The organism is Micromonospora sp. BQ11 (genome assembly GCF_052068135.1).
Taxonomy (GTDB): domain Bacteria; phylum Actinomycetota; class Actinomycetes; order Mycobacteriales; family Micromonosporaceae; genus Micromonospora.
In genome coordinates this window covers 113,974-171,644 of the sequence record NZ_JBQHDB010000013.1, presented here as the reverse complement: position 1 = coordinate 171,644, position 57,671 = coordinate 113,974, and the positions used below count along the sequence as shown (strand labels likewise).

40 protein-coding genes, 2 tRNA genes and 1 pseudogene (2 of these 43 only partly in view) are annotated in these 57,671 nt (G+C 69.3%); 21 read left to right on the top strand and 22 right to left on the bottom strand.

What is annotated here, in order from left to right; translation table 11 throughout:
* The 5 genes from ACTMSW_RS24875 to ACTMSW_RS24855 form a co-directional block, all read right to left on the bottom strand.
* Positions 1-912 carry the 5' portion of a hypothetical protein gene (locus ACTMSW_RS24875; protein WP_441183096.1) on the bottom strand. Its footprint begins 162 nt before the window's first position, so only the first 912 of its 1,074 coding nucleotides appear in the window; its start codon is at positions 910-912; its stop codon lies off the left edge, out of view.
* Positions 913-1,055: 143 nt separating this feature from the next.
* Positions 1,056-1,499, bottom strand: coding sequence for a hypothetical protein (locus tag ACTMSW_RS24870; protein WP_441183095.1), 444 nt, complete (start codon positions 1,497-1,499; stop codon positions 1,056-1,058).
* A gap of 30 nt (positions 1,500-1,529) precedes the next feature.
* Positions 1,530-2,192 (bottom strand): hypothetical protein, encoded by a 663-nt coding sequence (locus ACTMSW_RS24865; protein WP_441183094.1) that lies wholly within the window; start codon positions 2,190-2,192, stop codon positions 1,530-1,532.
* Positions 2,193-2,200: 8 nt separating this feature from the next.
* Entirely contained in the window at positions 2,201-4,363 is a 2,163-nt protein-coding gene (locus ACTMSW_RS24860; RefSeq protein ID WP_441183093.1) for a glycoside hydrolase domain-containing protein, read from the bottom strand.
* A 77-nt stretch (positions 4,364-4,440) separates the two neighbouring features.
* Complete coding sequence (locus ACTMSW_RS24855) at positions 4,441-4,881, bottom strand: DUF2690 domain-containing protein (protein WP_441183092.1); 441 nt, start codon at positions 4,879-4,881, stop codon at positions 4,441-4,443.
* A 441-nt stretch (positions 4,882-5,322) separates the two neighbouring features.
* Here ACTMSW_RS24855 and ACTMSW_RS24850 point away from each other — a divergent pair, with 441 nt between their 5' ends.
* On the top strand, positions 5,323-6,741 hold the full coding sequence (locus ACTMSW_RS24850) for a hypothetical protein (RefSeq protein ID WP_441183091.1): 1,419 nt from the start codon (positions 5,323-5,325) through the stop codon (positions 6,739-6,741).
* Between the two features lie 192 nt (positions 6,742-6,933).
* On the opposite strand, the gene ACTMSW_RS24845 is transcribed toward ACTMSW_RS24850, so the two are convergent.
* The 4 genes from ACTMSW_RS24845 to ACTMSW_RS24830 form a co-directional block, all read right to left on the bottom strand.
* Complete coding sequence (locus ACTMSW_RS24845) at positions 6,934-7,536, bottom strand: hypothetical protein (RefSeq protein WP_441183090.1); 603 nt, start codon at positions 7,534-7,536, stop codon at positions 6,934-6,936.
* Positions 7,537-7,817: 281 nt separating this feature from the next.
* Positions 7,818-9,749: an ATP-dependent nuclease gene (locus ACTMSW_RS24840; RefSeq protein ID WP_441183089.1), complete on the bottom strand. Its 1,932-nt coding sequence runs from the start codon at positions 9,747-9,749 to the stop codon at positions 7,818-7,820.
* Between the two features lie 390 nt (positions 9,750-10,139).
* Positions 10,140-10,895: a hypothetical protein gene (locus ACTMSW_RS24835; RefSeq protein ID WP_441183088.1), complete on the bottom strand. Its 756-nt coding sequence runs from the start codon at positions 10,893-10,895 to the stop codon at positions 10,140-10,142.
* Positions 10,896-11,463: 568 nt separating this feature from the next.
* Positions 11,464-11,529, bottom strand: a tRNA-Ser gene (locus ACTMSW_RS24830).
* Positions 11,530-11,910: 381 nt separating this feature from the next.
* Between ACTMSW_RS24830 and ACTMSW_RS24825 the strand changes: the two genes are divergently transcribed.
* From ACTMSW_RS24825 to ACTMSW_RS24810, 4 genes and pseudogenes are all read left to right on the top strand, one after another.
* A complete protein-coding gene (locus tag ACTMSW_RS24825; protein WP_441183087.1) occupies positions 11,911-12,183 on the top strand; it encodes a hypothetical protein in 273 nt (90 codons plus the stop codon).
* Positions 12,184-12,290: 107 nt separating this feature from the next.
* A pseudogene (locus ACTMSW_RS24820) lies at positions 12,291-12,959 on the top strand (recombinase family protein); the annotation flags it as partial.
* A gap of 76 nt (positions 12,960-13,035) precedes the next feature.
* A complete protein-coding gene (locus ACTMSW_RS24815; protein WP_441183086.1) occupies positions 13,036-13,617 on the top strand; it encodes a recombinase family protein in 582 nt (193 codons plus the stop codon).
* Complete coding sequence (locus ACTMSW_RS24810) at positions 13,568-13,981, top strand: hypothetical protein (RefSeq protein WP_441183085.1); 414 nt, start codon at positions 13,568-13,570, stop codon at positions 13,979-13,981. The genes ACTMSW_RS24815 and ACTMSW_RS24810 overlap by 50 nt, the downstream gene beginning before the upstream one ends.
* A gap of 321 nt (positions 13,982-14,302) precedes the next feature.
* On the opposite strand, the gene ACTMSW_RS24805 is transcribed toward ACTMSW_RS24810, so the two are convergent.
* The gene (locus ACTMSW_RS24805; RefSeq protein ID WP_441183084.1) at positions 14,303-15,121 is read right to left on the bottom strand and encodes a hypothetical protein; all 819 of its coding nucleotides are present in this window, start codon (positions 15,119-15,121) and stop codon (positions 14,303-14,305) included.
* Positions 15,122-15,130: 9 nt separating this feature from the next.
* Positions 15,131-19,528, bottom strand: a complete 4,398-nt coding sequence (locus tag ACTMSW_RS24800) for an AAA domain-containing protein (protein WP_441183083.1) — start codon at positions 19,526-19,528, stop codon at positions 15,131-15,133.
* 332 nt (positions 19,529-19,860) lie between these two features.
* Here ACTMSW_RS24800 and ACTMSW_RS24795 point away from each other — a divergent pair, with 332 nt between their 5' ends.
* The 3 genes from ACTMSW_RS24795 (at position 19,861) to ACTMSW_RS24785 (ending at position 26,199) form a co-directional block, all read left to right on the top strand.
* Complete coding sequence (locus ACTMSW_RS24795) at positions 19,861-20,247, top strand: hypothetical protein (protein ID WP_441183082.1); 387 nt, start codon at positions 19,861-19,863, stop codon at positions 20,245-20,247.
* Positions 20,248-20,663: 416 nt separating this feature from the next.
* Positions 20,664-21,572 (top strand): ImmA/IrrE family metallo-endopeptidase, encoded by a 909-nt coding sequence (locus ACTMSW_RS24790; protein ID WP_441183081.1) that lies wholly within the window; start codon positions 20,664-20,666, stop codon positions 21,570-21,572.
* 706 nt (positions 21,573-22,278) lie between these two features.
* The gene (locus ACTMSW_RS24785) at positions 22,279-26,199 is read left to right on the top strand and encodes a hypothetical protein (RefSeq protein WP_441183080.1); all 3,921 of its coding nucleotides are present in this window, start codon (positions 22,279-22,281) and stop codon (positions 26,197-26,199) included.
* A gap of 265 nt (positions 26,200-26,464) precedes the next feature.
* Here the strand turns inward: ACTMSW_RS24785 and ACTMSW_RS24780 are convergent, their stop codons facing one another.
* The 3 genes from ACTMSW_RS24780 to ACTMSW_RS24770 form a co-directional block, all read right to left on the bottom strand.
* Positions 26,465-29,665: a hypothetical protein gene (locus ACTMSW_RS24780; protein ID WP_441183079.1), complete on the bottom strand. Its 3,201-nt coding sequence runs from the start codon at positions 29,663-29,665 to the stop codon at positions 26,465-26,467.
* Positions 29,666-29,979: 314 nt separating this feature from the next.
* Positions 29,980-31,050 (bottom strand): tyrosine-type recombinase/integrase, encoded by a 1,071-nt coding sequence (locus ACTMSW_RS24775; protein WP_441183078.1) that lies wholly within the window; start codon positions 31,048-31,050, stop codon positions 29,980-29,982.
* Positions 31,040-31,369, bottom strand: a complete 330-nt coding sequence (locus ACTMSW_RS24770) for a hypothetical protein (protein ID WP_441183077.1) — start codon at positions 31,367-31,369, stop codon at positions 31,040-31,042. Before ACTMSW_RS24770 ends, ACTMSW_RS24775 begins: the two co-directional genes overlap by 11 nt.
* A gap of 243 nt (positions 31,370-31,612) precedes the next feature.
* On the opposite strand from ACTMSW_RS24770, the gene ACTMSW_RS24765 reads away from it, so the two are divergent.
* The 5 genes from ACTMSW_RS24765 (at position 31,613) to ACTMSW_RS24745 (ending at position 36,194) form a co-directional block, all read left to right on the top strand.
* Positions 31,613-32,464: a hypothetical protein gene (locus ACTMSW_RS24765; protein WP_441183076.1), complete on the top strand. Its 852-nt coding sequence runs from the start codon at positions 31,613-31,615 to the stop codon at positions 32,462-32,464.
* Positions 32,465-32,576: 112 nt separating this feature from the next.
* Positions 32,577-33,362 (top strand): hypothetical protein, encoded by a 786-nt coding sequence (locus ACTMSW_RS24760; RefSeq protein WP_441183075.1) that lies wholly within the window; start codon positions 32,577-32,579, stop codon positions 33,360-33,362.
* Between the two features lie 143 nt (positions 33,363-33,505).
* Positions 33,506-34,414, top strand: coding sequence for a hypothetical protein (locus tag ACTMSW_RS24755; RefSeq protein WP_441183074.1), 909 nt, complete (start codon positions 33,506-33,508; stop codon positions 34,412-34,414).
* Between the two features lie 428 nt (positions 34,415-34,842).
* On the top strand, positions 34,843-35,184 hold the full coding sequence (locus ACTMSW_RS24750) for a hypothetical protein (RefSeq protein WP_441183073.1): 342 nt from the start codon (positions 34,843-34,845) through the stop codon (positions 35,182-35,184).
* Positions 35,181-36,194 (top strand): hypothetical protein, encoded by a 1,014-nt coding sequence (locus ACTMSW_RS24745; protein WP_441183072.1) that lies wholly within the window; start codon positions 35,181-35,183, stop codon positions 36,192-36,194. Before ACTMSW_RS24750 ends, ACTMSW_RS24745 begins: the two co-directional genes overlap by 4 nt.
* On the opposite strand, the gene ACTMSW_RS24740 is transcribed toward ACTMSW_RS24745, so the two are convergent.
* From ACTMSW_RS24740 to ACTMSW_RS24730, 3 genes are all read right to left on the bottom strand, one after another.
* Positions 36,191-37,270, bottom strand: a complete 1,080-nt coding sequence (locus tag ACTMSW_RS24740; RefSeq protein WP_441183071.1) for a tyrosine-type recombinase/integrase — start codon at positions 37,268-37,270, stop codon at positions 36,191-36,193. The genes ACTMSW_RS24745 and ACTMSW_RS24740 overlap by 4 nt on opposite strands.
* Positions 37,267-37,746, bottom strand: a complete 480-nt coding sequence (locus ACTMSW_RS24735; protein WP_441183070.1) for a hypothetical protein — start codon at positions 37,744-37,746, stop codon at positions 37,267-37,269. The genes ACTMSW_RS24740 and ACTMSW_RS24735 overlap by 4 nt, the downstream gene beginning before the upstream one ends.
* A 137-nt stretch (positions 37,747-37,883) precedes the next feature.
* Positions 37,884-37,970: transfer RNA gene (locus ACTMSW_RS24730), tRNA-Leu, on the bottom strand.
* A gap of 220 nt (positions 37,971-38,190) precedes the next feature.
* Here ACTMSW_RS24730 and ACTMSW_RS24725 point away from each other — a divergent pair.
* The 5 genes from ACTMSW_RS24725 (at position 38,191) to ACTMSW_RS24705 (ending at position 48,048) form a co-directional block, all read left to right on the top strand.
* Positions 38,191-40,683 (top strand): tetratricopeptide repeat protein, encoded by a 2,493-nt coding sequence (locus ACTMSW_RS24725; RefSeq protein ID WP_441183069.1) that lies wholly within the window; start codon positions 38,191-38,193, stop codon positions 40,681-40,683.
* A 152-nt stretch (positions 40,684-40,835) separates the two neighbouring features.
* Positions 40,836-43,454 (top strand): fibronectin type III domain-containing protein, encoded by a 2,619-nt coding sequence (locus tag ACTMSW_RS24720; RefSeq protein ID WP_441183068.1) that lies wholly within the window; start codon positions 40,836-40,838, stop codon positions 43,452-43,454.
* 30 nt (positions 43,455-43,484) lie between these two features.
* The gene (locus ACTMSW_RS24715; protein ID WP_441183067.1) at positions 43,485-44,480 is read left to right on the top strand and encodes an AAA family ATPase; all 996 of its coding nucleotides are present in this window, start codon (positions 43,485-43,487) and stop codon (positions 44,478-44,480) included.
* Between the two features lie 8 nt (positions 44,481-44,488).
* Positions 44,489-45,640, top strand: a complete 1,152-nt coding sequence (locus tag ACTMSW_RS24710) for a DUF58 domain-containing protein (protein WP_441183066.1) — start codon at positions 44,489-44,491, stop codon at positions 45,638-45,640.
* Entirely contained in the window at positions 45,616-48,048 is a 2,433-nt protein-coding gene (locus ACTMSW_RS24705) for a transglutaminaseTgpA domain-containing protein (protein ID WP_441183065.1), read from the top strand. Before ACTMSW_RS24710 ends, ACTMSW_RS24705 begins: the two co-directional genes overlap by 25 nt.
* A gap of 96 nt (positions 48,049-48,144) precedes the next feature.
* Here ACTMSW_RS24705 and ACTMSW_RS24700 read toward each other — a convergent pair whose 3' ends face one another.
* Both ACTMSW_RS24700 and ACTMSW_RS24695 read right to left on the bottom strand, forming a co-directional pair.
* A complete protein-coding gene (locus ACTMSW_RS24700; protein WP_441183064.1) occupies positions 48,145-48,936 on the bottom strand; it encodes an SDR family oxidoreductase in 792 nt (263 codons plus the stop codon).
* Positions 48,933-49,907, bottom strand: coding sequence for an LLM class F420-dependent oxidoreductase (locus tag ACTMSW_RS24695; RefSeq protein ID WP_441183126.1), 975 nt, complete (start codon positions 49,905-49,907; stop codon positions 48,933-48,935). Before ACTMSW_RS24695 ends, ACTMSW_RS24700 begins: the two co-directional genes overlap by 4 nt.
* A 102-nt stretch (positions 49,908-50,009) precedes the next feature.
* Between ACTMSW_RS24695 and ACTMSW_RS24690 the strand changes: the two genes are divergently transcribed.
* Positions 50,010-50,891 (top strand): DUF1028 domain-containing protein, encoded by an 882-nt coding sequence (locus ACTMSW_RS24690; RefSeq protein WP_441183063.1) that lies wholly within the window; start codon positions 50,010-50,012, stop codon positions 50,889-50,891.
* Positions 50,892-50,898: 7 nt separating this feature from the next.
* Here ACTMSW_RS24690 and ACTMSW_RS24685 read toward each other — a convergent pair whose 3' ends face one another.
* Both ACTMSW_RS24685 and ACTMSW_RS24680 read right to left on the bottom strand, forming a co-directional pair.
* Positions 50,899-51,567, bottom strand: a complete 669-nt coding sequence (locus tag ACTMSW_RS24685; RefSeq protein ID WP_441183062.1) for a maleylpyruvate isomerase N-terminal domain-containing protein — start codon at positions 51,565-51,567, stop codon at positions 50,899-50,901.
* A 10-nt stretch (positions 51,568-51,577) separates the two neighbouring features.
* A complete protein-coding gene (locus tag ACTMSW_RS24680) occupies positions 51,578-52,465 on the bottom strand; it encodes a phosphatase PAP2 family protein (RefSeq protein WP_441183061.1) in 888 nt (295 codons plus the stop codon).
* Positions 52,466-52,543: 78 nt separating this feature from the next.
* On the opposite strand from ACTMSW_RS24680, the gene ACTMSW_RS24675 reads away from it, so the two are divergent.
* The gene (locus ACTMSW_RS24675; RefSeq protein ID WP_441183060.1) at positions 52,544-53,266 is read left to right on the top strand and encodes a DUF3159 domain-containing protein; all 723 of its coding nucleotides are present in this window, start codon (positions 52,544-52,546) and stop codon (positions 53,264-53,266) included.
* Between the two features lie 280 nt (positions 53,267-53,546).
* Here the strand turns inward: ACTMSW_RS24675 and ACTMSW_RS24670 are convergent, their stop codons facing one another.
* Complete coding sequence (locus ACTMSW_RS24670) at positions 53,547-56,438, bottom strand: glycoside hydrolase family 48 protein (RefSeq protein ID WP_441183125.1); 2,892 nt, start codon at positions 56,436-56,438, stop codon at positions 53,547-53,549.
* 1,000 nt (positions 56,439-57,438) lie between these two features.
* Between ACTMSW_RS24670 and ACTMSW_RS24665 the strand changes: the two genes are divergently transcribed.
* Positions 57,439-57,671, top strand: partial view of a GH1 family beta-glucosidase gene (locus ACTMSW_RS24665; RefSeq protein WP_441183059.1) — the beginning only. It continues 1,303 nt past the right edge of the window; only the first 233 of its 1,536 coding nucleotides appear in the window; it begins with the start codon at positions 57,439-57,441; the stop codon falls past the right edge of the window.

Here is a 57,671-nt window from a genome sequence, read left to right as displayed (position 1 = left end):
GACGAGGAACTCGATGTCACGGGCGGAGCACACGGTGACGGGCACGTCGCAGGTCGGGAGCACCTCGCGCCCCAAGAAGCTGTTGGCCATGTACCAGGGGTCGAGGGTGGCGACCATGGCGAGGATCGGCCGATCGTGCGGGATGTGCGCGACCTCGGGGGCACCGGACTTGATCAGCGCGTGCGTACGGTTGATCTGCTTGATGGCCTTACCGACGGTACGGGTCATCATCGTGGCGAGGGAGTCATCACCCGCGCGTCCCGCGGCCGGGAGGATCCCAGCCTTAGCTTCCACGAGCAGCACCACGTCGTCGAACACGATGAACCAGTCGGTCGTGTCCATCCGATCCTTGCCGCGGTGGTACTCGACCTCCGGTTCAACGCTCGCGCCCGGCACCGTGGTGAACTGGCGGCCTACGTAGTCCTCGAACAGGTAGCCCAGGTCGATGGCGAAGTCGGTTCCCCATTCGCGGATGCCGGCGTAGTACCACTCGAGCGGTGACATCCGTCGAGAGATCAACTGTGGCACCGGGGCGATCAGCCGGCCGTCCTTGCGGCGGATGAAGGGGCGCGCCATGAGCGGGTTGAACAGGTACTTGTCCAGCAGCGGCACAGCGGGCACCTCGGCGGCGAGCCTCTTGAAGCCGGCCACGTCGGTGGCGAACGACGTGTTGACCGCATCGAGGATCGCCTCGCGCGGAAGCACGTCGAGCACCGGCGCGAAGTTCGACTGGTCCAGCCACTTGGGGTCGAAGAAGCCGCCGTTCTTCCCGGCCCCGGCGTGCAGCAGCAGAGCCACCCCCGCGGCGTCGCGAACCGGGGCGCCGAGCAGCTTGGCCAGCCGCTCGTCGGTAATCACGGTCAGCGACTTACGGCCGGTGTAGCCGTTGAAGAGCGCCTCGGCCCGCGCCATCTCCTCGAACATCGACTCCTGGTACGGAAACTGCGGCACTTGAGGCACGGATTGCGGCGGCGTACGGCCCGCGAGCAGGTGCCCGCTCCGGCCCGAGGCTGGGGGCGTCGCCGCTGCGTCGTCCCCAGCCCGTTCGTCCGGAGCTATACCGTGTAGCAGCCGGCGAAGAACCAGTCGATGTAGTGCCAGTTGCCGAGGCTGTCCACCGAGTATGCCTGGAAGCCGGCACATACCTCGCGGCCGGGGCTGGCGTCAACGGTGTAGGTCCAGTTCGTGCCGGACACTCCGTATTGGCTGGGCCCGCCAGGGTTCCAGGCGGATTGGATCAGAGCGAGCGCGGGGCTCGATCCGCCGATGCGGGACAGGCGGCCCCAGCCGACCCCGTTGCAGCCGTACCCGTGTCGGACTTCCTGACGCATGGTCGCGCCGTTGACGTCGAAGTCTTTGTACTTCCAGGTGTTACCGGTGCCGCATCCGGCGGGATTCACCCCGGTGGGTCCGGCCCACGCCGGGGCGGTGCCTCCGGATACGGCCAGCAGGACCCCCAGGGCCAGCGCGGCGACGACGCGGATTGCTGATCTTCTCATGATTACTCCTTTGTGGAAGTTGTTCCGCGTTTAGCGCGTACGTGGCAGGCTGAGCGCCTTGGCGCGGCGCGTGGGTGATGCTGGGTCGGCGACCATGCCAGCAGTCTGTAACCGGATCCGGCTCGGCCGGCCGGTGTTGAGCCGGTTGGCGACACGGGTCAAAGCCCGGTCGTCGGGGTGGGCGACGAGGTGGAAGTGTGAGGCCTTCGCCGGCGTCAGGTCGCCGCCCCAGATGACGATGCCGTCGCAGTCGGCGAGGATGTCGCGCACGATCGCTTCGTGCTGCGGCCACAGCCGCTCGCTGCCGCCTGATGGGTAGGCGGTGGGGTGCAGCGCGACGGCTGTGCCGGACAGGTAGTTGGACTCGAAGTCTGCCCGGAGTCTGCGGTGGCTGGTGTGTCCGGCGATTCCGCCGCCCTCGCCGCTGTCCAGGGCTGCGATCTCGTAGTGCCAGCGCCGGGCAACGTGCAGCAGCACCGTGGCGACGGGGGGTTGTCGCAGTGCCACCGTTGCGTGCGACCCCTCAATCCGATAGGTGGCGATGGCGGCCGGGTCGATCCGCCAGCCGTTCGCGGACGTCGCGCCGGTCCACCACCTCGCGTGCGAGTCGGCCGCGTGCGCGGCAGTGGCGGTGGTGATAGCGAGCATTCCGGCGCCCGCGGTGGCACCGAGCAGGCCACGTCTCGTGATCATCACGGTCCTCACTGTGAGCTGTCGAGGGCGGAGACGCCGGGGTCGGCTCCCTGGCGCCAGATGTCATGGTCGAGGTCCCAGCTTGGTTGGAACTCGTCGTACTCCCTGATCTGGTTGAACGACCAGTTCTGGGGCAGCGGAAAGCCGAGGTTTCCGGAGTAGCCCCAGGACATGCCGGAGACCAGTGACCAGCGCGCGCCGACCTCGTGGGAGATGCGGGTGCACACGTTGCGGGAGCCGTACACGCCAAATGTGTAGCGGTTGCCTAGCCCGCTGAGACTGGCCTTGACGCCCTCGAAGTACGGGCGGATGTTGCTGTCGATGTCGACATCGAGTGCGTCGTAGTCGACCGCGAAGTAGATGCAGGTTCCGGCGGGGATGCTGTGCTCGATGGCCTTCTGGTGGGCTGCCTTGCCCTGGTCGTATCCCTTCTGGTATGTGAAGTTGCCCAGCTGTGTGCCGTTGTACTGGAAGATCGGAAAGAGCCTCAGCCCTGCGTCGACGATGGTCCGCGGCTCGCCGGGCTTGAGGGCCTTGTTGAGGAAATCCGGGTCGGTGGGCGGGAGGTGCTCGTCGAGGTAACGGCCGACAATCTGGTAGCCGGCGGCCTTGAGTTGGGCGGCCCGGGCAGCGGTGATCTCGGTGATGCAGTCGCAGCCGGTGGCGGGCCGTTCGGTGTCGCCGGAGGAGACCAGGAGCTGGGCCCAGGTGGTGTAGTCGTTGGTGCCGGTGACCGGTATCTGCGAGAAGCGCTGGAAGGCGCGCAGCCACTCCACGTGGCTGTTGGTCTCCGCGTCGGTGCCGATGTCGGCCGGGTCGTAAGCCAACGGCGCTTGGCCAGCGCCGGTGGGGGTCGGTGAGTTGAAGTAGCACGCAGAGCGGAACAGGTGGCGCAGGTGGCCGGTGAGCCTGCCCGATCCCGTGCCCTTCAAGCCCGCCTGGGTGCCGGGGCCGAAGTACCCGTTGATGGAGCCGAGTGAAATGCCCAGCTCGTACTGCAGGGCCATCATGAATCCCTGCTGGACGTCGCGGGAGTAGATGCCGTCGCAAGGCACCAGAGGCATCGCCGGAATGCCGATACCGGCGACGTAGTGGGAGTTCAGCCGCTGCTGGACGCCTCGAATGACGGCATCGCCACCGGGGACGAGACGGAACTGGTCCATGCGGAGCATCGACCGGGCGATGTGCGGCCACATGGCCTGGCGCAGTGACGTGTCCGTGTACGGCAGGCCGGCATCGTTGTAGAGCGTCTGGAGGGCGTCCTGTGAGTCGTCGTCCCAGAACGCGAGCGTGGTCGAGGTCCAGTAACCCTTGCACCAAAGCGCGCTGTTGTAGATGCGGATCAAGTCCAGGTTGTACTCGTCGTTTGGCAGCCTGTTCCGACGTAGGACGGCGTCGAAGGTGCCGGGACCGAAGTTCTGCACTGTCGGGGAGATGCCGTGTTCGTGCTGGAGCCCCTGGGTGAGCGACAGCACCGTGGGCCACCCGGTACGTCCGTCCTGCGGGCACTGGCGGTAACCGGCGACCGCCTGGTAGGCCGCGTTCACCCATTTCTGCGCGGCGAAAACGTAAATATCCGCAAGGCCGGTCCACGGTCCGGCCGGGTCAATCGTGGAGCCACGCTGCGCGTACATGGTCAGGTTCCCCGGGCATTCGGTGTCGAAGCCGTACGAGTGCGGAACGATCCTGGGCCCGGTCTTTCTGGGCGCCTCGTCGCGCAGGTGCTGGATGAGCGCCCGGAATGCGCGCAGCATCGGTTCGGTGGCGGTGTGGTTCGACCGCATGAGCGCGCAAATCGAGTAGAAGTTCGCATTCCGTCGCAGTCCGTCGACACGTCCGGCTTCGCCAGCGTTCGCCTCGCCGCGTTCATATCCACGGCCCTCATAGACGGCGCCGTGTCGGCAGATGAGAAAGTTGTAGCCGATGTCCCCGTCGAAGTCGGGACTTACGACGTGAGCGTGGTAGATCTCGGCGATGTCCTTCATGCACGCGACCTCTGACTCGTAGTCGTTGCCGAAGGGGTCCTCGGGCCCGCGGTGGTGGATGAAGACACCGCCGATCGGGTCCCAGTCGGGGTTGGCGCTCGGACTCGGGGGTGCAGCGGCGTGCTCCTGGTTCTCTGCGGCCACGTATGCAGCCCAGGTCGCACGCCTGTTGATCGTTACAGACACGGCATGACTCCTCGTTTCACCGGCGCTTCAGGTTGGGGACCGTGCCACGTGTGGCAGGGCGCCCGTGGCACGGTCGATCAACGCCAGGCGGTGCATCCGTCCAGGTGCAGGTCGGCGCCGCTGCGGAAGCAACCGCGCACGTAGGATCGGAACGACCACATGTTGGTCCATTTCTGCCCGCCGCTGGGCCCACCCTGGAGCTCCGGTCCGCCGGAAACCTGGAGGACGGACACGCACGGCCGCCATACGTCAAAGCAGTCGCCGCCGGTGGTCCGGACCCAGGCGGTGTCACAGGCCGGCGAGTACCGGAGCTCCAAGAGCGTGTTCTGGAGCCACGGGCTCGACCCGCGGTACCAGAACGACTCGACGTTGCGAGCGTCATCGGCGCAGTGGGTCGCTTGTGGATCCAGGTTGTTGCAGTAGGAGGGCTTGCATGTGGGCGTCTGCGCCTGCGCCGGCGCCTGTAGCGCGAGTGCGGCTGCGGCGCCCAGCACCAGCGCCGCCAGTGCCGACACCATCCGGCGAGATTGGTACGGAAAGACCATCGTGTGCTCCAGCGTGAGGGTGGGAAGAGGGACTGAGGGGTCGGCCTTGCAGGCACCGGCCGAACCGCGCCTTTGCCCGATTGACCGGGGTGCCGACAGGATGAGCCCTGGTGTCAGCTCGCAGCGGAGGCGTTGCACAGGGTGACCGAGGTGTGCAATAAATGCCCGGTGGGAGCCAGGACGAGCGCCTCCGGTCACCGTGGCCGCCCCTATCGGGCGGATCCAGGACTGACGGACCGGCCCCCACGCCTGCCGGCGCACCAGCACCGAGTCGGCTGGCTGTTGCGGGTAAACCGGCTGTACGGGCCGACCGAGCGGTGGCTGAGGTCCGCGGCCTTCGCCGAGGCATTCCAGGGCGGGTGCTGGCCCGAGCGCACGAGCATCTACCAGGTTTCCCGATGGGAGACCGCAGCCGTGCGCGTGCCGTACCTGGCTATCCGTCGCTACGAGGAACTACTGGGCCTCGCGTCGCACAGCCTCGTCGCGCTCGTCGACACCATCTACCGGTACGTGGTGCCCACCGGCGACGCCCGGCCCGTTCTGGCCCGTATCCCGGACAGGGCCGCGCCGGACCGGATGGGCGACCTCCTGGACCGGGTCGGTTCGTCGACGGCCACGCTGACCGGCGTCGAATGGGATGAACTCACCCGACGGTTGGCGGCGGCGCCGGACGTCGTGATCGCCCCGCACCGGGCATGGGCGGACATGGCCGAGCGGCTACTCAGCGAGACCATCGTCGCGGACGGAATTCCGTGGATGCAGCGGTACGAGGCACTGAGCCGACTGCTGGCGCATCCCATCGGCCAGCAGGCAGCCGTCGCTGCATGCGCCGGCCTCGCCGCAGACCGCACCAACCAGGTGTTTGTCGAAACGGTGAGCGCCCTGGACGCAAGCGCCCACCCCGACGCCAACATGCACGTGCTGCACCAGTTGGTCGATCCCACCAACGAGCGGGCCCAGTACGGTGCGTTGCTGGCCAGCGTGCGGAAACTGCGGTTCGGGCACTTCACCGACGTGCAGATGCCACGCTTGGTGGCCGTCCTCCACGAGTTGACCTTCGACGCGACCCGGCAGTACGACGTTCAGCCTCTGGCGGTCGAGTTGCTCCGCCGCCTCCCTAAAACCGCGTCGGCGGCGAGCCGGAACCGGCTGAGCGCGATCGCGGCCGATCCGACCCTGCACCAGGTACTCAGCACAGGGCGATTGGCTGACGTGGAGGCCAGTTCGAAGCTGATCGACCGGATCACCCACGCAGCCATATCCGTCATGCCCCGCGATGTTCCGCACTTTCGCGACGACGTGCTGCCGGCTCTGCTGGACGAGATGCTGTTCAGCCCGGTATTCGACGTCCGGCTGCAGGCGGCCATCGCAGTCAGCGGCACGCCCTATCGCCTGCCGCTCGCCGCCGAGCTGGCTGAGGAGCTCGGCGACCCGGCGAAGCTGAGCGCTCCGGTAGCCCCTGCCATGATCGAGGCACTGCGGCTTCTCGGCGGTCCGGAACAGCGGGCAGTCGTGGAACGCTTGATCGCGGCGAGCGGGATGCCAGCGCCGGTGACCGTCGCTGCGGCGCAGGCCATCGGGCATGTGGGTGGACGCAGCGACGACCAGTTCTGGCGGCAGGCGATCGCGTACCACGCCCGGCTGTGGCAGCGGACGCGGCTGCCGACCCACGCAGCGGCGCTGAACGGCCTGACGTACGGCTTAGGCATGAACCGCAACCGCGCGCTGCTTCAACTACTGCGCGCCGACGGCCGAGCGCCCGAGCAGGTGCGCTCCGCCGCCAGCTGGTGGTGCAACGTATCTCAGGTGGTGTACGAGGGCGCGAACCGGTAGTCCTTGCTACACCATGAGCTGACGCCAAGATGAATCACAGGATGTGTGCCAGAGCCAAGGTTCAGCCGGCGTTGACAACAGGCCGGGCCTTGGAACGTCCGCAGTCCGTGAGGACGTACGGGCGGCCCCGTGATTCTATGGCGGCAATCACTCACGCCTGTCGGCGACTTCGCGTTCCGGCAAGTCGGCTAGCTAAGCTGCCTTCACACCGCGCGAGACTGTACCGATCATGAAGTACACAGTTGGCGTCGAGAAAAAGCGAGCAGTCCAAAGAATGATGGATTTTCCGACAGCCTCACGTATCCGCCGTCGGCGCCTACGTTCCTGTCGTCCCCCTCCTTCCCCCCAGTCTAGATACGAGCATCCCTGGCCTGATGGCACCCCGAACACCCGAGGCATGAGACGCCGTCGCGACACCCGACGAATCGACGTCATCACGCCGATCATCGCTAAACCAGCCATAACGAAGCTGCCAACAAGAAGCATTCGCGGTGGCGCCGTATTAGCGCCGTCACTTACTTGCCCATGGAGCACAGAAACCACGGCAGCCATTAGCGCCGCCGCAGCGGCCGTCACGGCCAGCGCGGCTTGCGCCATCGATCGCGACGAGGCATCGCTGGAGGCCATGCGATGAAACAGGTGGGCGGCGCGGCCCAGCGCGTTGCGCTGGGCCGCGGTGCCTGTCGATGCCGGCGGTGTCCCGCCGTAGGTGAGAACGAAGCGGATGGCCCGGTCCGCGCCGTCACTGCCGCTCGCGATCACAACAGAGAGCAGGTTGACGACGCTGCCGTCCACTTTCTACCGCCTAATCAGGTGTCAGCCAACGGCCTGTTCCGAAGGCACCTGCTTAAGCCGGGAGAACCCGTGATCGTGCAAAAATCCGCGAAAGTACTTCCAAAAGCCAAAACGTGCAAAAAGCGACAGGCGCCACTATGCCACTTCGAGCAAGATCCACGCTCACCTTCGGTGGGGCTCGGCCTCCGCTGACCAACCATCACGTCGCAGACTCAGTGGACGCGGACCGCCGGCGGCGCTACATTGCCGGCGGCCCGCGTCCACTCGGTGTTTACCGGCTGTCAGGGGCGGATCAGGGAGTTCAGGCGGATGAAGAGGCGCTGCGCGCGGTCCAGGGTGGCGGCGCTGATTAGCGGGATGAGCGTGGCCTGTTCCCGGATCAGGACGGCGGCGGGCTTGTAGTGGTTGAACCGGCCGTTGGTTAGGCCGTGCTTGCGGAAGTACTCCTCGATCTGGTGCACCACCCGGGGGATGTTGGTGTTGAGGTCGGCCGGAGTGATCGGGTTGGGCAACGCGGTGGCGTAGGCCCGGTTGATGAGGTCCAGGTAGAAGTCGGTCTCGAAGAGGTCCTCGATGTCGGCGTCGCCCGCGCCGGTGAACTCGCTGATCTCGACGAGGCCGTTGGCGGCGAGCTGGTCGTTGTCACGCAGCCGCTTGACTGCCTGAGTGTCTTTGGTGGTGCTGGAGTCGATGAGCACCGCGACGTTGAGCTGGTTCGCGCCGAGCAGGGTGGCGAAGGTGGAAAGTTTGCCCGCGCCGCCGATCGGCGTCTTGACCCACTGGGGGTCCAACCCGGTGCGGCCGGACGTTTCGGCGGCGTCGCTGAGCACGTCCAGGTAGATCAGGTCGCTCGGGCCCTCGATCAGCAGGGTGTTCTGGCCGATGAACAGCGTCTGGGTCATCTCGATGCCCATCGCGGCCAGCAGCGGGAACGCGGTGTCGGTGTCGGCCTTGAGGACGTCTGCGGAGACCTTGGTGCCGACCTTGTCCCGGTCGACCACGGTGCGCACCCGCTGGAGCTGGCGGGGGGAGACCATGAACGGGGAGTGCGTGGTGTAGATGACCTGGTGCTTGGGGGCGAGCCGCTTGTCGATCAGCTCGAGCAGGTCCTCCTGAGCGCGGCCGTGCAGGGACAGGCCCGGCTCGTCCAGCAGCAGGATCAGGTCGTTGTCCTCGTCCGCTTCCAGATTGTTGAAGTAGGCCAGGAAGCTGAAGAACCACACGAACCCGCGGGACCGGTCGTCGAACGGTACGGACACTTTGTGCCGCTGGTTGCGGACCCGGATCTGCAGGATCGGCCCCTCGTTCAGGGGCGGCTGGGCGCCGTCCTCGACCGGAAGAACTTCGAGCTGGACTTCGAGGTCAGTGTTCTGCGACCAGTACTCGAAGACCTCGTCGGAGATGACGTTCCCGGAGTTCTCCAACTCGCGGATGAGCCGCTCGTGCTTGTCGGTCTTCCGGAAGTCCTCCAGGCTCACGTCCGCCATGGAGAGCAGGCTGAGCAGGGCCAGTTCACCGCGCTCGAGCGTGCCGTTGTCCCGGCGGCGGATGAGGTCTGGGATCGATACCTTGCCGGGCATCACGTCGTAGTCGCCGAAGTACACGAACTTCGGCATGAGCGGCGAGGCGTACGTGTCGATCAGGTGGAGGCCCACGTCCTCGCCGCGCCAGTTCCGGATCCGCTCGGCAAGAGCGGTCGCGGCAGCGGGCGGCTCCTCCAGGCTGTCGAGCGCCTCCAGCAGGTCCGCCACCGTGCTCGTCGCGTTGACCGTGGCAGCCGCGGCCGAGGGCAGGTCGAGTCCCGAGCGCAGGTGCTTGACGATCGCAGCCTCGTTGCAACGGAGGCCGAACCACTTGGTCTTGTCGCGGTAGCCGATGGTGAGCGTGAACTCCGGGCTGTGCAGCGCTCCCGGGCCGAGGTCCTGCTCGATCCGCTTGAGTTCCTCGTCGTCGTAGCGGAACGTGGCCACCACCACGGGGATCTTCTGCTTCGCGCCCCAGTCCTTGCGCTTGCGGGTGAGCTTCGCCGGGAAGTCGACGACCTCCTCCAGCTCGACCTTCTCCACCGGGTTGAGCCGGTAGAGCGCCTGCAGCACGGTGGTCTTGCCGGACTCGTTCTTCCCGACCAGGCAGGTGACGTCCGGCTCGACGGCGAACTCGTCAGAGTCCTCAACCGACCGGTAGTAGGTGACCTTCGCGTTGACCAGCTTCAATGGTCCTCCTCGAGACGTAGGAGGCCCCGGACGCGCGTGAGCTGGGCAGCAAAAGATCACACGTTCGCGACATGCCTTGCCGCGACCGTGCTACTTCGGGGTATCGTCCTGATGCCACTCAAGGAGAGGCCCCGGTGCCGTCGCCCGCTGCGCGACGCGCCCGGGGTCCTTCTGCACTAACGCCGGACAGCCTAACTGCCCGTGCCGACATCGCGCACCGCGCTATCCCTCTTTTTAGCACGTATGTTCTGATCGCCCAGCTGGCCGGGCCTACCATCGCGACCGTTGGCTGGCGTGCAGGCGTTACAGCGGGTTATCGCGGGCTGTCGGGCGAGACGCCACCTCCACCGGCCTTCCGGCGAGGGCATGGCGGCGCCGCTCACGGGTCGGTTACACGCCGATGCTGTGCGGGTCGGGCGGGAACTCGTCGGTCATGGCGGAGACGAACTCCAGCTCGACCGACTCGGCCCCCGGGATGACGGTCGCGTTGAACTCCAGGATCACCTGCCGGTGGAGCGACACCTGGGAGGTCCGCTCGTTCCAGTCCGGCACGATCACCGTGATTTCGCCCTCGTGCGCGTAGGTGTCGCCTCGGTGCATGAACCCGGAGAAGCTCACCTCCGCGCGCACCTTGACGGTGCCCACGTAGGTCTCGCCCTCCAGCTCCTCGGCCTCGTCCCAGATCATCGTGTCGAGGTCGGGGGTGACCACGTCGATCTCGATGTCGTCGACGTGGTCCGGCAGGTCCACTTCGTCGAAGTGCAGGCCGTGCACCTCGAGGTCGTCCTCGCCGTCGCGGTGAACGGGCTCGTCGGTCAGGTCGTCGCAGGCACCGACCAGCGCCTTGCGCAGTAGCTGCTCCACGGTGGGAAACGAGGCTGCCGCGTCGCCGAACCGGCGCTGCCGGGCCTGCTCGTCCCGGATCCGATCGAGGGCCGTCCGGAAGGACACGCCGTCCTGGGCGGCTCTCGCCCGCACCATCGGATAGTCCGCCGCCAGCTTCTCCATCGCGGCACGGATCGAGGTGTTCTCGTGGTCGGCCAATTCCTCGGCCAGCTCCGACTCGTCCCGGATGACGCCCAGGGCCTCGGAGTACGAGATGTCGAAGCTCTGGGCGAGTCTCTTGGCCTGCGGGTTTTTGCTCATGACGATGTCCGCCTCTCCCTCGTGGTGCCCACGCCACCACCGAGGGGGTACGGCGTCCGCCATCGGTGATCATCTTCTGCGACGAGCTTTCGGCCCTTGTCCCTCGGTGTCGCGCAGGGGCGTGGGCCGCGGGCGACAGGAGAAACGGGTGGCGCAGAGCCACCGCATCCACCAGAATAGCTCACCGGTGCGCGGTCGATCCGAGCGGGCCGCTGGCCGCCGGTGACGTGAGGGCGGCGCAGATGTCCCGGCCGCGACTAACGGCGGCACACGGGCGACCATCGTGCGGCACGAGCGCGCACGGCCGCGCGCCTTCCCCCATTTGGTCATGGCAACTCGCGACCAACCCGCCCCACAGGACATCGCAACCGACCTTTGTCTATCAACTCGATCGCTCTCCACGCTGCCGCCGGTCAGACCCACCCGGACACGCGTGGACTACCCGGGAAGCGGCGGGACGTAGGGCACGCTCGTCGGACGAGCAGCCACCGAGCAGCCAAACGTCCACAAGGGCGGAAGAACAGAAAGCCCGACCTGCGTTTCCGCAGGTCAGGCTCTCTTGATCTTGTGCGCCCGAAGGGACTCGAACCCCTAACCTTCTGATCCGTAGTCAGATGTTGCCGGGTCGCACCGCTCGAAGTCGCCCCGTCGGTCGGTCCGGAGCTTGATCAGTCAGCTTGGAGGCGGTCGAGGGGCCTGACTCCCGCCTAGTTTCGACACCCGATCTACCCAATGAGCGGCCGTGCCTCATGGCACCGGCCGCTTCTACTCGCCCGGTCAGCAACCAGTACACAGCCGATTCTCGGAGGAAACCTTCCATGCCCACCAAGCCATCCGCCACAACGCCAGCCGTCAGTACATCAAACGGCAGCTACACCCCGACCAGTCACGACGCCGGCGACCGCGTCGCACCCCAACCCGGCCTTCTTCACATGGAGCTTGGGGAGCCCAAGGAGCGGACGAAACAGGAACACCTACCGCTGCCCCGGACGGATCAACCACCGGACGGAGGCCCATGACCCTGCCCTCCGACCGACAAGATCAGCAAGGCAACGAGCCCGATCCGGCAACGGCCCCGGAACGGAACAAGCGACTTGACCAGCCCAGGGAGAGCAACGGTTCATGGACGGTCGGCAGCATCAGCGGCCGCACGACGACCGAGCTCACCAACGTGGAGGCTCCCCACCAGGCACCCGAGCTCAATCCCGCCGCTGCTGCCGGCCTGCTGAAGCTGCTCACACGGGTCAAGGACCGCCGCCCAACCGACTCGATGGAGGACAACGCATGACACCCCTCAGCCGAAACCCTGTGCCCTTTTACGGTCGTGTGTCGACCGAGGACAACCAAGACCCCGAATAGTCGCGCAGCTGGCAACTCACCCGCGCGACCACACTCATTCAGCCCCATGGCGGCCGCATCGTCACCGAGTACTTCGACGTCGGTCAGAGCCGCTCCCTCCCGTGGCAGCGCCGAACGCAGGCCAACCTTCTCCTTGCGGCGCTACGCGACCCACACCGCGGGTTCTCCGCCGTCGTCGTCGGCGAACCTCATCGCGCCTTCTACGGCAACCAGTTCGGCCTCACGGTGCCGCTGTTCGCCCACTACGGCGTCGAACTCTGGGTTCCCGAGATCGGCGGCCCCATCGACCCCGACAACGAGGCTCAGGAGTTGGTCATGTCCGTCTTCGGCGGCATGAGCAAAGGCGAACGCAACCGGATCAAACTCCGCGTCCGCACCGCCATGGCCGCCCAGACCCTTCTCGAGGGCCGCTACCTCGACGGACGCCCGCCCTACGGCTACACCCTGCGCGACCTGGGGCCCCACCCCAACCCCGCCAAGGCCGCCGATGGCAAACGCCTCAAGGGACTCAGCCCGGACGAGCAGACGGCCCCGATCGTCCGACGAATCTTCGCCGAGTTCCTCGCAGGCATCGGCATCTACGCCATCGCCGAAGGACTCACCGCCAACCACGTCCCCTGCCCATCAGCGCACCACCGAACCCGCAACCGGCACCGCAGCGGCATCGCCTGGTCCAAGAGCGCCGTCCGCGTCAACCTGACCAACCCCCGCTACACCGGGCGACAGGTGTGGAACAAACAACGCGACCGACGAGGTCCTGCTCGATGTCGAGGACGTCGCAATGGGCCACACCGGCGTCATGCGCTGGAACACCCGCGACAAATGGGTGATCTCCACGGAGACCGTCCACGAGCCAATCATCGACGACGCGACCTTCGAGCAGGCCCAAGCCATCCTGCATCGCCGGGGTCGAGGAACAGGCGGACAACACATCAGGCAACGCACCCGCAACCCGTACGCCTCCGCGGCCTCATCTACTGCGCCACCTGCGACCGACGCATCGCAAGGCCAGCACAACCACGGCGACGCCTACTACCGCTGCCGCTTCCCGCAGGAATACGCCCTCGCCAACCAGGTCCCACACCCCCGCAACGTATACCTGCGAGAGGACGCCCTCACCCACCCGCTCGATACCTGGCTGGCCTCTGCCTTCGCACCCCAGCACATCGAACAGACGATCACCGCAACGGCCGATGCCCAACCGCCCAACCAACCACCCGCGCCCGCTACGAAGGCCAGAGCCATCATCACCGACTGCGACGCCAAGCTCGAACGCTACCCGCGCCGCGCTCGACGCCGGAGCGGACCCGGCCGTGGTCACCGACTGGACCACGCAAACCCAAGCGGCACGCGCCCGCGCTGAAGCAGATCTCCACGCCAACGAGGCCAACAACCCACGCCGGATGAACCGAGCAGAAACCACCAGCCTGGTGAACACACTCGGCGACATCGCCACCGTGCTGCGCGACGCCGACCCCGCCGACAAGGCCGACGTCTACCGGCAGCTCGGCCTTCGACTCACCTTCCAGCCTGAAACACAGACGGTGCGCGCTGCAGTTGATCTCAGCGCGCACCGTGGGGCAATGGTTTGTGTCCGAGGGGGGATTCGAACTCTTGTACGCATCATTTGTGCACCATTGTGGGTGCGCATGCTCATAGGTTACGGCACGGCCAGGATTGGTTCAATCCCCAAAATCCACATCACTGTGCGTGAGCATGAATGTTAGCTCGGACACATTGGGCCACATGCCTTGCGCAGCGGCTCACCCCGTCATCGACTGGCCAAGATGAATGTGCAGCTATCCCCTATGACCGCTCAATCAGGCGTCGGTGAGCCGCTGCTAAGCATTTCTGCCTTTAGCGCGCTTCAGCCGGTCGACGTGCCGGCAGTCGTAGCGCTCAAATTCTTCGGCGCTCAGTGCACGAGGTTCACCGCCCTCGTTCGATGTCGGCGCTGGTCAGCCGGCCGACGACGGCTGGGGCCCGCTGGCGCACGGGATCTCTTGAGGCATGTCGAGTACGTCGAGCGGCCAGCCGCAGCCTCGGTGTCATGTTGCGGTGGCCGCCAAGTCGTTAAGGGCTGCGTTGATCACGGGCCAACACATGCTGAGAGTATCGCGGTCTGGAGCATGGCCGATCTTCACCTGGGCGTTGGGATGCACGAGGTTGCGGTATTCGCGGAGTTTTCCAGCGAAACCGCGGACGTCGGCTTGTATCCACTTTTCATGGTGGGCGGTCTCGATCAGCTCGTGCAGGGTCCACTTGTCGAGAGGCTTTTGTGCGTTGGGCATGCGGGCCTTGACGGCGTCGAGGAGAACGCCTTCCAGAAGGCTGCCGAGCATGATGATCGCGCTGGCGTAGGCACCGTTGCGGTCGCAGATACGTGCCTCGTTGAGCCGACTTTCAAGGACGATCGCGAGGTCGGCGTCGCGGACGATGTCTGCCATGGCCACGTGGAGCATGACGTCTGGTGACTGTTGCTCTTGGTCCTCTGGCTGCTTGTAGGGCCGAATGACGGGTCGCCCCTGGCTGTGTGCGATCTCGAAGCCTTCGATGGCGAGGATGCTGTTGAGTAGCTCGGTGACCTCGGCGGCGGCCAGGGGCTCGTTACGATGAACGTACTCACGTCGGTCAGCAAGGCGGCAGACGAGCGCGTCGATGGCCCCGGGTGTGTCTCGAGTTTGACGGAGCTGGTTGGTGAGCCAGCTTCGGCGCTGTTCGCCGTTGTAGGGCGCGACGTTCTCCCAGCCGGCTTGTTGGAGAAGCTTGGGCAGCTCGGCCCCACGTCGATACACGGGGTAGTCGTCGCCGCCACAAGCGATTCGGGCGATCTCATCGAGGGTGTTGTCGTCGATACTCTCGAGCACGCGGGTCTCCTAGAGGTCGTCTTCGTCATCGGACAGCGTTGTGGGTCTCCAACGTGGCTGCTGGCGTGGTGCTGCGGGCAGTGAACGGGGTTCGATGCCTCGTTGCTGTAGTTGCTGCCAGAGTGGTTCGAGGGCGGCAGCGGGGTCGTGCAGGTATTCGCTGTCCCGGATGCGAATGAACTGCCAACCGGCTCGGCGTAGTTCTCGCTCGCGGTGTAGTTCCTGCTGGACCTGCTCGGGTTGTCGGTACCGCGACGGTGTGTCGCACTCGACGGCCAACCGGCCGTTGTCGCCGACGACGACAAGATCGATGGCTCGGTGGTCGACGGGGTAGTGCGGGACTACGGCGTAGCCGCGGCGCCGGAGCTCCAGGAAGACGCGTTGCTGCAGCAGGCAGGCGAAGGGTTGGGTGCGGGTGTCGGGGGTGACGTCATCGAGCTCGGGATCGACCGTGAAGGTCGCCGGAGGGTGGAGCATGTAGGTCAGCAGGGAGTGGCGAAGGTCGGTGGGATTCAGGCTGTTAGGGGGCACCGAGGTGAACAGCCAGAGTTGGTCACGGGCGCGACTGGCGGCGACGTTGTACCGACGCTGCTCGGTGCGGCCGGTGAGAGCCGTTCTGGCCTTCGTCACGACCATGGACAGCAGGACGATGTCGCGTTCGTCGCCTTGGAAGTCGGGTGGTTGGCCAACTCGAATTTGTCGGTGGCGTATGTCGGCCGGGTCGATGCGCTCGTAGAGCAGCTTCTCAAGGATCTGATTCTGTTTGCCGCTCTGCAACGCGATGATACCGATGGTCTTGTTGCGGCACATCGGGTCGTCGATGATCTTTTGAACGTGATCGATGATGGCGCTGGCTTCGACCTGATTGCGCAGGGTTGCCCGTTGTCCCTCTTCCATGGCGTCGTTGACTTGCACGACTCTGAGGGGGTCGAGGCGGTCGGCCCCGAACTGACGGAGTGGGATAAGTCTGCCGTCGTAGAACTGCGCAGAGGACCATCCGATGATTTCGGGCATGCATCGGAAGTGTTCGGAGAGTCGAACGACATCGGAGAAGCGGGTGGCTAGGAGTTCGTAGAGATTCGAGGTGGGGAGGAAACCGTTGCGCAGGTTCAAGGCCATGTCGGCTAGGTGCCGGTCTAGGCTCTCTTGCACGGCCTCGGAGTCGTTGTTTCGGTAGTTGGCACCGGGTGCGCACTGCTTCTCGTCGCCGACGACGATGACTCGTGGTGCCAGCCACAGAAGGAAGAGGTTGTCGACGCTGGCTTGGCTGGCTTCATCGACGATGACGACGTCAAAGGCGTTGGGTCGTGGCGTGATGGTGTCGATCACGGCTGATAGGGGCATGACCCAGGCGGGGACGGCCTGCTGGGCGTTCTTCATCGCCTCGAACGCTGCGGTGAGGTACCGGTCCTTGTTCTTGCCCTGCCCTCGGCCGTAGGCGCCCATGTTGGTCTTGTAGGACTGGAGAGCTTGACGCTGTTCTTCCGTTATATGTTCCAGGCAGTGTTGCAGAGCCTGTTTACCAGCTAGCTCTGCGGTCACGCGGTTGAGTTCTAGTTCAACATCGCCGATGCGCTGCTCGTGGATCTGCTCGGTATCTGTTGGCCGGATCATCTGGTGGTAGGCCGCTGCTGCGCTCCAGGCCCACGACGCTTCGAGGTCGTTGAGGCGGTGTCCCCAGGTTGGATCGTTGAGGTTCTCGTTGATCTGGGTGGCGAGTGCCGGGTGGGCGGCGGAGAGTCTCTGGAGCAGCTGTTCGCAGCGCTGTTGTGAGGCCTTGTCGCTCCTGGCCAGATCAAGCTGTCGGCGGGCCGCCGCGTAACGGTCGATGTCGCTGCTTCCAAGAGCAACGCTGAGCTCGGCGGCTTCGGGGGCGGCGTCTGGGTTCCGGCGCCATGTCTGCATTCTGTTGGTGAGCTCAGTGATGGCTTCGGACGCCTGCCGTGCCCCGGTGATAGTCGTTCGGTTGTGGCCAATGCGGACGAGGAGGTCCCAATCTTGCGGGCTGCGGACTGCGAAGCGGATTCCGTGGCTGCGTAGAAGGCGCTCCACTGTGTCCCGCGCTGCGGCGAGCGTGCGCAGGGCCGAGGCGTTGTGTGAGATGTCGTGGAGATGTGCGACTCGACGGCGTAGCGGCCCGTGGAACGTCGGAACGCCGACCTGGGCCCATGCTTCCAGAGCCGTGGTGACGGCTGTTTCGGCCTGAAGGAAGGTGGACAGTGCGGTCAGTTCTGAGGTGGTGGCGGGCGGGGCGCCGTCAACCGTGCAGCTTTGCAGCAGGTCGGTGGCGTCGAGCTGGGCGCGTGGGGGCAGGTAGCGGCGTAGGCGTCGGCCATTGGCCAGGTGCCTACGCAGACGCTTGGCCTGGCCCGAGAGGCGGCTGAGGTGGGCTGCGGTGAGGGGTGTGGTGCCCAGGTCGATGTCGCAGTCGTTGAGCGCCGTGAGGGCACGTACGTGGGGCTCCACCTCTCGCAGTTCGGCGAATAGGGCCTCCCAGTAGGCCGGGCTTTGCCGGGTTAGGAGCGCTTCGGCGGCTCTGCGTCGCCAGTCTGCGGGGTCCCAGTCAGTGATCGCGTCGGGTAGGCCGCAGGATGCCAGGGCATCGGTGGCAACCGCGACGTGGCGCTGAATTTCAGCAAGGGTGGCGTCGTCGAGGGTGGTGAGTGACCAGGCGGTGGCGGTGTGATCGGCGCCGAGGATCCGCTCAGCGTGAGCGATGGTGGCGATCGTGGCGGCGACGTCCGCGGCGTGTGGAACCTGGTCGGGGTCGGGAATGAACTGCTGGGCTCGTGCGGCGCGTTCTGGTGTGGCGGAGGTGAGAAGCTGCCACAACTGTTGGGCCTGGTCGTTCGACAGGGGCGCATCCCCGCAGGCGCCGGTGGGTAGGGGTTCGATCCAGCCGTGCTGATCGCGGCCGGCGTTGATTTGTTCGACGATTTGCGCGAGCGTGCCGCCATAGCCAGCGGCGATCGGCGGGTGAATCGTGTACTCCTGTTCGCGGATCACGCCCAAACCCCGGATCGTCTGCTCGAGCTGAGCGCTCAGGCTGGCGCGCTGTTGCCGAAGTTGGGTGATGTCGCTACGTAGCTCGTCGACGGTGATCGTGGAGGACAGCTCCGACAGCGCGGTGATGCTGCGGTCGAGTTCGTCTGTTCCTGTCCGTTGCATGCCCGTCATGAGTACACACAGTTGCCGCACCGACTCGGGTAACTTCTCGCGGAGCACGCGCAGCGCTTGGTCCTTCTGGCTCGTGATGAGCAGCCTCTGGCCGTCGGCGAGCAGCGCGCAGATGAGGTTGGCGATCGTGTGTGTCTTGCCCGTGCCTGGTGGGCCCTGCACGACGACGGTCGTGTCGTCGCTGAGCTTGGCCAGCACCCTGCGCTGCTCTCGGTTACTGGCGAGAGGAAACAGCGGGTCGTCGCTGTTGACCGGGCGATCCCGTCCCGCGCCCTTGAGCCAATTGCAGCGTTCCGTTGCCTCGATCGGGGTCACGAGTTGCGCCAGCCCGAGGGGGGTAGGAGATTCCGCGTCCTCAAGGCTGTCAGCGATGGTGCGGTAGACCCGCTCCAGTCCCTTGCGGTCACGGCGGCGGAGGAACAGGGCTGGGGCGAGGGTCAGCCGTGTCGTGTCGGCCTCGTCGAGGAGCGGAGGTTCCCACCGGTCGTCAGCAAGGTGGAGAGCACGGTCCCAGCAACGGCGCCGCCAGAGTTGCAGTAGGCGCACCACCTCCGGCGAAAAGGGGTGCAGCTGCGCTCCCGTATCGAACCAAGGAGATTCGAAGGGCTTGGCGCGGTATCCGTCTTGAGACGTGAGAAAGTCTTGGTCCTCGATCTTCATCCGCTGGTCGAGGGACAAGGTGACCTGCAGGCTGTCGGTCGCCGGGTCCTCAACGATGGCGGCGTTCCAGACCAGCAGGTGCCGCCGAACGGCCCAGCGGCCAGCGGCGCTGGAGGTAAGGAGACCGACACCGAGCACAAGCTCCTCGGCATCGCCGCGTTGCTGTGCCAGGCGCTGAAGTCGCTCCAGGTAGGTGTAGGTGGCGCGCTGCTCCCTCATGCCGCGCTCCTGCTCGGCCCACTTCGTCCACACGGCGAGCCAGTCCTCGTACTCCCGCCGAAGGGAATCGGAGATTGCCGGACCTGTGGCTGCACGCCCACTGTCGTTCGTCACGAGTTGGAGTGGCGGGCCTTCGGCATTGCCGTACTCCGTACCGTCTAGTAGGTCACGAAGCGCTGTTGGGGGTACAGGTGGTTCCGGTGGTGGAGGGTAGGCGACCTGCATGATGACCGGTCCGCGGGAACGCGCGTTGTCTTGCGGCAGCCTACAAAGCCAGTAGGTGTTGGCCTCGTCGATCGCGTCGCGATTCGGCCGCTCGCTGCTCTTGACCTGCGCGAGCAGGTGCGCCACGAGACCTTGGGTCAGACGTCTGACGGTAGGACTTGTCGGGGACACGGGGTCCGGCACTATGCCTCCTCGGGCTCGCCCAGCCCAACAGGATGCACGCAACCAACTACTGAAGGCAACCATCTGCCGGAAGTGAGACATCTGGCGACTCAACCCAGTGACAGGGCGCAAGTCTTCCCCGGCTGTGCCGCACTTTGCCCCGACAGGGCCACCGCCCGGAACCCGACACCGGCCTGCCACACCGCTCTGCGGGGCACAACTAACACGACGTCTCGCCCAACCGCGCAGGAAGGCGGGGGTTCGCATCATCGGCGCTTCCAAGCCATACTGAGGGCATGCGTGCCACACGGCGACGTCGACCACTGAGAAGATCTCTTACGAGTCCTCCCGCGGAGGTCGAGCTTGCACAGCTCGCCGAGAACGTCCGATATGTGGGCAGCAGCGAGCATAAGAGTTACCCCTCGTTCGCCGGACAGCCACGGCTACGCGCAGATGCGAGCAAGTGCGATCCGCGCCTAGCAGACCCAAAGGAGCTAACCGCGTGGCTGCAGGCCGCCATAGCGGCAGGCAATGTCGGCGAGCCTTGGGAAGGCAACTACCCCCGCTATGTCTGGCATCGCCAGTCCGAGGTTGTCTACGAGGGTAGGCTGGTAAACCAGGAGCTCGGCCAGTACAAGGGCTACCCCCTCGAACCGGATCAGTACCCAGAGGGACTGAAATGAGTGAGTATCAAGATATAGAAATAAGGTGGGAGTGGCTGGCGGCGCCGAGTGTCAAAGCCGCCGAGCTAAGAGCAACGTGGGCTCGTCTTGAGATTCATGTCGGAGGCGAAACGCTGACTTTGGTCGAGGACAAGGAGTCTGGCAGCTCCCGCAGGTCAATCTACTGCTCCTTGTACCCTCTGGCTGAGTGGATCGCCTTTAACTGGTGGTTCCTAAGGGCTCACTCCAGGCCGGCGTCCACCCTGTCGAAGAGCCGCTCTTATGCACGGTCGGCCTCAGATCACTATCTTCAGCGACAGCGACACAACGTCCGGAGCGCAGGCGACGGATTCCTCTGGCCCAATCTATTCATTCTTCCCGAAGGGGGTACGACGCGCCTCGTTTGGCGTGCCGACCCCCCGGACGCCGCTAGCCAAGTGATTCGATTCCTTACCAGCGGCGAAGTTGTTATTGAAAGCTCTCTGTTACAGCAACGCCTTACCGACTTCGTTGAGGTGGTAGTCTCGCGGCTTGCCGAGACGGAAATCCAGGACACACAACTTCAAGTTGAATGGGCGGCCATTCAGAGCACGGAACCGCAAGAAGCAGCCTTCTGCCTGACTTCCGCGCGTCTAGGCCTTGACCCCTATTCAGAAGCGGAGAAGTATGAGGCAGATATTCTCCGAGCAGCAGATCAACTGGATGATCAGTTGCTTGACGACTTCATGGATGTGGTGCAGCCCGACAAAATCTCGGTAGCCCTAGAGTGGGTAGCTGCCGCGCAAGAGGACATTCGGCGGCTTACCGCCCCAGCCGCCGATCAAGTAGAGGCGCTCAGATCCGAGTTGTCCCCGAGCCCCGACTGGTCCCACCTTCGCCCTTGGGAGAGAGGGTGGGCGCAAGCGCGTCGGGTGCGAGGAACTCTTGGGATCGATGCGGCGGATCCGTTTGAGCTACAAGGTATTCTCCGGGCCTCCGCTCGTGCAGTGCCCCCGAGAGGGCTGCAGGCACTTGGTGGCAAGGACCCCGACACGCCTGCGTTGGTCATCGTAGGCAATCATCAGCCCGAGGCAGCAAGGCGATTCACCATCGCGAGAGCGCTGTGGCATCTACTTTGGCAAAGTGAATCCCGGTTCTTGGTTACAACGGCCTACACGGACCTGCAGAAGGTGGAGCGGGCGTTCGCGGCCGAACTGCTCGCGCCTGCCGAGGGAATCGCCGGACAACTTTCCGTTGAATCCATTCACCTAGGGGCCGAGGAGCGTGAGATAGAGGAACTTGCGAGGAAGTATCAGGTTTCGCCGATGATTGTGCAACATCAGCTTGACAACCAAATCTTGCGGTGACCGCTTGCCATCCGCAACAGCTTCCACACGTCTCGAACTCAAGTTCCCGATGATCGGCGTTCGTTGGGTGCTCTCGTCGGGCACTGGCTCGCCACCTCACCGAGCCTGAGTTGAGCCTCCTCCGACAATAGCTGCATCCGACCATGGTGGTCCGTCGCTGCGCCAACCGCTCGGCGTCAACAGATGTTCATCGACCTGCACGCCCACCTCCGCAGCGAACCGCACGCTCACATGCTCCCGATAGTGATCCAACAGCACCCCCGCCGCTAACATCCGCCCCTACGGCATGTTCATGGCTGGTACGCGCACCGGTCGGTTCTTCCTTTAGCACGACAACGGCAACGAGATCTGCGTCGGGTGCTGCGCGAGCTGGCGCCTACGAACTTGTGCCAGAACGCCACCGCGAGGCCCGCGGACTTGAATGCCAACAATCAAGCGGCTCGCCGGCCTTGAGCCGGAGGACCCGCCGGCGGCCGTCAGCCTGATCTTCCGGCGTTCGACGACCTCGCGGCGAAGTGGGGCGCCCGGTATCCGGCGGTGATCCGCGGCGGGTGTCCTTCGTGCCGGCCAGCCTGGCCAGAGCGTCCGCCCGGTGCCGCGTCTCCAGTTCGTCTCTGGGGGTCAGCGCCTCCCCCAGTGCCCGAATCTCCTTCCGCCTGACGGAGATTGCCAGCCAGGTCAGCTCTGGCTCAACTGACATGGGGTGGTGTCCGAGGTTGAACGCCCTCGCCGGCGGATCAAGTCAGCTGGCGGCGACGCCGAGGCCATCCTTGGTTCGGGCGCCAATCGCCGTCTTTCTAGGATGGATGCGCAACGCGGAGCGGAGGGGCTGTTGACCATCGGTGCAGTCGAACGCCACGTCCAAGGCGCGGACGAGGAGCACACGCCGCTGGACGGCGACGGCTTTCTCGACATCGGCGCGGCCGCCGGCATCACGCCGGCCGGGGACCTCGCCGGGCGACCGGGTAGCTTTGTCCTACTCGCGCCAGGCGGCGTCGGGAAGTCGGTCGTACTCGATGCTTTGCGGCGGCAGGAGGACGGCCTCGAGGTCGACCTCGTCGGGCTCCGGGGCGCCGATATCGGCCGAGCGATCGGTGCGGCGATCGCGTTCGGGAAACCGATTTACCTCGATTCCTTGGACGAGGCCCTGCTTACCGAGCCGGCCCTTGTCCGGCTGGTGAACCGGGCGATGTCCAGACCCGGGACCGATGGGGTCGAGTGGCGGCTCGCGTGCCGCCCTTCGGCTTGGACCAGTGCATTCGTCGACGGCGTCAAGAGTGTCGAAAGACTGCGCCTGCTGCCGATGACGCGTGAAGCGGCCCGTCGCCTGCTCGCCTCCCTCGATGTCGACGAGGGCTTTCTGGATGCGCTGGCTGCGGCGGGCCGGAGCCGGTTGAGCGCCTCGCTGTTGCATTTCATCGCGGCGGCCCGGCAGTGGCAGGAGACGGGTCGTCTTCCGGGCCGGCGCGTGGATGCCCTGGAGTCGGAGGTTCAGCGACTGCTGACCGAGCGGGAGGATCTTCGGCAGCCGTTGCGGACGGGCGCGGACGTGCGGCGCCGGACCGCCGGCCGGCTGGCTGTCTTCGCTGCGTTCGGTGGGGTCGGCCGGTTCGCGTTCCGCACCGGCGCCGGTCAGGCCGCCGTCGCGGTCGCCGAGCTACCGACTAGGCCGGAGCCGGACCGCCCCGACGTCACGGTTGGGGGCGAGGTCTACGCGGAGGTGCTGGGCAGCGCGTTGTTCGACACCGCGCCGCAGGACACCGTCGCCTTCCGGCACCAGGAGTACGTTGACTACCTCGCCGCCAGGTACGTGGTGGACCGGGCGCCCAGGCGGTCCCAGGTCGCGGCCTTGCTCGGCCTGACCGATGGGGTGCTGCCGCGCTCGATGGTCGCGGTCGCGGCGTGGATTGTGGCGCTGCGCCCGGAGTTCGCCGACATCGTAGTGCCCGCTAACGCAGCGGCCTTGGTCGAGTCCGAAGTTGACCTGCCGCCGGCCGCACGGGCGGCGGTCGTGGACGCGCTGCTCGCGGACGCGCGGGAGCACGAGGCGCCGCCGCGGTGGTCCCTGGACCTGTCGGTAGTCGTCCACCCCGACCTGGCGCGGCAGCTCAGCGACCGGCTGGCGGCCTGGATCGACCAGCCTTTCGAGGCATGGTGGATCTGTCGGCTCGCCCTGGCCGGACGAATCTCGGCGGTCGCCCCTGCGGCGCTGGCGATCGCGCTCGACGACCGGCTTCCGTCGTGGGTCCGCAGGCCTGCGATCGATGTGGTGACCGACCTAGGCTCAGCGCCCGAGCGGGCGGCTCTGCTCGACGGCCTGAAGCTCCACCCGGACGCGGACCCAGACGACGAGCTGCGGGCCGGACTGCTTGACGGGCTCTACCCGCAGCACCTGACCACCACCCGGCTGCTGCCCTTCCTCACCCGGCCGCGGCGTGTCAATTTCATCGGCGCATATCGAAAGTTCCTCTGGGAGCTCCCGGCCAGGATTCCGAACGCCGATCTGCCCGAGATTCTCGCCTGGGCGCGTGCAAGCCTCGAGCCTCATGGATTCGCCGAGGCCCGTCGATGGACGAGCGATGTGCCGGTTCGGATCGCGCAGCGAGCCGTAGCCGCATCCGATGACCCGGCAGTGCTGGGACCCTTGGCCGAGCTCGCCATCAACCTGGCCGGACACATCCGCGTCGACGCGCACTGGGCACTAGACACCGCCCAGCGTCGACATCTCACCCTCGCCGTCGCGGCAAAAATCGACGAGCACCGATGGATCGTCCTACTTCAACTCGGTCTCGTCACCGCCGACGACATCGACTGGCTGACGGACGCAGTCAACGAGGAACGAGCCACCGGCCACGACGTCCTGGCTCGATGCCTTCAGCGGCTAATTGCCCCGCCTGCCCCAACAGAAGACGAGCAAGAACACGACGAGCAAGAAACCGAGGACCGGTCCGACGCTACCTCACTCCGAGCGGCGATCTCGGCCGCCCGTCAAGACCTCGCCGCGTGGGCCGCCATCCCGATAGCTCTGGTGCTGGGCAACAAGTTGGAGCCACTGTTCTTCTGCGACCTCGCCGCTCGCCAGGGCTGGTCGCTGCTGACCAACGACGAGCAGCGAGAGGTCCTTGACCGGGGCCTCGAATACCTCGTTGGGCATTCACCCAACCCGGACCTGTGGTTGGGCAAAGCCGAGATTGGACTCGACGTCATCCGCGACTGGTCAGGGGTCTACCTGCTGACGACGCTAGCCCGCCATGCGCCGGAGCGCCTCGGCGACCTCCCGCAGACGGCGTGGGCGAGGTGGGCGCCCGCCATCGCGAACGCCTGGGCCTTCGCCGACAACGACCTGCTCGGGGACCTTGTCGACCTCGCGCCCGCCGAGGCGAAGGCCGAAATCCGTACCGCGGTGCGAACTTCGCTCGACAGCCGCAGCGAATGGCGGCGCACACCCCTCTACAAGTACTTCGCCCAGGACCTGGTGCCCGACCTGACCGCCATCCTGCCGCAGCGCCGCTACCCCGACGACCAGAATGCCGACATTCTCGCCTTCCTGATCGAACATGACCCGCACGTGGCCGCTGTCACGGCCCGGTCGGTGGCGAACGGAGATGACTCGCAGCTGTCCCGCGCCGCGAACCGGCACCTCGCCCACGTCGACACCCGCGGCACGATCGGCCGTCTGTTGAGCGAGTCGACGCCGCCCGGCGGATTCCTGGAACTCGTTGAGAGTCTGCCGCTGGACACGGTCGACGACGACCGGCTGGCCGACCTGGCCCGCCTCCTGCTCGGTCGGCTGCCGTTCACCAACACGCGGGAAGATGAGGGTTCGTTCGACAGCCCGGCGCAGCGGGAAGCCCGCATGCGCAACTACGCAGTCGAAGTGCTGGCCATGCGCGGCCTCGCCACGGAACTCAAGGTGCTAGCCGACGGGCAGCCACCGCAAGCGCAGGCGCTCATCCAACACCATCTGCGTCATGCCCGCCAGATCGCGGCCGACAATGCCCAGGCCCACCTCGACCCGACCGGCCTGCTCGACCTGCTCGGCCGCTCGGATCTACGGCTCATCCGCAACTCCGGCGACCTGATCCTCGCCCTGCTGAACCACCTCGACGACCTGCAGCATGAAATCTCGCGCAACAACGGCTTCCGCGACCTGTGGTCACCGAACGGCAAGAACCTCGGCAGCGAGGACGACATCACCGACTGGTTGCGACGCCGCCTGACCGACCAACTCGGCCGGGACCGCGTTATCCTCACCCGGGAGCCCCAGGTCGAACGCATCGCGGTCAAGGGCTCCGGCACACGCATCGACCTGACCGCAGGCGCCCCGACCAACACAACACCCATCGAAGTCGCCGAAGCGATCATCGAGGCGAAGCTGGTCAGCAACGACGAGGTGCCCACCGCACTACAAGATCAGCTCGTGCGGCGATACCTCGCAGCGACCAGCCAACGGCACGGCATCTATCTCGTGTACTGGCTTCCGCCCGAACAACGGACCTCCGGATCGCGGAAGTATGCCGACAAGCAGAGGCTCCTCGACGACATGCGGCGCTGGGCCGCGGAGGTGGCGCCGCAGTTCGACGTGAGCGTCTACGTGCTCGACGTCAGTTGGCCGAAGCGCCAGTGATGGCGAGGCTCGACGGACTTGGAAGCTCTGACGGCCGCTGCTGGAGCAGGTCAACGCACGGCTGGGTGGCCTGACGGGGGTGGTGAGCGTCGCGGACGCGTTGCATGCGCAGGTCGCTCACGCCCGCGCTGTGGCCGCTGCCGGCGGGGACGCGTACGTGTCCGGTCAAGGCCAACCAGCCGAGCTTCTACGCCCAGGACTCAGGCGCAAATCATGCACTGGGTTCCCCGGACGCCGTCGATTCCTCACTCGCGCATCGGGGTGATCAGCCGTCCGCTTGCAGGATCATCGTCTCCTTGACGATCTGACGGATCTGGGCGCTGCAGTCCGCCTGCAGCTGCGCAGCCAACTGGTCCCGCAGAGCGGCGTCGTACTGCCCGATCCGGCCAAGCGCATTCGCCAACTGCCTACGTACCTTGGAGGAGGCGTCAGCCGCGAGGTCTGCACCGAGATTGCGGTTCACCGGATTACGCGACCAAAGGACGGCCGCCATCTGCCGCGCTGCCGGGCTCTCGTGCTGTGCCAGGACACGGATCGCGTCGGTGCCGCTGGGATCGATGTCGATGAAGTGGCGCAGACCCTGAACGCCGTTCCGTTCCGCTAGGCGACTGAGAGCCAGGGCGTGGACGCGTTGGACCTGGTCCTGCCTGACAGCCAACTGTCCTACCGCCCGAAACACGGCATCCTCAAGTCGACCACGGAAGATGCGCAGGTCCAGATCGCCGGGGGCCAGCCCGCCGATCAACAGCCACGCCTTGTCGAAAACCTCCTGCCGCTTGCTTTCGTCAAGTGCAGGAGCAAGATCTGTCACCGCAATCATGGCCGCCGCGCGGTGGTCTTCTGCGGTGAAACCGTCCGAAGCGATCTCGATGAGCTTGTCGGCGAGCCTGTCCCGGTCCTCCACTGACAGGGCATGACCGAAGTAGCCGCTGGATTCGTGCGTCGTCCCACCGGACTCGTCGGTCGTGACTCGATGGCCGGTAGGAGCCTGATGCACCTCCTCGACGGCGCGCACCGCCTGCTCGTTCACAGCGGGGTGAGATATCTGCATTCGAGCCAGGAGCTCAACGGCGCCAGCCCGAACAGTTTGATTGGGGTCGCCGGCCTGAACCTCCAAGACGTCTCTCAACCGGTGCAGGGCGGGCCCGGCTTCCCACAGGAGCGCGGTATGGCCCGGTTCTGGCATGTCCCGAATGCCGGCGGTGAGTGTCTGCAAGAGCGCGGGGTGCCCAGGGTTCGCCCGCAGCATCCTGGCAATGGTTTTGATCGCTCGACGCATTGACAGCTGGGACACCTGATGGTTGAGGTACGGGGTGAGCGCGTCCGTCACCTCCGCGATGTCTTCACCTCGAAGCTCGAAAGCCAGGTTGGACAGGGCACCGATGGCGGTCTCGCGAATGTCGTTGTCGGTCCAACCGGAGGCGGGCGCGACCTCAAGCCGGGTGAGTATCCACGGTAGATACGAGCCGGACCTGTCCGCAGGCACGATGTCGGCGACGACACTGAACGCTGCCAGCGCTGCCCTGATCGCCCATGGGGCCAGCGGCGGATCATTCAGGCAGCCCGCCGCGTCGGCACCGACTTTCCTGGCTGCCGCGATCGCTATCTCGACCTCACCGGCTGCTACGGCGTGGCGCAGCGCCTCAGCGAATTCGGAGGTGGTCATGTGGAAGTCGGCCAGGTTGGTGTGCGCCTCCCGCTCGCCCGCCAGGTCACCTCGCACCCATGATTCGAGCAGTTGCTGACGAAGGGCGTGGCGAACGACTGTGGCCCCCGGGCGAAAGCGGCGGATCGGATGCTGGAAGGCGCGCAACTGCTGCAGTGCGTTCGTCTCGGTTCGGGAGCCCGCGAAGAGCGCCCGGCCTTCGCGGGCTACGGCTCTTGCGCGCTGCCCGTACTCCATGACCTCGAAGGTGAGTCCGTTGCCGAAGCTGGCGTGCAGCCCTCGCAATGCCCACAGGTAGTCCTGAACGTCTTCTCCGAGCTGGGCGAGACCGGCGCCTTTGACCGCCTCAAACCATTGAGCGTTGGCCTCGTTCGGTTTGCTCAGCCACATCAGCCATCGCGCGTACCGGGCGTGCACGACCGCGCTCAACTGCGGGGTAATGGTTCCTGATCGCGCTTCCGTTACGAGGTCGTCGTGCTGGCCGGTCACATCCGCCACCGCGAGGCGCAGCCGCACGCGGTCCTCCGCCTCGACGGCGTCGGCCGCGGGCAGCAAGCGTGGCAGAGCCTGTTGAGCCATCCGTACGACCCGTCCCAGCACCATGGTGTCGGCGTTGATGAGCGCGATCTCTGCCAGCCTCCGCAGTGCGGCGACTGCTGCGCTAGTCGGGCCCCCGTCGGACATGACGAGCAGTTCGGTGGCCTCGGCTGCCCTCGTCAGCGCCTCGCCCGGCTCGTCGAGGGCGGCGTCGAGGGCCAAGAGGGCTATGGATCGCTGAATACGCGGATCGGTCACTGCCCATATCGGTGACGGGCTGGACGGTGCGCTGGCGGCGGGGCGAGCGAAAGGTGCTCGGAGCTGCCCTGCCGTCAGGACGGAGCGGGCCGACAGCATTAGGTTGAGGTCCGGGGATGATGAGGACGCGTGGCCAGAGTCAATGTGGTGCTCCAGCGCCACCAAGCACTCTTCGTATACGGCTTCCACGTCGCCGGCGGCAAGCAGGAGTGAACGAGCCTCCGTAAGGTACTGCGCGGCGTGTGGTGCGAAACCCTTCGCCGCCAACTGCTGGGCGATATCCCTCAACATGGCGGCGGCCTCGCGCGGACTCGTGTTCCTCAAGTGTTCGGCGGCGTTGACTCGCTGCGTCAGGTACATGCCCTCCACCGGCCCGCGAAGGAATGCGTCCGTGTCCTGGGCCGCGATCAGCGTCGGAGCGTGAGGGTGGGCGCCGTACACGGCCGCGACGACGTGTTCGCCGAACCATCGCAGAGTAACGTCCCGGTGCTGAATCAGATCACTGGTGAACTTGCGTCGGTCCCGCAGTGAAATTGTGCGGCCTGGGTAGGCGGCGCGAAGGGCCGCCAGCTCCTTATCCACGGCGACGTCGTTCACGTCGCCGGCCCAACACAACTCGAAGTGGCACGCGTCGAACGGCGGCTCATCCTGATCAAAGTAGTCCCGAACGGCTTTGCGTAGCTTGGCGGCCGTAAGTCTCTCGTCGCGGCATCGCATCTGATAAACAGCGCGGGTGCCATCGTGGCGAGTGCCGTACACGTCGATCCCATCCTGGGTGTCCCCCGAGCCGCCATAGATCCGGGCGTCGCGGAGCGCGTCCAGCCGTTCGACGGCCTCCAGCCCGAATCCCTCGAACCCGGTCCCCCCGCGGTCCAGTAACGGCAGATACCTGCCGTTGACGCCGGTGGGCGGCAGCGGAAAAGATGCTGGCGGACGGACGATCTGTTCGCGGGCGATCTCACGTCCCGGGGCACCCGGGACAGCATCGCTACGGTGCGCGGCCACCTGCACACTCTAGGGTCGCTCGCGGTGGAACCGATCCCTGGCCCGCCCGGTGCGAGTCAAGCAGCTTGATGCGTGGCCCGAACGCACCCGCCTCACCAACGCGACCGCCGGGCAAGCGGCACGACAGTATCCTGACCAGCGGCGGGCAACGACCCCACGCGCTGGCCTGGGAAACCGCCGAATAGCTCCAAGCGTGGACACGGCTCACAAGGCAGCTGCCGCGACCAGGGTAGGGCGCCAGTCGCGGGGCCGCGCCGCGTGCGGTGCACCCCGGAGCCGCCTCACCCGGAGCACCGCACGCGGCTACCCGCCCCTTACTTGGTCGTCGGTGAGACGGCGCCGCTCGCCTGCGACCACCGGTCGGCGTGGTCCGCTAGGCGGGCCAGCGGATGGGGTTGGCCGGTCATGGCCGACAGTGCGTTGGCCACGTCGTGCAGATCAGCCTTGATATAGGTGGTGGTGGAGGATCCGGGGCTGTCGGTGTGACCGGCGTAGGCGCGGGCGATGCCGTAGCCGAAGTGCCGCTCCACCCAGGTAAGGGTGGTGTGGCGTAGCCAGTGTGTGGATACGCCGTGCACGGCGACCCAGGGCAGGCGCTCGCCGAGGCGTTTCCACAGGTGGTCGTAGCGGCGGCTCGTGATCGGTTGGCCGGCACGGTTGCGCAGCAGTGGGTCGGTGAGCAGGACCGCGCCGCGGGCGCGGGCGTGCTCGTGCAGGTGTTCGGCGAGGTCGAGGGTGATCGGTTGCCACCGGATGGTGGCGCCTTTCTCGGTCAGGCGGACGAGTCCGTTGATGGTGTCCAGGTCGACCAGGCGCAGGGCCAGTGCGCCGCCGCGGCGGCAAGCGGTCTCGGTGTGCAGGCGCAGGACCAGTGCGTCGAGGATGACGTCGTTGCCGCTGGTACGAGCCTCGATATTGATTTCTTCCAGCTCGTGTGGGGTCAGGGCGCGGCGGGTGCTGGGCAGGCGGCGGGGTTTCGCGACCCGGTGGGCGGGGCTGGCGGAGGCGTCGATCAGGCCATCGGCGATGGCCCGGGTGTAGAAGGCGCGGGCGGCGGCGACGACGTGCTCGCCGGCGTGCCGGCCGTTGCGGCTGTTGCGCCGCGACACCGCGCTGGCCATCATCAGTTGCTTTAATGCCTCGATGTCGCTGGCGGCGACGCCGTCCAACGGTCGGTCGGGCCAGGCGGCAGCCATTCGTTCCCAGTAGGTGCCGTACGTACGGCGTGCTCCAGGCCCGGCTGCGGCGAGAACGCGCGGCAGGTACTCCGCGACCGTGGGTAGGGCGGCCCGAGCGCAAGGTTGGGCTTGGAGGTCGGCCACGGTGACGCCCAGGTGGGCCAGGACCTGGTGTGCGGCGGCTACAGCAGACGGGTCAGCGGTCACTGTCGCCTCCTGCCAACTGGTGGTGCAGGTCGGTGAGGAGGCGGGCGACGGTGCCGACGGGATGAACGACGAGCAGGTCATGCGTGATGAAGGCGGCCAGGAGGACAGGCTGGCCGGGCTCGATCCGGCACATCTGCCGGGCGCTCTCCGGCAGGGGCAGTTCGCCTCGGCTGCCCACCTGGTACCGGTCGTCCTGCGCGGAGGTGATGACGAGCATGCCTTGGCACAGTTGGACGTCGAGGCGATGTCCCGGTGCCCAGCCCATCGCGTGCAGGAGGTGCTGGGCGCTCACCCGGCCGCAACGAGCGGGGACAGCCATCCACAGCAGCAGCCCCGAGGCGTCGATGATTGCCGGCGGGCAAACGCGGGCGGGTAGCGCTGGCATCGGCATCGGGCGTGGGCTCGGCCGCGCGGGCGAGGTAGCAGGGATGAGCGGACGAACGAGTTGCTCAAGGGCGTGGGTAGTTCGTGTCATGACGACACAACTTCGCGACTCCCGACACACCTACGGCCCGCACGTTAGTGGCTTGGATCGGCGACGGGCGCCTGAGACGATGAGTTGGTGTTGCTCTACGTCGATGCCACCGCCGCGTACCGCGACGACGAAAGGTGGGGTTTCCACCTGGCTAACGAGATGGCCCGACGGCTCCGGGTCTCCTTCGGCGCTGACGAGGTGAAGCGGATGCTGGAACGGGCCGTGCTGTTTGCTCCTCCTGAGGGCCCGCACTTCGTGTACGAGGAAAATGTGCGGCTGTTCACGGGACGACAAGGGCGAGGTCCCCTGCATGTCGCCTTGGACACGAATCTGTTGATCGATTACTTCACGTATGGGCATCGGCTCTGGACGGGCGACAGCGTCGTTGGTCTTGTGTCCGGCGAGGATTACGCGACAGACCTGGAATCGCTGCAACTTGTTCTCGCCCTGTGGGCGGTTCGGGACATCCGCTTCATCATGCTCGCGGCGTCCATCGACGATGCGAAGAAGACCCTGTCCCAGGAGCGTCGTGTGCAGCGGCTGCTTGCCTTCGAGGAGTTCACCGCCGCGCTACAACTCTTGGGCTGGGGGGAACCGGAGGAGCGCCCCTCCCGCGAAGGGCTGCTGATCCTGCCCGAGCGAGAGATGACGCGAGCCTTGACGGCTGTTCCAGCCGGGAACGACCGCCGGCTGGTGCACGATGCGCTCCAGGTCGGCGCGAACGTGTTCTTGACGCGCGACGTCGGGATCCTCAAAGCCACGGACGCGTTGCGGCCGTTTGGTCTGCTCATCGCGACGCCCGCTGACCTGCTCGAGGAGCTGTTCGCCTGCGGGGCTTTCCATTGCTTCCTCGGTCCGCGCTACCTGTACTGGCCGGCACCCGACCAGCAAAGAATCGGGCATCTCATCCACGCCCTCGATCCCGACATGCGGCCGTAGCGCGACCGCATCAGCGTCGACAGCCCCACCTGGGGCCTGCTGCTGTCTGGCAGGATGCCTCCGTTACTGGCACGTCGGTCCGATACACCTCGTGACGTGAGGGGATGCTGTCATGCCTGAAGGGCTACACGGACCGAACGTTCTGACGCTGACGCTGCGCGAGGACTGGACCGCGGATCAGCGCCGCCACGCCGTGCTGGTCGATGACCTGAACGCCCGACTGACGCTGACCACTCACTCGATCATGGTGGAGATCCGCCGGTGGGACCGCGCCCCGCGGATGCGCCCGCTCGTCGCCTGGATCGACAAGACGATCGCCCAGCTGCGCGGAGAACCGGCCGCGTTGCCCGTCGAGCATGGTGTGCCCGGAACGATGTACCGCAGCGCAGCCGTCGACATCGACGTCCGCTTCCTTGCGCTGCCCGCCGGCTACCGCATCTGCGCCGACGACGACATCGTGGTCAATGGCGCGGCAATCGGTGGTCTTGTCGATTCCGCAGCCAGGCTACGGGGTCGGCTCGAGCACAAGGCCGTGAAGTACGAGCTACGCGACAAGCCGTTCGCGCTCGTGGCTGGCATCCGTGACAGCATGTGCGACATCCGGGAGGTTCACGAGGCCTTGACCGGCACGTCAGCAATCCAGATCTCGAGCGGAGCCATGATCCGTAAGGGTGACGGGTTCTTCGGCACCGGCCGGGACCGCACCGCCGGCAAGCACCAGCGGGTCTCGGCTTCTTCTCGGTGCACGAGTGGTTCCCCGGCGGCCCCTACCGGCCGCGAATCACCCGGTTCGACAACCCCCTGGCGTCGTACGTCTTCCCCGCAGACACGATGCCCTACGGCGGCCGCTGGGGCGTCACCGAGCAGACCCAGCAACACATACGCGCCGACTGGCTGACGCCGGCACAGGCCATGCTGCCCGCCTGAGTCCTCCACGGTCCTTGACGGTTTCGCCATGGCGCGTCTGTCGCGACAGTGCGTCGATCTGCTTAGGGTGTGGCGCTGTCGACACTTGGTCCTTATCCGACGGAGGCATTTGGGATGACCGCCCCTGATCCCACTCACATGGTCAAATACTGCCGCGACGTGCTGCCCAGCATGCTGACTGAAGCATGCGACGTGGACGAGGATCTGGCCCACCGTATCGGCGACGACGTGTTGCAGCGGGCTGAGGCGCTGGCGGCTCTGCCGCAGCGTGAGCAGGACGTGTTGATCGCGCCGTTCGTCGAGGAGGTGTTCGACCACGAGCCGCTGGCGTCACCGCTGGATCTGAGGGCCAAGGTCACCCTCGTAGTGCGAAACAGCCTGCTCGAGCAGGCACACCACGACGGCCCGCTTGGCAGCGGGATCATCCCGGCGACGGAGTACGCGGCCGGCCCGCTGTCGCATCTGCTGGCCGCGCGCCGCCGCCAGCCCATCGCCGCTCAGGATCCGAACCCTTTCGCCGGGCTGGCGGGGCGCTATCCGCGTGCGTGGGCGTGTCTGGACGCGCTGACCGACACCTTCGCCGCAGGTGGCCGCGGTCCACTGCGCCTACCTTCGGCACCCACGCCCAGCCTGCCTTCCGGCCATGAGGTAGTCACGGCACCACGGTCCGACGACGGCACGATGACCGTGTTCAGCGCGATCGACCCGCGCTTCGACCAGGGCCTGGTGGACCTGCTCGGGAAGGCCGCCGAAGGCGATTTCGTACTGTGCACGTCGGCGCTCAGCCGGTACTCGCGCAACAGCGAGAAACTGCACCGCATCCTCGAATTCCTTCTCGCGCACAGGGCCACAATCCTGACCACCAACTATTTGATCCGCCACACCGACGTCTGGGTCCGCCGCGGCGCGCTCGTCAAACCAGACAGCAGCAAGCCCTTCGCCGGCGTGCTCGACACCCAGGGACTGGCCGGCACCCACCGGAAGATAGCCGAGAGCGTCGCCGCGCAGCGGGGCCTGCGCTGATGCCATCAGGCGGTTGCGCGTCGGCTTCAACACGTCATTGATCAGCTTCGGATGCCGACGTTTTCGGAGTTAATCGAAGGGGTTGCAGCTAACCGCTAAGGCCTGCAAGAGCGGTGGCAACGACCCGGCCCGGGAGCATCGTCGTCATGCGTCACTGACCTCGGCTTCGGCGGTGGCGGTCGCCTTGGCGACGATGGGATCCGGATGTCACCCAGCCATGGCAAGCAGCTCGTGAGCGACCGATGCCGCGACCAGGAGCCGTTGCGTCGATTGCTGCATCGCCGGGGACCACACGGGCTGCTGCTCACGGAGGGCCTTGCGCCTCTTGAACGCCGGGCAAGCCGCACCAGGAAGATGTACGTCTCCGACGTGGCAGATCAAGGACACTTCTTATCGTCGGAGCTTCCGCAAGTTTGCATCCATCAGCCATGATGGACGTCGTGCCCAAACGACAGTTGACCGCCTGCGCGCTCCTTCTGATGATCGTTGTTTCACTAGTGATGATCTTTAGCGGGAGCCTCGACGGCGCGGCAGCGTGGGCAAACATCATCGCGTTACCGGTAGCGATCGCCGGTGTGATCTTGACGATTCGAAGCGCCAGCGGCTCGGTATCCTCGTCTAGCGCTCAGGATCGCGACAGCTTGAGCGGCCCGGCGAAGTCGGGCAGAGCTAGCCCTGTGGTCAACCAGGTCGGGTTCAGTGGCGGGCGTCAGGCCAATGTCGCGGGCGACTACTTCGAGCGAGGCCATGATGACCGCGAGGGCAGGTGAGCGTGGTAGATCGGCAAACTGGCTTTGGTGGCGAACGTCAGGCCAACGTCAAGGGGTCCTACTACGAAGGGAACGTCGATAAGAGCACCCACACGCATCACCATCGCCACTACGCACCCAGGGCTAATGTCGACCTCAGGGAAGATGAGGCAACGGAGTCTGGCTCGGGAAGTGGCGCGGCAGCAGCCGCAGGTGGGGGTGGACTGGGCGTCGTCGTCGTTCTTGCTGTCTTGGGCTACTTCATCTTCGGCGGAAATGAGCCGTTCCCGGCGACGTCAGATCCCTGGCCGGCCGAGGTGAAGCAGGAGGCCGTGGTCGCGGCTGCAGGTGGCTGGCTCGACAAATGCGCGAAGTCACCGTCTGCGACCCCGGCCAATTGCCCGCAATCCATCGTCGAGACCTCGGACGTCTCCAAGGTCCGTTGGGCCTTCTACGGCAACCCTCTGGAAGCTGCGGTCATCTACTACACCGAAGCGGAGAGCCGGTTCGACATGCTCGGGACTGTCATGGTGACGGCGGACTACACCGCTTCAAAGGATCTACGCCGGGTCGTGACGCCAGCGAAGTACTGGGCCAAGGTGAAGTGGGTCGATGGGAGGCTTGACGTCCAGGAGATCAAGGAGCACTCGGCCATAGGCGACCCCGATGTAGTGAAGCAGGATCCCAAGGTGCCTTGGGATCTGGTCGCCGCAAAACTGAGCGACGCGTTCACACGATGCGTGCGAGACGCCAAGTCGGCTATGCCGGCTGGATGCCCCGAATGGAGTCCGCCGTCGGGCGCCGAGAAGATCAAATGGTCTTCTACGGGTGATCCACTCCTGACCGCTCGCGCTACCTTCGATCCGAAGTTCGCGATCTACCGCGTCAAGGGCACTTACGAGTTGGCCGTGCGCTATACCTGGCTCGGAACCACGAAGACCGACACTCGAAATCCCACCTATGAAGCTTGGATAGCTCCGACAGCGGCAGGGCCCGTCGTACTCCAGATCAAGGACACGACCACGGTCTAGGTTTGATCGTCATCGATGCGCTTGAACGACGACCCGGTCGATGCCTGGCCGACGATAGCCACCATCGGTGCAGACGTAGCGAGTGGATGGGGTTGGCCGGTAAGAGCGGCCAGCGCGGTAGCGACGGCGTGCAGGTCGGCCTTGATGTAGGTGGTGGTGGCGGGTCCACGGCTGTCGGTGTGGCCGGCGTAGGCGCGGGCCACACCGTAGCCGGAGTGGCGTTCGACCCAGGTCAGGGTGGTGTGGCTCAGCCAGTGCGTGGTGATGCCCTGGGCGGCGACCCACGGTAACTGTCGGCCGATGCGTTTCCACAGCAGGTCGTAGCGCCGATAGGTGGCAGGTTGGCCATTGCGGTAACGCAGCAGCGCATCGGTCGGTGCGACGGCGCCGCGGGCTCGAGCGTGATCGTTTAGTCGGCTGCCGAGCATCGGGGTGATGGGCTGCCAGCGTTGCGTGCCACCCTTCTCGCGCAGCCGGATGAGCGCGTGGTCGGTGTCCAGGTCGGTCAGGCGCAGCGCGAGGGCGCCGCCGCGTCGACAGCCGGTTTCGGTGTGCAGGCGCAGCAACAGTGCGTCGAGCACGATGTCATTGCCGCCGCTGCGGGCGGCGGCGTTGATGTCGGACAGTTCATCGGGGGTGAGAGCGCGGCGGGTGTTGGGCAGCCGGCGGGGTTTGCGGACCCGGTGGGCGGGGCTGTCCATGACGGTGAGGTAGCCGTCGGCGATGGCGCGGTTGTAGAAGGCGCGGGCGGCGGCGATGAGGTGCTCGCCGGCATGCCGGCCGTGTCGGGAGTTGCGGCGAGAGCGGGCGCCTGCGGCGGCCTGTCGCATGAGGGCTTCGATGTCGCTGGCCCGCACCGCGTCGATGCGCCGATCGGCGAAGGCGGCGGCCATTCGTCGCCAAGAACTGCCGTAGGTGCGTCGGGTGCCCGGGCTCGCCGCCGCGACAACAGCAGGAAGGTACTCGGCGACTGTCGGCACGGCAGGCCGGTTACTGCCGGTGAGGTCGGCGGCGGTGACGCCGAGGTGCTCGAGCATCGCTCGGGCGGTGGCAACACGATCGGGATCCGTGGTCATGAGGGCTCTCCAAGGATGCGGGCGTGAAGGTCGGCCAGGACCGCCGTGATGGTGTTTGAGGGGTGCACGACAATGCGGTTCTGGCGGGGCAGGGCAGCCAGGAGCACGGGTTCGCCGGTGGCGATGCCGCACAGGTGTCGGGCGGCGGCCGGTAGGGGCAGTTCCTCGCGAGTGCCCACGACGTGCGCGCCATCGGCAGCCGGGGTGATCAGGATTGCGCCGGTCACGGCGTCGACGTGCAGGGTGAGGCCTGGCGTCCAGCCCAAGGCCCGCAGCAATGCGCGAGCGGTCACGCGGCCGGCGGCGTCGGGGCGCGCCACGTCGAACAGCAGGCGGCCATCGCCACTGCGGGCGGCGGGCGCGGGCAATGTCGGCAGCGGTGCCGGCTCCGGTACCGCGACGGGCAGCGGGGTTGGCACGAGGGCCTCGACGAGCTGTTCGTCGGGCTGGCGGGGACGCGGGCGGCCGGAACTCACCTAGGCCCCCGCCAGGGCGGACACAGCGGTGTCAGCGCAGGTGGAAGCCACTCCCGGCGTCTGGGTGCACAGATGCCACGTACCGGTTCCCGCTCCCACGCGAGGGGAGTTGATCTCGCGTGGATATCCACGAACTCTGGTGTCCGAGGGGGGACTTGAACCCCCACGCCCTATACGGGCACTAGCACCTCAAGCTAGCGCGTCTGCCATTCCGCCACCCGGACCTGCTCGTCCAGCCTACCGCGCCGCCCGAATGATCTTCTCATCGGCCGGCCGCCCGGCGGGCCGCACGGGGAGTTACTGTACACGCCCCGGATGGATCATGCACATCGGCTTCCGCCAGGTGAACGGCGGCGGCTCGAACGTCGTGATCATGGGCGAATTCCTACCTTTCCCGGCGGGTCCGGGTAGCGGTCGGGCGGTCGGTGGCGGCAGCATGACGGTGTGTCCCATCCCTCCCCGCTCGCCACGGTCCAGCACCGGGCTCTCGCCCTGCGGGATGCCGGCGAGCACGCCGCCGCACACCGGTTGCTCACCGACGCCGTCGAGTCGGCCCACCCGCCGTACGGGCCGGACCACCCGGACACCCTGAGCACCGCGCACCTGCTGGCCCGTCTGTACCGGGAGGCGGACGAGCCGAGCGCGGCCCGCCGGGTGCTGGAGGAGGCGTTCGCGGCCGGGGAGCGCCGCTGGCCGCACGCGGACCCGCTGATGCTGGCCCTCGCCTTCGAGCTGGCCGCCGTCGCGGACGAACTGGGCAACCGGCACGAGGCCCGCCGCAACTACACCCGCGTCGTCACCGCCGGCCCCGCCGTGCTCGGCGAGGACCACCCGGCCGTACGCATGGCACGCCGCTACCTCGGCCTCCCCGACCCGGCGGCGACGTCCGCTCCGATCCCATCCGGCCCCGGTGTCGTTGCCGCGCCCGCGCCGCGTACTCCTCCCCCCGGCCCGGCCCCGGCCGCACCGCTCCCGGCGGACAGATCTTTCGCCCAGCCTCCCGCCGCGCCGGGGCACACCGGGGCGGCCGCCGGTCCGGCCGGGTCACCGGGTACGGATGCCCTCACCGGCCCCACCGTCTCGCTCGCGGTCCTGACGACCACCTGGCGGCCGCACGACGGCGAGACGGCCACCGCCCACCTGCCCCGGATCCCCGCGGAGGACGCGCCGTCCGCTCACGGCGATCCCCGTGCCAGGAGTCTGGTCGGTCCGACCGACCGGCACCCCCTGGTACCGGCTCCGCGCACGTCGCCGCCCGACACCGGGCCTCCCCCGCCTGCACGCCCGACGCCGCCGCCCGTCGCGGCCCAGCCGCCAGCACAGCAGGCACCGATGGTGCCGGCGCCCCGCCCGAGCCCCGGGCCCGGGATGCCGACGGCAGATTGGGCCCCGCTCCACCACGCTCCGTCGTCGGCTCCCACGTCGGGGGCGGCGCCCGGCCCCGGCGTGCCGGCACCCCCGGTGCCGCCCGCGCCGCGCGCGGCCGAGCCCGAGAACCCGCCTCGGGTATGGCCGGACGGGCCGGTCCGGCCGACGGTGCCGGTCGACGTCCCGGCACCGCCGCCGGTCTGGGCGCCGCCGCACCCGCCGGTGCACGGGTCGCCGTGGGCTCCGCCACCGCCGCCTCCTCCGGCGTACTCTGCCGGGCCGGCCTTTCCGACGCCCACGCCGCCCGCGCCTCCGGCACCGTCCACGCTGCCCGCACCGTCCCCGCCGCTCGCACGCCTCGCGCGGCCGGAACCGCCCGCGCCGACGCCCGGTGCTCCGCAACCGGCCCCGCCGCGCCAGCGCACCGGCCATCACGAGGTGACACAGGACCCGTCGACCGGCGCCGGCTGGCCGGTGCGGGAGCCCGGCGGCGATCGGCCGGAACCGGCGCCGCGGCGACCGGCCGCGCCGTCCTGGGCTGAGCCCACCGTTCAGGTACGGCAGCTCGAGCCGCTGCTGGCCGAGGAGCCCGCACGCCCGGCCGCCGGTCCCGTCGAGGGCCCCGTCGCGCCACCGCTGCCGGGGCGACCGCCGGACGGCCACGCCGGAGCGGGCGGGGAGAGCAGCTCGGACCGGCTTCCACCGTCCGTGATGGACCTGGCTCATCCGGTCAGCGCGCCACCCCGTCCGACGAGCGCACCCCCACACCACGTCAGCGGCCCACCCTGGCCGTCGCACCCTACGAGCGCACCCCCACACCAGGTCAGCGGCCCACCCTGGCCGTCGCACCCCACGAGCGCACCCCCACACCAGGTCAGCGGCCCACCGGCCGCGCCGTACGCGCCCGCCCCGGCGACCGCGGGTGGCCCGTCGTCGCACGGCTGGGAGGCGCCGGCCTGGCACGGCGCAGGCGCACCCGGCGAGGAGGGCACGGATCGGCCGCCGCAGGACCACGCCACGTACGGGCACGACGCACCGCCGGACGGCGAGTCGCCGTACGGGCACCCCGGCGGTGGGTCGTGGTTCGGCACGCCGCAGCGGCCCGCGTACCTGCCTCCGGAGGAGGACGGCGGGCGGCGCCGGGCCGGGATCGTCCTCGCGGCGGTGGTCGGTCTGGCGGCGACGGCCGCCACCGGTGTCGGTGTGGGTGCGCTGGTCGTCGACGGTGACCCGGCTTCCACGGCCGCGCCGGTGGCCACGACGGCGGCCGGCGTGACGCCGGGTCCCGCCCCGGGCGGCCTGGCGCTGCGCGACGACGCGGCGTCGGTCACGTTGACCTGGGACGACCCGTCCGGAGGCGCGGTGCCGTTCGTGGTGGCCGGTGGCCGGGCCGGGCAGTCCCTTGGCGTGTTGGCCACGGTGGAACCGGGCCGGACGAGTTGGACGGTCAACGGACTGAACTCGCGGGTGGACTACTGCTTCACCGTCGTCGCGGTGTACTCGACGGACGTGGTCGCCACGTCCGCGCAGGTGTGCACGGAACGTGAGGGCACCGCCGCGCCGGGCTGATCAGTGACGTCACCCCGTGCACGCTGCGTGTCCACAGGCCGACGGTCCGGGTTTCCCCCGACCGGATCGGGCCCTATGATGGCACCCGGCTCTGGGGAGGGTCGCCGGACACCGGCCGCGACCTGCCGGAACGAGACGGGGAGGCAGCCGTTGTGGCCACCATCGACGATGCCGTGACCGCCGGCTCCCCCCGACGACGCTTCCGGGGCGGCCTGGTCACCGTCGGCACCGTGACCGCGCTGCTGGCCGCGATGGGGCTGACCGTGCTGGGCCTTGGCACCGCCGACACCGCGGTGGCCAACCACGATGCGAGTTCCTGGCTGTGGAGCACCGCGCGCGGTGAACTGGCCCGCGCCAACGGCATCACCGCCCGGGTGGACACCCGCGTGGAGGTGCCCGGCGCCCGCCGGCATCCGGCGCAGGTGACGCAGACCGACCGGCTCCTGGTGCTGCGTGACCTCACCACCGGTCAGGTGTCCTCGCTGGACCTGGCCACACTCCAGATCACCGCGACGACGCGGACGACGCCCGGCCTCGGGGTGAGCGTGGCCCTGCACGAGGACGCGGCCTTCATCGTCGACGCGGTCCAGGGGGTCGTCCGGCAGCTCGACCCGCGGTCGCTGGCGCCGATCGGCGAGCCCGTCCGCTACCCGCCGGGCATCACCGGCGGCACGTTCGACGGCAAGGGTCGCCTGTGGATCGCCGTACCGGGTGAGGGCACCGTCTCGGCGATCACCGCGGCGCCGCTGCCGTCCGCGCCCGCGTCGGCGGCGCCCGCCGGGGACGGCCTCAGCCCGGAACGCGTCGAGACGTACGACGTGGCGCAGCCGAGCCACGAGCTGGTCGTCTCCGCCCTCGACGACGGCGTGGCGGTGCTCGACCGTACCGCCGGCACGCTGGTCACGGTCCGCGACGGCGAGGTGGCCACGGCGAAGCTGGACGTCTCGGCCCCGGCGACCCTGCCGGCGCGCACCAGCGGACCGACGGTGCCGGTGACGGTGCCCGGTGAGCGGCGGGTGCACGTGGTCGACGCCGCCGGTGTGGTGCGGCCCATCGCGGTGCCGGGCTCGGGTGACCGGCTGAGCGCGGCGGTGGCCTGGGCGGGCCGGATCTACACCGCCGACGAGACGACCGGGACGGTGTACGCGTTCGACGGCGACGGCCGGCTCGTCGACACCGTCCGCGGCCGCCCGGTCGGGCCGCTGGAGCTGGAGGTACGCGAGAACCACCTCTTCATCAACGCCCCGGACGCGTCGACGGCGCGCGTCGTCGATGACCGGCACCAGGTGCGGGAGGTCGACAAGTACGCCAACGACGTGCTCGGCGGCGATCCGCCGCCGACTCCCCCGCCGCCGCCTCCGCCGAAGAAGCCGAAGGTCGGCAAGCCGGGCGCCCCGCGCGCGGTGACCGCGTCGGCCGGCAACGCGCAGGCCCGGGTGAGCTGGCGGTCGGCCCCGGCCAACGGCGCGGAGATCGTCCGGTACGTGGTGACCGGCGCCGGGCAGCGGCTGGAGGTGGGCGCGAACCAGCGTGCGGTGGAGGTGAAGGGCCTCACCAACGGCGAGACGTACCGGTTCGCGGTGCACGCGGTCAACGCCAAGGGCGCGGGGCCGTCGCGGAACAGCAACCCGGTGACGCCGACGGCGGCGGTGCCGGACCCGCCGGCGAGCGTGACCGCCCAGGAACGGCCGGACGGCACGGTGCTGGTGCGCTGGCCGGCGGCGAACGGGCAGGGCAACACGATCGCCCGGTACGCGGTGACGGCGACGTCGGCGGGCACCAACGCCCCGGCCGGGGAGACCGACAAGACCGAGCTGGTGGTGCCGGCCGGTGAGCTGGAGTACGGCACCCAGTACGCGTTCACGGTGGTCGCGGTCAACGACAAGGGCGCCGGGTCGGCGGCCTCTCCGGTGAGCAACACCGTGGTGCCGTACGCGCCGCCGGACCGGCCGGCCGCCCTGGAGGCGACGACGGTGCCGGACCGGCCGGGAACGGTGGCGGTGCGGTGGGCCCCGGGCGAGGCCAACGGCCGGCCGGTGACGGGATACCTGGTGGACGTGGGGGGCCGGCGCAGCGAGGTGACCGACACGGCCACCACCGTGGAGGGCCTGGGCAACGGGCAGAACGTCACCGTCACGGTGAAGGCGGTCAACGAGGCCGGGCCGGGCCCGGAGGCGACCGCCACCGCGCGGACGGTGGCGGAGCCACGGGTCACCGTGACCGGCTCGTCGGCGACGGCCACCTCGGCGACGGTGCGTTTCACCGTGGACGCCGGCGGCGGCCAGGCCATCTGCACGCTGAGCGCGCCCGGCGAGCCGGCGAAGGCCGGCGGCTGCGGCAGCATCACGATGACCGGGCTGACGCCGGGCACCAGCCACACGTTCACCGTGACCGCGACGAACGCCGCCGGGAGGGGCACCGCCACCCGGGTCCAGGCGACCGCCGCGCTGTACGGTACGGCCACCTGCGTCAACGGGCCGGACGGCGACCAGCGCAGCTACTGCAACGCCGACCGCGACGGCCGCAACGGCAACGAGGTCTTCTCGGTGCCCCGGCAGGACAACGACCGGCAGGTCGGCTGGGCGCGGCCCGGCACCCGGCTGGAGGCGTACTGCCGCCGGGCCGGCGAGAACGTCGACGCGTGGATCTACAACGACCAGAAGCAGAGCACCTGGTGGGTGCAGGTCGACTACGAGGGACGCAACTACATCCCGTGGGCCTGGCTCAACCTCGACGGCGGCGACGACGTCAACGACCTGCCGCCCTGCTGACCCTTTTCCAGGCAAGGAGCACCACCGACCGTGCAGACCCACGACCCGCTCACCCAGCCGGAGGTGCAGGGCTTCGCCGCTCTCGCCGCCCGGCTGGCCGAGAACGTCAACGCGGTCGTGCTGGGCAAGCCCCAGGTGGTCCGGCTGGCGCTGACCGCCCTCTTCGCGCAGGGGCACGTGCTGCTGGAGGACGTGCCGGGGGTCGGCAAGACCACCCTCGCGCGGGCCGTGGCCGCCACCGTCAAGGGTGAGTGGCGGCGCATCCAGTTCACCCCCGACCTGCTCCCCTCCGACGTGTCCGGGGTGACCATCTTCAACCAGGCCACCCGGGGCTTCGAGTTCCACCCGGGGCCGGTGTTCGCCAACATCGTCATCGCCGACGAGATCAACCGGGCGTCGCCGAAGACGCAGTCGGCGCTGCTGGAGGTGATGGAGGAGCGCACCGTCACCGTCGACGGGGTGCGACACCCGGTGCCGCAGCCGTTCCTGGTGGTGGCCACGCAGAACCCGGTGGAGATGGACGGCACGTACCGGCTGCCGGAGGCCCAGCTCGACCGGTTCCTGGTGAAGCTGTCCGTGGGCTACCCGGACGAGGCCGTCGAGGTGGAGGTGCTGCGCGGGGCGACGGTCCGCTCCCCGGAGGCGCTCACCCCGGTCACCGACACCGCGACCGTCGGGGAGATGGTGCGGATGGCGCTGCGGGTGCACATCGCCGAGCCGCTCTACGCGTACGCGGTGCGCCTGGCCGCGGCGACCCGCGCGCATCCGCAGGTGCGGGTCGGGGTCAGCCCGCGTGGGGTGATCGCGCTGACCCGGGCGGCGTGCGCGTACGCGCTGATCGACGGGCGGGGCTGGATCATGCCGGAGGACCTGAAGACCCTCATCGAGCCGGTGTTCGCCCACCGTCTGCTGCTCACCCCCGACGCGCAGGTACGCGGGGTGACCGCCGCCGAGGTGCTGCGCCAGGCCGTCGCGTCCGTGCCGGTGCCGCTGCCCTCCGGGCAACCGGCGCCGGTGCGCAGCTGAGGAGGGGCGTGGGGATCACCGCCCGTGGCGTCGGGCTGCTCGTGGCCGCCGTGGTGCTGCTCGGCGTCGGGTTCCGGTTCGCGTACCCCGAGTTGGTGCTGTTGGGCGCGGCGGCCGCGGCGGCGGTCGGCTACGCCGGGGCGGTCGCGGCGCGGCGGCCCCGGTTGGAGGTGACCCGCGTCGCGGACCCGGACCGGGTGGCGCGCGGCGAGCCGGCGACGATGACGCTGACCGTCCACAACGGTGGGCGGTGGCGGGTGGCGAGCCTGGTCGCCGAGGACCGGTGCGGGGACCGGACGGTCCCGGTGCCGCTGCTGCGGTTGCGGCCGGGTCGGGACACGACAGTGCGCTACGACGTGCCGACCACCCGAAGGGGCGTGGTGCCGGTGGGTCCGCTGCGGGTGATCCGGCGCGACCCGTTGGGCCTGGTGGCGCTGGCGCGCCCGTACGGTGCGACGGTGCCGGTGTGGGTGCACCCGCGGATCCACCCGATGAGCGCGGTGCCGACCGGGGCCGGTCGCAGCCTGGACGGGCGGGTGGACGCCGTGCCGCACGGGTCGATCACGTTCGACTCGCTCCGGGAGTACGTGGTCGGCGACGAACTGCGCCGGGTGCACTGGCGGACCAGCGCCCGGGTGGGCGAGCTGATGGTGCGGGAGAACGTGGACACCAGCCTGCCCCGGATCGTGGTGCTGCTGGACAACCGCGCCGCCGCCCACCCGGACCGCGTCGACGGGGTGGCCGAGTCGTTCGAGTCGGCGTGCGAGGCCGCCGCGTCGGTGGTCACCGCCGCGTACCGGTCGGACCTGCCGGTGGTGCTGCTGCTGGTGGTACCCGACGACGACGCCGGGTCCGCCGAGCCGCACGGCCCACTGGACCGGCTGGCCGCGGTACGCCTCGGTGCCGTCGACGATCTCCAACCGGCCGTCGACCGGCTGCGTCGGGACCGGCTCGGCGACACCCTCGTCCTGCTCACCGGCCCCGGCGGCCGGGCCGACCTGGGCACGGTGGGCGCGCTGCGGGGCGCGTACCCCTCGGTGGTCGTGGGGGTCCTCGGGGCGTCGGAGCCGGCGCCGTCGGACGCGGCGGGCCTGGTGGTGGTGAACGCCGACGGCGGCGCGGGCTTCGCCGCCGAGTGGGACCGGGTGCGCCGGTGGTGACCCTGCAGCGGCCGGCGGACACCGCCGCCCCGGAGGACGTCCGGCCGCCCGCGGTGGCGCGGGCGGGCCGGGTCCTGGCGGCGACGCCGCTGCCGGTCGCGCTGGTCGCGCTGGTCGGCCTGGCCGGGGTGGTGCTCGACCGGGTGTACGCGGGGTCGCTGCTGACCGTGCTGGTGCTCGGGTCGGCGCTCGGGTCGGTGCTGGTGAGCGTGGCGGCACGTCGGCTCCCGTCGTGGGTGGTGGCGCCGCTGTCGGTGCTGGCCCTGGCCGGCTGGGCGGTGTGGTCGGTGCGCCGGGCGGCCGACGGGTCCGGCCTGCCGGGCTCGCTGGCTCAGATCGCCGTCGACGCCGCCGCCAACGGCATCCCCCGGCTGCTGACGGCGCTGATCCCGGTCGAACCGGCGCCGGACACGGTGCTGGTGCCGGTGGTGGCCGCGTGGCTGGCCGGCCTCGCCGGCGCGGAGGTGGCGCTGCGGGCCCGCCGGGTGCTGCTGGGTTACCTGCCGCCGGTGCTGCTGTACGGAAGCGCGCTCTACGTGGTGGGCCCGAACGCCGACCCGGCGGTCCGGCCCACCCTCGCGTTCGTCGCCGTGGCGGTGCTCGGCCTGGTGGCCGTCTCGGGCGGTCCGGCGGGCACCGCCGACCCCGCGGCGGGACTGCCCCCGGCCGTCCGGGCGGTGGTGCGGCTGCGGCTCGCGGTGGCCTCCGCCGCCGGCGTCGCCGTGGTGGTCGCGTTGACCGTGCTGATCGGGCCGCTGCTCGCCGGGCAGGTCGGCGGGCGACCGGTGGACCCGCGCCGGTACGTCGAGCCGCCGCGCGTCGACGCCCTGGACGAGAACCCGCTGGTCCGCATCTCCGGCTGGGCGCTGAACCCCGAGCAGCAACTGCTGGAGGTGACCACCCGGGAGCCGGCCGCGCCGCCGCCGGTCGACGGCGCCGAGCCGGCCGCGTCCGGCACCCGGATCCGGCTGGCGGTGCTCAGCGACTACGACGGGGTGACCTGGCGGGTGGGCGCGACCTACCGCAACGCCGGGCGGATCCTTCCGGCGCCGGCGCCGGCGGAGTCGGCCACCACCGAGACGGTACGCCAGGAGATCACCATCGCGGAGCTGCGCGGTCGCCTGCTGCCGGCCGTCGCCACCCCGAGCGAGGTCACCGGGGCCCGGGTGGCGTACGACCCGGCGACCGGGACGCTCATCCGACCGGAGGGGCTGGCCCCGGGCCTGCGGTACGCGGTGACGTCGGTGCGCGAGCGGCCGGAGGAGAACCTGCTGTCCACCGCCAGCGTGCCGGCCGGCGAGGAGGTGGCCCGGGTGCTGCGGGTGCCCGACGGCGTACCCGACCCGGTGCGGCGCCTCGCCACCGAACTGTCGGAGTCCCACGGCGCACCGTACGCGCGGGCCACCGCCGTCGAGCAGTTCATCGCCGAGCACTACCGGCTGGTGGCGGACGCACCCAGCGGGCACGCGTACCCGAACCTGGCCTTCTTCCTGTTCGGACCGCGCGAGGCGGGCGGGCAGCGCGGGACGTCGGAGCAGTTCGCCGCGTCCTTCGCGGTGCTGGGCCGGCTGGCCGGCCTGCCGACCCGGGTGGTGGTGGGCTTCCAGTCGACCGGAAACGGTCCGGTGCGGGCCGGCGACGCGTACGCCTGGCCGGAGGTGCTCTTCGACGGGCTGGGCTGGGTGCCGTTCGATCCGCTGCCCCGACCCGAGGACGAGCCGCGCCCGGTCGAGGAGGACTTCCGCCCGAAGCCGGAGGAGCCGCCCCCGTCGGAGGTGCCGGAGCCGACGGTGGAACCGACCGCCCCGCCGGCACCGTTGGCCGCGCCGGACGACCCGGCCGACGCCGGCGGGCCGGGCACGCCGGTGCTGGTGGGTGCCGGCGCCGGTGGCGCGCTGCTGCTGGTCGTGGCAGTGCTGCTCACCCTGGCGGCGCTGCGCCGGTCGGCGACCCGCACCCGCCTGGAGCGGGGTGACCCCGGTCGACGTATCGCCGGCGCCTGGCGGGAGGTCACCGACGCGCTGCGGCTGGCCGGGCACCCGGTGGGCGGCGACCTGTCCGCCACCGAGGTCGCCGTCCGGGCCCGCCAGGTGCTGACCGACGCCCAGGCACACTCCGGCGGCCCCGGCGGGCCGGTCGGTCCCGGGGCCGACCTCGACGGTCCCGGCGGTCCCGGCGGTCCCGGCGTGGAGGAACTGGCCGACCTGCTCAACCGGGTCGCCTTCGCCCCCGGCGCGGCCGGGGACGCGCAGGCGGACCGTGCGACGGCGGTCGCGCGGCACTACGTCGCCGCTCTCCGCGCGGCCCGCCCCCGGTGGCGCCGCCTCCTCTGGTCGGTCCACCCCGCTCCCCTGCGCAACCCGGCCACCCCCACCCGCCCGGCTGACCCCGCCCACCCTCTCGGTTGATCAAGAAGTTCGCGTCACCGGGCACGCCGGATCTGACGCAAACTTCTTGATCGACGCGGAGACAGCGGAGACAGCGGACCGCCGGGGGAAGGTGGGTCAGGTGGTCAGGCGGCGGACGAGCTTGCGGAGGCCGGCCTGCCAGCCGTCCGGGTCCTCGGCGCGGCGGCGGGCGTAATCGGCGACCTCCGGGTGCGGGAGGATCAGGAAGCGCTCCTCGGCGAGGCCGGCGATCACCGCGTCGGCGACCTGCTCCGGGGTGAGCACGGCCCCGGAGGCGGCGATGACCTTCGCGCCGAGGTGACCGGCGACCAGCCCGTCGGCGAGCATCGGCGTGTCCACCCCCTGCGGGCAGAGCGCGCTGACCTTGACGCCCCGGTCGCGGTAGGTGATCGCGAGCCACTCGGCGAAGCCGACCGCGGCGTGCTTGGTGGCGGTGTACGGGGCGTCGCCGACCGCGGTCAGCACACCCGCCGCCGAGCAGGTCATCAGCAGGTGGCCGCCGCCCCGGGCCAGCATCGCCGGCAGGACCGCGCGGGCGGCGTACACGTGGGCCAGCACGTTGACCCGCCAGGCCCGGTCCCATCCGGCGTCGTCGACCTCGATCCCGCCGCCGGTGGCCACGCCCGCGTTGGCGCAGAACAGGTCGATGCGCCCGTACCGTCGCTCGGTGTCGGCGACCAGCGCGCGGACCTGCTCCTCGTCGGTCACGTCGAGGCCCACGCCGTGCGCGACCGGGCCGACCGCCTCGGCCACCGCACGGGCGGCGTCGGCGGCCAGGTCGGCCACCACGACGGCGGCGGCGCCCTCGGCGACGAACCGGCGGACCAGCGCCGCCCCGATGCCACCGGCCCCGCCGGTGACCACCACGACCCGGTCGGTGAGGTTCACGACCGCTCACCGCCGCCCAGCCGGCCGATGACGTCGAGCAGGGCCGCCGCGCCGCCCGTGGTCAGCTCGGGTGTCGGCAGCAGCGCGAGCACCGGCACGTCCACGCCGGCCTCGGCGTACCGGAGGGCCTCCGCCCGGCAGTGCTCCGGGGAGCCGTGCAGCACCAGCGCGTCGACCACCTCGTCGGGCACCGCCGCGCCGGCACCGCGCCGGTCGCCGGCCGCCCAGGCCTTCCACATCTCCTCGAACACCGCCGTCCGGCCGAGCCAGCGGTGGAACTCCGCGTACGCGGGCACGGTCAGGTAGCTGGTGATCAGCCGGCGGCCCAGCGTGCGGGCGTACGTGGCGTCCTCGGTGGGGCAGACGAAGATCCGTGCGACCACGTCGAAGCCGGGCTTGCGTTCCCCGAGGACCCCGAGCGCCTGCGGGACGTCACCGGCGGCGAGCCAGTTGAGGATCACGCCGTCGGCCTCGGCGGCGGCCAGCCGCAGCATGCCCGGCCGCAGCGCGGCGAGCAGCACCGGCGGTGGTACGGCCGGCGGCCGTTCCAGCGTGAACCGGCGGACGGTGAACGTCTCGTACGCCTCGTCGACCGTCGCCCCGGACAGGGCGGCCTTCAGGAAGCGGAGCATGTCGCGGGTGCGCCGGAAGGGCTCGGTGAACTCCCTCGCGTTCCAGTCGTGCACCAGCACCGGCGAGGACGCGCCGATGCCCAGCGCGAACCGGCCCGGTGCCGCCTCGGCCAGCGCGGCCGCGCTCATCGCCAGCAGGCCCGGCCCCCGGGTGAAGACCGGCGCGATCGCGGTGCCCAGCCGCAGCCGGGGTGCCCACGCGGCGGCCAGCACCAGCGGGGTGAAGGCGTCCGCCCCGTTCACCTCCGACGACCAGAGCTCGGTGAAGCCGGCCCGGTCCAGGGCCGCGTAGACCGCGGCATGGTCGGCGAGCGGGATGCCGCCGAGCGGCACCGTCATACCCCATCGCGTCGTCATCGGTCGATGGTGCCCGCCCGCCGCGTCACCACGCAAGATCGGCGACGTACCGGGGCGGCGGGGCCCCGCGCTAATCTGCATCCCGTGACCTTCTCCCTCGTAGCGCGCTCCGACGACGGCCGGCTGCACGGCGTCGTGGTCGCGAGCAGGTTCCTGGCCGCCGGGGCGCTGGTGCCGGCCGCCGAGGCCGAGATCGGCGCCATCGCGACCCAGGCCCACGTCAATCTGGCGTACCGCCCGCAGGGGCTGACGCTGCTGCGCACCGGAGTGGCGGCGGCGGACGTGGTCGCCGGGTTGGTGGCCGCCGACGGGGAGCGGGACCACCGCCAGGTCGGCGTGGTCGCCGCCACCGGCGCGGGTGCCACCTGGACCGGCCCGGCGTGCCATCCGTGGGCGGGTGGTCAGGCCGGGGACGGCTGGGCGGCGCAGGGCAACATCCTGGCCGGGCCGCAGGTGATCGACGCGGTGCGCGACGGCTGGTTGGGCGGGGCGTCGCTGTCGTTCCCGGAGCGGCTGGTCGCCGCGCTGCGCGCCGGCGACCAGGCCGGCGGTGACCGGCGCGGCCGGCAGAGCGCCGGGCTGCTGGTGGTGGAGCGCGGCGCTGGGTACGCGGGCACCAGCGACGTCCTGGTGGACCTGCGGGTCGACGACCATCCCGACCCGGTCGCCGAACTCGGCCGGCTGCTCGCGATCCACACCCTGCTGTTCAGCCGCCCCGATCCGGCGACGCTGCTCGACCTGACCGGCGCGGTCGCCGCGGAGGTGGCCGCGCTGCTGGCCGCCCTGGGGCACCCGGTCGACCCGGCGGCTCCCGAGGAGGCGCTGATCGGCTGGGCCGGGATGGAGAACCTGGAGGAGCGCCTGGTCCCGGGTCGGCTCGACCCGATCGTGCTGGACCACCTGCGCAAGGCCGTCCCGCACGTCCCGGCGCCCCGCACGGCGAGCGAGCCGACGGCGGCCCCCTGACCGGCGCTCAGGCGGCGAAGCTGAGCCGGCGGAAGCCGGCCGCGTCGACGGTCGCGCGTTCGTCCCCGGTCAGCGGGGCCCGCCCGGTGGTCTTGCGGATCAGGGTGAGCCGGTCCCAGCCCAGCTCGGACGGGACCGGCCGGCCTGCGGTGAGCAGGTCGGCGACGACCGCCGCCGCGCTCGGGGTCAGCCACGGGTCCCGGTTCAGCGCCGCGGCCAGGTCCAGGCCGTGCACGCCGACCTCCACCACCCGCGTACGGAGGAACTCGGTGAGCGCCATCGCGTCACCGTGGCGGGTGCGCACCACCCGGTCGGCCGGTGCGTGGTCCACCGCGTCGAGGGTGGTTCGCCAGGTGCGGTCGAAGTCCGCCGCCAGCGCCGCCGGGCCGCCGTGGCGGGCCTCCCGCCGGCCCCCGTCGATCCGGTCGGCGTCCACCGCCGGGGTGAACTTCGCCGCGCCGAAGTAGCCGGCGGCGTCGACCTCGGCGTGAGGCGGGGCGGGTGCGGCGAGCATGTCGGCCAGTCGACCGGCGCCGGTCCGGACGTGTGCCAGCAGTTCCCGCACCGTCCAGGGTACGCAGTCGGTGGGGCGGTCGAGGTCGGCGGCGGCGAGGCCGGCGAGCACCTCGCCCAGCCGTGTGCACTCGTCCCGGAAGGCTTCGCGTACCGTCGGCATCCGCGGCGCGTCAGCCCTTGTAGCGCGGGACGAGCCGGTGGACGCTGGTCAGCACCAGGGCCATCACCACGGCCATGGTGCCGGCGATGCCGGCGGCGCTGCCGGCGTACCCGACGAAGAGTGGGCGCCGGCCCAGCTCGTCCGGGGCGGCCCGGGGCACCTCGACCAACCAGGCCAGCGCCAGTGCGCAGCCGGCGACGGCCACCAGACCCCCCACGCCGAGGACGAGAGTGGCGACGCGGTGCGCGTCGGCCGACTCGACCTGCGCCTGCTCCCGCTGGGTGATCAGCAGCAGCAGGCCGGCCAGGGCGGCCCACACACCGACCACCAGGTACGCCGCCACCGCGTCGCTGGGCCGGTGCCAGCCCGCCGAGAGGGTGGCCACGCCGGCGATCGCCGCGTACGCGGTGGCCACGAACGCGCCGACGGCGCGGACCGTGCGGGGCAGGACGAGCACCAGCGCCACCCCGACGGCGGCGGCGACCGTGGTGTGGCCGCTCGGCAGGCTGTTGCCGACCGCCGCCCGTTCCGGGTCGACGCCGAAGTCCGGCCGGACCAGCCCGTACTTGAGCAGTTGGGTGGTGGCGTTGGCGCCGACGATCAGCAGGGTCGCGGTGACGGCCAGCGCGATCCGGCCCCGGATGAGCGCGATGAAGCCGATGACGGCGGTGACCGCGACCAGGGCGACGACGGACATCGCGTTGAGGACGGTGTTCACCGGGCCGTCGATGCGGTCCTGGCCGATCTGGTTGCCGGTGAGCGCCACCGTGTCGATCCACTGGCCCAGCTCGGAGTGGACGGCGTAGCGCCACACCACGAGGAAGGCGGCGGCCTGGGCGAGCGCCAGCACGACCAGCCATACCGCGGTTGAACCCCTTGCCGTCACTCGCACCCGCACAACCTATCGGCCGCCTCCGGCCGGACGGCCGGTGGGAGGTGGTGGCCGATAGGTTGGGTCTGACCTGAGGAGGTGACGGTGACCGGCAGACCGGGACGCGGAGCGCCACGGCCGCAGCCGACGGAGTCGCTCGCCGATCTGCTCGGCGGGCGGCGGGGCGCGGTCGACGCGACCGTGCCGCCGGTGGCGTTCGCCGTGGGCTGGCTCCTCGGCGGGAACTCGCTCGCCGGTGGCGTCGCCGCGGCGGTGGTGGCCGGGGCGGCGGTGGCGGGGTGGCGGTTGCGCCGCGGCGACCGGCCCCGCTCGGTGCTGGTGGGCCTGCTCGCCGTGTGCGTGGCCGCGCTGGTCGCGCTGCGGACCGGTCGCGCCGAGGACTTCTTCCTCGTCCAGCTCGTCGCGAACGCGGCCAGCGCGCTGGCCTGGATGGTGAGCATCGTCGTGCGCTGGCCCCTGCTCGGGGTGCTGGTGGGTGTCGCGCTGCGGCAGCGGACCCGGTGGCGGCGCGACCCGGCGCTGCTGCGGGCGTACTCCCGGGGCAGCTGGGTCTGGGCGGCGACGTACGTGCTGCGGGTGGCGGTGTTCCTGCCGCTCTGGCTGGGCGGTCAGGTGGTCGCGCTGACCGTCGCCCGGGTGGCGTTGACGTGGCCGCTGGTGGCCGCCGCGCTGGCGGGAAGCTGGGTGGTGGTGCGCCGGTCACTGCCGGCCGGTCACCCGGGGCTGCGTCACCCGGTGACCCTCGACGGTGACGCCGGCCCCGGCCCGGAGTGGGCGGACAGCGGGACCGGACCGACCGAAAAATAAGGGAGAGGCCGCCACGGGGGGAGCGGCCTCTCCGGTGACGTACGTTACTCCGTCGGGAACCCTTGCGTGATCCCGTGGCGGCCACTTTTTCGGGCTTTTTCGCAGTGGCCGCACATTCGGTTGGTGGGTGGGCCGGCCGGTCCGCTGCGTCGGCCGGACCGGCCGGTCCACCCCGGCCTGACCGTGGGCGTCAGGCCGTCCGCCGACCGGGCATCAGCTCCCCCAGGCCCGGCCGACGTCGGGTGGGCGGCGGCCGTACCGCCCACCCGACTCCGGTGGTTCAGCCGTTCGGGAACAGGTGACCGTAGTCGGCGTACGCCATGGCGACGTCGGCCTGCGCCCAGAAGCGGTGGTAGTTGAAGACCGGCTCCGCGCCGCCCTTCAGGTACGCCTCGACCTTCGGCCAGTCGGGGTCGTTCTTGTAGAAGGAGCGGATGTCGAGGAAGCTCTTGCCCGAGGCGATCGCGTCGCCGTTGGGCATGGTGCCGGTCCAGCCGGACGGGACGTAGAGGCCCTGGCCGGTGGCGGCGTCGTACACGTCGTCGAAGCGGCGGTAGTCACCGCGCTTCTCCGGCCGCGAGACACCCTTGGCGTCGCTGGCCGCGTGCAGCGCGTCCAGCAGACCCTTCGCGGTGTTCTTCGCCGAGACGTTGCCCGACTTCGCCGCGTACGCGATCAGGATGCGGGCGTAGGCGGCGGCGACGCCGACGTCCTGGCCCTTGCCGATGACCTCGACGTGCAGGCCGGTGTTCGGCTGCGGGCTGGTCGGGTTCCAGGTGTTCGGCTTGCCGGTCCACTTCAGCTCCGACGGGATCGACCAGTCGGCGCCGAGGGTGGTGTTGGCGATCGCCCACGGCACCCACTTGTCCAGCAGCGCCTTGGCCCTGGTGTTGCCGGTCTGGAGGTACAGCTCGGCGATGCGCTGCATCGACCAGGCCTGCATGCCGAACCACTGGTTCGACGGCGGGTCGTGGTAGACGGGCTTCTCGTCGTAGAACATGCCGTAGAAGGTCGGCGTGCCGGCCGGCGGCTGGGCGTAGCTGCCCTGCCAGCTGTTGGTGGCGCCGCCGGCGATGCCGCCCTCGGCGGACTGGAGCCAGGTGTAGAACTCCAGCTGCCGCTCGAAGCTCTTGGTCCAGTCGGTGACCGCGGTCGGCGACTTGGGCTTCAGCTCGGCCACGTTGGTCAGCGCCCAGGCCGCGAACGGGTTCTGGTAGCCGAAGTGGTTGTGGCTGGAGCCGATCCGCCACGACCAGTTCTGGTTGGCCTCGTACGCGCCACCCCAGGCGTAGTACCAGGACATGAGGTAGTGCGCGGAGTCCTTGCCGGAGCCGGCCGGGCAGGTGCTGGCCCCGACGCAGTTGCCGATCTTCTTGAAGTACTTGTCGAACATCGCGTAGCGCAGGTAGTCGCCCATCTTGGCGGCCTTGGCCACGGTGGCCGCCACGTCGGCCGCCTTGCCCTGCTCCTTGGCCCAGGTCAGGGCCCAGTACGCGGCCTGCACGGCGCGCGCGTCGGCGTCCGGGGCGTTGGTGTACTTCCACTGCTTGGCCGGGGCGTTGGCCTCCTTGATCGAGAGGTCGAGGAAGCCGTACCGGCCGCCGTGGGCGAAGGTCTCGCAGGACGGCTGCGGAACCGTCTCCCACACCGACTCCTGCGGGCCCCGCTGGAAGGTGTTGATGTACGCCGGCCGGGTCGTGCCGTCGCCGCAGCGGCCGAAGCCGTAGGTGTTGTCCACGTCGAGCAGCCAGTGCATGCCGTAGATGTCACCGGTGCCGTAGGCGGTTTGGAGTTCGGCGCGCAGCGGGTCCTGACCGACCGGCACCGACGGCTCCAGCGCCGACGGGTACTGGTTGGGCAGGTCGTGCTCGGCCGCGTACTGCGCGGTGCCCGGTGCGCCGGCGGTGGGCTGGTCGGCGTGGGACGGGATGATGTATTTCTCCATGACCGTCCAGGCGTTGTTGAACGGGGCCCAGTTCTGGGTGACCCGTCCGTAGTTGGCCTCCAGCCACAGCCAGAAGCTGAACGCCTCGCTGGTGGTCTCGTGGCCGTGGTCGGGCGCCTCGACGATCAGCGTCTCGATGGAGTGGTACGGCACGCCCTCCGGGCTGAAGTAGCCGGAGTTCTTGATCTTGCCGTACTGCTCCAGGAACCGCGTGGTCCAGGCGTTGTTCCCGCCGGGGGTGTCGTTGTCGATCTCCGTTGCGGTGACGGCGAGCGGGGCGTACCCGGTCGCCGAGGCGGTGATCGTGGCGGTGCCACCGCTGGTGTCGGAGTCCTCCGCCGCCGCCACGGTCACGGCCACCCCGGTGTTCCAGTTGGTCGGGGTCAACGTCACCGAGGCCGGCGAGACGGTCACGTCCGTGTCGCCGGTACGGGCCAGCGTCACCGGCACGTTCGCCGACGGCAACCCGCTGAGCTTGAGGTTGAAGGTGGTGCTGCCGCCCTCGTTGACGCTCACCGCGGACGGGGTGGCCACCAGCGTCGGGCCGCTGGCCGGGGACACGGTGAACGACTTCTCGGCGATGGCGGAGAGGTTGGCGTTGTCGTACGCCTTGGCCTGGACGGTGTAGCTGCCGGCCGGCAGGTCCTCCAGCGTGTAGCCGTACGGCGCGGTGGTGTCGGTGTTGACCAGCAGCCCGTTGCGGTAGAACTCGACCTTGCTGATCGTGCCGTCCGGGTCGCTCGCGGTCGCGGTCAGCGGCACGTCGGCGGGGGCCTCGAACGGGCCGGCGGGCACGCTCAGCCCAACCGTCGGCGGCTGCTGCGGCGCGGCGCCACAGGTGACGCCGTTGACCGAGAACGAGGTCGGCTTCGGGTTGGTCCCGCTGTGCGAGCCGTTGAAGCCGATGCTGGTCGAGGCGCCGGTGGCCAGGCTGCCGTTCCACGACTCGTTGGTGGCGGTGACCTGGTTGCCGGTCTGGCTCCACTTCGCCGACCAGCCCTGGGTGACCTTCTGGTCCGCCGGGAAGGCGAAGCGCAGCGTCCAGCCGTTGACCGGGTCGCCGAGGTTCTTGATGGTGACGTTCGCGGTGAAGCCGTTGTTCCAGTCGCTGGTCGCGTAGACCACGTCGCAGGCCGGAGCGGCCTGCGCGACGCCGGCCGGCAGGGTGACCCCACCGATGGCCAGCGCGGTGGCGGCGACCATCGCCAGGCGGCGACGTCTAGCCAGGTTTCTCATGTGCGCGATGTCTCCTCGGACCGGGCCGGGGCGGGCGCCCCGGCAGGGCGCCGGACGGTGCGTCGGGGGGTTCACGGCACCCGGGATGGTGGTCGTCCCCGGCCGTAGCCGGGGTCGTCGGGAGGGGCGCGGCCGTGCCGCGTCCCTCGTCGGGTGCCATGCCGGCGGTACCGGCTGCCCTCGGCGACCCACGCTCACGCGAGCTGGCTCCACATCGCGATCGGTCGTCAGTGTGCCACGGGTGGAAGCGCTCCCACAAGAATCCGTCGATGTCTTAGCAGGTCGATGTTTCGATCTCGTTCGGGGGCTTTCACAAAGCCGTGACGGGCGTTACAGTCGCAGCATCGTCGATGGGAGCGCTTCCATCGACGGAGTTCCACAAGGAAGATCACCCGTGGCGCGGCCGAGTGCGGCGACCTCGGGAGAAAGCCCGAGGGCTGACGGCGGGCCAGCCCGGACGCCGCCGTCAGCCATCATCCCACCACGTGGAGGGAGGTGGATCCTCAAGCCACTCGCGTGGCCCGGCTCCCGCGCGACACGTACGAACAGGGATGCCATTCCGCACGTACGTGTGCCGCAACGGTGGGGACGGGGGTTGCCCTCCCCCGTCCCCACCCTAAACCCCCGTCCCCGGTGGAAGAAGTGCCGACCAGACGGCTCGTCCACCCCACCTTCGCGTCGCACCACCGGCGAAGCCGTGACCGCGCCGACCGGCCGGCCCCCCGCAACCCCGGGTCGCCCCGCCGACCCGGCCCGGCTCCCCCGCCGCCGCGTGGCAAACCCCGGTGCGAAGCCGCCCGTACCTCCCGCGCCCCACACCCGCAGCGCCGCGCCGCGGGGGTACGCGCACGTCCCGCCCCCTTCCGCGACCGCCACGGGCCCGACCGGAACCCCGCCGGCGTGACCGACGGATGACCGGCGGAAAACGCCTGCCCTATGCTGGGAGCGCTCCCGGCTCACGGCGGTGGCCCGCACCCTTCAAGGAGAACCCATGTCGATAGTCACCCGGCGGCACCTGATCCGGCACGCCGCGCTCTCCGCCACCGCCGTGGCCCCCGCGACCGGCGTCAGCCCCCGTGCCACCGCCGTCGCCCCGAGGACCAGCGCCACGCCGAACGGCGGACCAGGTGCGTTCCCTGGCGCCGGTCCACACGCCGGCCGACCGACTGACGGGCGGATCGACGCCGCGACCGACGCCGGCACGGCCGGCGTCCTGCGCTTTCC

Coding starts and splice junctions, on each gene's coding strand:
- ACTMSW_RS24795 (WP_441183082.1), top strand. CDS start 19,861: ATGCGTGCCACACGGCGACGTCGACCACTGAGAAGATCTCTTACGAGT.
- ACTMSW_RS24750 (WP_441183073.1), top strand. CDS start 34,843: ATGATGGACGTCGTGCCCAAACGACAGTTGACCGCCTGCGCGCTCCTT.
- ACTMSW_RS24740 (WP_441183071.1), bottom strand. CDS start 37,270: ATGACCACGGATCCCGATCGTGTTGCCACCGCCCGAGCGATGCTCGAG.
- ACTMSW_RS24755 (WP_441183074.1), top strand. CDS start 33,506: ATGACCGCCCCTGATCCCACTCACATGGTCAAATACTGCCGCGACGTG.
- ACTMSW_RS24865 (WP_441183094.1), bottom strand. CDS start 2,192: ATGATCACGAGACGTGGCCTGCTCGGTGCCACCGCGGGCGCCGGAATG.
- ACTMSW_RS24760 (WP_441183075.1), top strand. CDS start 32,577: ATGCCTGAAGGGCTACACGGACCGAACGTTCTGACGCTGACGCTGCGC.
- ACTMSW_RS24695 (WP_441183126.1), bottom strand. CDS start 49,907: ATGACGGTGCCGCTCGGCGGCATCCCGCTCGCCGACCATGCCGCGGTC.
- ACTMSW_RS24835 (WP_441183088.1), bottom strand. CDS start 10,895: ATGAGCAAAAACCCGCAGGCCAAGAGACTCGCCCAGAGCTTCGACATC.
- ACTMSW_RS24855 (WP_441183092.1), bottom strand. CDS start 4,881: ATGGTGTCGGCACTGGCGGCGCTGGTGCTGGGCGCCGCAGCCGCACTC.
- ACTMSW_RS24815 (WP_441183086.1), top strand. CDS start 13,036: ATGGGCCACACCGGCGTCATGCGCTGGAACACCCGCGACAAATGGGTG.
- ACTMSW_RS24685 (WP_441183062.1), bottom strand. CDS start 51,567: ATGCCGACGGTACGCGAAGCCTTCCGGGACGAGTGCACACGGCTGGGC.
- ACTMSW_RS24825 (WP_441183087.1), top strand. CDS start 11,911: ATGACCCTGCCCTCCGACCGACAAGATCAGCAAGGCAACGAGCCCGAT.
- ACTMSW_RS24770 (WP_441183077.1), bottom strand. CDS start 31,369: ATGGCTGTCCCCGCTCGTTGCGGCCGGGTGAGCGCCCAGCACCTCCTG.
- ACTMSW_RS24870 (WP_441183095.1), bottom strand. CDS start 1,499: ATGAGAAGATCAGCAATCCGCGTCGTCGCCGCGCTGGCCCTGGGGGTC.